Source organism: Prosthecobacter algae, from assembly GCF_039542385.1.
Taxonomy (GTDB): domain Bacteria; phylum Verrucomicrobiota; class Verrucomicrobiia; order Verrucomicrobiales; family Verrucomicrobiaceae; genus Prosthecobacter; species Prosthecobacter algae.
Genome location: NZ_BAABIA010000004.1, coordinates 115,344 through 173,014, shown reverse-complemented (window position 1 = coordinate 173,014; position 57,671 = coordinate 115,344). Strand labels below are relative to the sequence as shown.

At 58.2% G+C, this 57,671-nt stretch carries 50 protein-coding genes and 1 pseudogene (2 of these 51 cut by a window edge); 24 read left to right on the top strand and 27 right to left on the bottom strand.

Going from position 1 to position 57,671, the window contains the following annotated elements:
* From ABEB25_RS10690 to ABEB25_RS10675, 5 genes and pseudogenes are all read left to right on the top strand, one after another.
* A protein-coding gene (locus ABEB25_RS10690) for an ABC transporter ATP-binding protein (RefSeq protein WP_345736395.1) crosses the window boundary here: on the top strand, nt 1-57 show its 3' portion. 669 nt of this gene lie to the left of the window's left edge; the window shows 57 of its 726 coding nt (coding positions 670-726); its start codon lies off the left edge, out of view; its stop codon occupies nt 55-57.
* Nucleotides 47-1,210 (top strand): annotated as a pseudogene (locus tag ABEB25_RS24490) (ABC transporter permease); the annotation flags it as partial. The gene ABEB25_RS10690 and the pseudogene ABEB25_RS24490, both read left to right, overlap by 11 nt.
* Nucleotides 1,211-1,348: 138 nt before the next feature.
* The gene (locus ABEB25_RS24485; protein WP_425572041.1) at nt 1,349-2,593 is read left to right on the top strand and encodes an ABC transporter permease; all 1,245 of its coding nucleotides are present in this window, start codon (nt 1,349-1,351) and stop codon (nt 2,591-2,593) included.
* A 161-nt stretch (nt 2,594-2,754) separates the two neighbouring features.
* Nucleotides 2,755-3,969, top strand: a complete 1,215-nt coding sequence (locus ABEB25_RS10680) for a hypothetical protein (RefSeq protein ID WP_345736393.1) — start codon at nt 2,755-2,757, stop codon at nt 3,967-3,969.
* 951 nt (nt 3,970-4,920) lie between these two features.
* Nucleotides 4,921-5,268 carry a hypothetical protein gene (locus tag ABEB25_RS10675; protein ID WP_345736392.1) on the top strand — a complete coding sequence of 116 codons (348 nt, stop codon included), beginning with the start codon at nt 4,921-4,923 and terminating at the stop codon, nt 5,266-5,268.
* Nucleotides 5,269-5,375: 107 nt separating this feature from the next.
* On the opposite strand, the gene katG is transcribed toward ABEB25_RS10675, so the two are convergent.
* Nucleotides 5,376-7,670, bottom strand: coding sequence for a catalase/peroxidase HPI (gene katG, locus ABEB25_RS10670; RefSeq protein WP_345736391.1), 2,295 nt, complete (start codon nt 7,668-7,670; stop codon nt 5,376-5,378).
* A 251-nt stretch (nt 7,671-7,921) separates the two neighbouring features.
* On the opposite strand from katG, the gene bamJ reads away from it, so the two are divergent.
* The gene (gene bamJ / locus ABEB25_RS10665; RefSeq protein WP_345736390.1) at nt 7,922-8,419 is read left to right on the top strand and encodes a BamJ family beta-barrel-assembly machinery protein; all 498 of its coding nucleotides are present in this window, start codon (nt 7,922-7,924) and stop codon (nt 8,417-8,419) included.
* A gap of 74 nt (nt 8,420-8,493) precedes the next feature.
* Nucleotides 8,494-8,955, top strand: a complete 462-nt coding sequence (locus ABEB25_RS10660; protein WP_345736389.1) for a cupin domain-containing protein — start codon at nt 8,494-8,496, stop codon at nt 8,953-8,955.
* A gap of 30 nt (nt 8,956-8,985) precedes the next feature.
* Here ABEB25_RS10660 and ABEB25_RS10655 read toward each other — a convergent pair whose 3' ends face one another.
* A complete protein-coding gene (locus tag ABEB25_RS10655; protein WP_345736388.1) occupies nt 8,986-9,912 on the bottom strand; it encodes a LysR family transcriptional regulator in 927 nt (308 codons plus the stop codon).
* Between the two features lie 110 nt (nt 9,913-10,022).
* Here ABEB25_RS10655 and ABEB25_RS10650 point away from each other — a divergent pair, with 110 nt between their 5' ends.
* A complete protein-coding gene (locus tag ABEB25_RS10650) occupies nt 10,023-10,778 on the top strand; it encodes an SDR family oxidoreductase (RefSeq protein ID WP_345736716.1) in 756 nt (251 codons plus the stop codon).
* 43 nt (nt 10,779-10,821) lie between these two features.
* On the opposite strand, the gene ABEB25_RS10645 is transcribed toward ABEB25_RS10650, so the two are convergent.
* From ABEB25_RS10645 to yghX, 3 genes are all read right to left on the bottom strand, one after another.
* The gene (locus tag ABEB25_RS10645; RefSeq protein ID WP_345736387.1) at nt 10,822-11,655 is read right to left on the bottom strand and encodes a hypothetical protein; all 834 of its coding nucleotides are present in this window, start codon (nt 11,653-11,655) and stop codon (nt 10,822-10,824) included.
* A 96-nt stretch (nt 11,656-11,751) separates the two neighbouring features.
* Nucleotides 11,752-12,219, bottom strand: coding sequence for a DUF5069 domain-containing protein (locus ABEB25_RS10640; RefSeq protein WP_345736386.1), 468 nt, complete (start codon nt 12,217-12,219; stop codon nt 11,752-11,754).
* 123 nt (nt 12,220-12,342) lie between these two features.
* Entirely contained in the window at nt 12,343-13,239 is an 897-nt protein-coding gene (gene yghX / locus ABEB25_RS10635; protein WP_345736385.1) for a YghX family hydrolase, read from the bottom strand.
* A 163-nt stretch (nt 13,240-13,402) separates the two neighbouring features.
* Here yghX and ABEB25_RS10630 point away from each other — a divergent pair, with 163 nt between their 5' ends.
* The 3 genes from ABEB25_RS10630 to ABEB25_RS10620 all read left to right on the top strand — a co-directional run bounded on the left by ABEB25_RS10630 (nt 13,403) and on the right by ABEB25_RS10620 (nt 15,484).
* A complete protein-coding gene (locus ABEB25_RS10630; RefSeq protein WP_345736384.1) occupies nt 13,403-13,747 on the top strand; it encodes an ArsR/SmtB family transcription factor in 345 nt (114 codons plus the stop codon).
* The gene (locus ABEB25_RS10625) at nt 13,744-14,244 is read left to right on the top strand and encodes an SRPBCC family protein (RefSeq protein WP_345736383.1); all 501 of its coding nucleotides are present in this window, start codon (nt 13,744-13,746) and stop codon (nt 14,242-14,244) included. The genes ABEB25_RS10630 and ABEB25_RS10625 overlap by 4 nt, the downstream gene beginning before the upstream one ends.
* A gap of 118 nt (nt 14,245-14,362) precedes the next feature.
* Complete coding sequence (locus ABEB25_RS10620; protein WP_345736382.1) at nt 14,363-15,484, top strand: DEAD/DEAH box helicase; 1,122 nt, start codon at nt 14,363-14,365, stop codon at nt 15,482-15,484.
* Between the two features lie 31 nt (nt 15,485-15,515).
* Here the strand turns inward: ABEB25_RS10620 and ABEB25_RS10615 are convergent, their stop codons facing one another.
* The gene (locus tag ABEB25_RS10615) at nt 15,516-16,286 is read right to left on the bottom strand and encodes a hypothetical protein (protein ID WP_345736381.1); all 771 of its coding nucleotides are present in this window, start codon (nt 16,284-16,286) and stop codon (nt 15,516-15,518) included.
* 441 nt (nt 16,287-16,727) lie between these two features.
* On the opposite strand from ABEB25_RS10615, the gene ABEB25_RS10610 reads away from it, so the two are divergent.
* A complete protein-coding gene (locus ABEB25_RS10610) occupies nt 16,728-17,642 on the top strand; it encodes a class I SAM-dependent methyltransferase (protein ID WP_345736380.1) in 915 nt (304 codons plus the stop codon).
* Nucleotides 17,643-17,686: 44 nt separating this feature from the next.
* Nucleotides 17,687-18,766 (top strand): L,D-transpeptidase, encoded by a 1,080-nt coding sequence (locus ABEB25_RS10605; protein WP_345736379.1) that lies wholly within the window; start codon nt 17,687-17,689, stop codon nt 18,764-18,766.
* Here the strand turns inward: ABEB25_RS10605 and ABEB25_RS10600 are convergent, their stop codons facing one another.
* From ABEB25_RS10600 to ABEB25_RS10580, 5 genes are all read right to left on the bottom strand, one after another.
* Nucleotides 18,767-19,483: a hypothetical protein gene (locus ABEB25_RS10600; protein WP_345736378.1), complete on the bottom strand. Its 717-nt coding sequence runs from the start codon at nt 19,481-19,483 to the stop codon at nt 18,767-18,769.
* Nucleotides 19,484-19,783: 300 nt separating this feature from the next.
* On the bottom strand, nt 19,784-23,272 hold the full coding sequence (locus ABEB25_RS10595; protein WP_345736377.1) for a DUF4394 domain-containing protein: 3,489 nt from the start codon (nt 23,270-23,272) through the stop codon (nt 19,784-19,786).
* A gap of 193 nt (nt 23,273-23,465) precedes the next feature.
* Entirely contained in the window at nt 23,466-23,807 is a 342-nt protein-coding gene (locus ABEB25_RS10590) for a zinc ribbon domain-containing protein YjdM (RefSeq protein WP_345736715.1), read from the bottom strand.
* A gap of 122 nt (nt 23,808-23,929) precedes the next feature.
* Nucleotides 23,930-24,904: a Gfo/Idh/MocA family protein gene (locus ABEB25_RS10585; protein WP_345736376.1), complete on the bottom strand. Its 975-nt coding sequence runs from the start codon at nt 24,902-24,904 to the stop codon at nt 23,930-23,932.
* A gap of 283 nt (nt 24,905-25,187) precedes the next feature.
* Entirely contained in the window at nt 25,188-26,051 is an 864-nt protein-coding gene (locus ABEB25_RS10580; protein ID WP_345736375.1) for a sugar phosphate isomerase/epimerase family protein, read from the bottom strand.
* A 197-nt stretch (nt 26,052-26,248) separates the two neighbouring features.
* Between ABEB25_RS10580 and ABEB25_RS10575 the strand changes: the two genes are divergently transcribed.
* The 5 genes from ABEB25_RS10575 to ABEB25_RS10555 all read left to right on the top strand — a co-directional run bounded on the left by ABEB25_RS10575 (nt 26,249) and on the right by ABEB25_RS10555 (nt 31,390).
* Nucleotides 26,249-26,905 (top strand): HAD family hydrolase, encoded by a 657-nt coding sequence (locus tag ABEB25_RS10575; protein ID WP_345736374.1) that lies wholly within the window; start codon nt 26,249-26,251, stop codon nt 26,903-26,905.
* Entirely contained in the window at nt 26,902-27,264 is a 363-nt protein-coding gene (locus tag ABEB25_RS10570) for a dihydroneopterin aldolase (protein ID WP_345736373.1), read from the top strand. Before ABEB25_RS10575 ends, ABEB25_RS10570 begins: the two co-directional genes overlap by 4 nt.
* Before the next feature lie 24 nt (nt 27,265-27,288).
* On the top strand, nt 27,289-27,969 hold the full coding sequence (locus ABEB25_RS10565; RefSeq protein ID WP_345736372.1) for a sigma-70 family RNA polymerase sigma factor: 681 nt from the start codon (nt 27,289-27,291) through the stop codon (nt 27,967-27,969).
* Between the two features lie 49 nt (nt 27,970-28,018).
* Nucleotides 28,019-28,525: a hypothetical protein gene (locus tag ABEB25_RS10560; RefSeq protein ID WP_345736371.1), complete on the top strand. Its 507-nt coding sequence runs from the start codon at nt 28,019-28,021 to the stop codon at nt 28,523-28,525.
* 312 nt (nt 28,526-28,837) lie between these two features.
* On the top strand, nt 28,838-31,390 hold the full coding sequence (locus tag ABEB25_RS10555; RefSeq protein ID WP_345736370.1) for a peptidase MA family metallohydrolase: 2,553 nt from the start codon (nt 28,838-28,840) through the stop codon (nt 31,388-31,390).
* Between the two features lie 6 nt (nt 31,391-31,396).
* Here the strand turns inward: ABEB25_RS10555 and dhaL are convergent, their stop codons facing one another.
* A complete protein-coding gene (gene dhaL / locus ABEB25_RS10550; protein WP_345736369.1) occupies nt 31,397-32,032 on the bottom strand; it encodes a dihydroxyacetone kinase subunit DhaL in 636 nt (211 codons plus the stop codon).
* A 217-nt stretch (nt 32,033-32,249) separates the two neighbouring features.
* On the opposite strand from dhaL, the gene ABEB25_RS10545 reads away from it, so the two are divergent.
* From ABEB25_RS10545 to ABEB25_RS10530, 4 genes are all read left to right on the top strand, one after another.
* Nucleotides 32,250-32,654, top strand: a complete 405-nt coding sequence (locus ABEB25_RS10545; protein ID WP_345736368.1) for a GxxExxY protein — start codon at nt 32,250-32,252, stop codon at nt 32,652-32,654.
* Between the two features lie 527 nt (nt 32,655-33,181).
* Nucleotides 33,182-35,383: a PAS domain-containing sensor histidine kinase gene (locus ABEB25_RS10540; protein ID WP_345736367.1), complete on the top strand. Its 2,202-nt coding sequence runs from the start codon at nt 33,182-33,184 to the stop codon at nt 35,381-35,383.
* Entirely contained in the window at nt 35,380-36,018 is a 639-nt protein-coding gene (locus ABEB25_RS10535; RefSeq protein WP_345736366.1) for a response regulator transcription factor, read from the top strand. The genes ABEB25_RS10540 and ABEB25_RS10535 overlap by 4 nt, the downstream gene beginning before the upstream one ends.
* 158 nt (nt 36,019-36,176) lie before the next feature.
* On the top strand, nt 36,177-37,097 hold the full coding sequence (locus tag ABEB25_RS10530) for a ThuA domain-containing protein (protein WP_345736365.1): 921 nt from the start codon (nt 36,177-36,179) through the stop codon (nt 37,095-37,097).
* Nucleotides 37,098-37,505: 408 nt separating this feature from the next.
* Here ABEB25_RS10530 and atpC read toward each other — a convergent pair whose 3' ends face one another.
* From atpC to ABEB25_RS10465, 13 genes are all read right to left on the bottom strand, one after another.
* Nucleotides 37,506-37,922: an ATP synthase F1 subunit epsilon gene (atpC, locus tag ABEB25_RS10525; RefSeq protein ID WP_345736364.1), complete on the bottom strand. Its 417-nt coding sequence runs from the start codon at nt 37,920-37,922 to the stop codon at nt 37,506-37,508.
* Between the two features lie 95 nt (nt 37,923-38,017).
* Nucleotides 38,018-39,475 carry a F0F1 ATP synthase subunit beta gene (gene atpD / locus ABEB25_RS10520; protein ID WP_345736363.1) on the bottom strand — a complete coding sequence of 486 codons (1,458 nt, stop codon included), beginning with the start codon at nt 39,473-39,475 and terminating at the stop codon, nt 38,018-38,020.
* A 47-nt stretch (nt 39,476-39,522) separates the two neighbouring features.
* Nucleotides 39,523-40,404: an ATP synthase F1 subunit gamma gene (gene atpG, locus ABEB25_RS10515; protein ID WP_345736362.1), complete on the bottom strand. Its 882-nt coding sequence runs from the start codon at nt 40,402-40,404 to the stop codon at nt 39,523-39,525.
* A gap of 44 nt (nt 40,405-40,448) precedes the next feature.
* Nucleotides 40,449-41,978, bottom strand: a complete 1,530-nt coding sequence (gene atpA / locus ABEB25_RS10510) for a F0F1 ATP synthase subunit alpha (protein ID WP_345736361.1) — start codon at nt 41,976-41,978, stop codon at nt 40,449-40,451.
* Between the two features lie 53 nt (nt 41,979-42,031).
* Nucleotides 42,032-42,427, bottom strand: a complete 396-nt coding sequence (locus ABEB25_RS10505; protein WP_345736360.1) for a F0F1 ATP synthase subunit delta — start codon at nt 42,425-42,427, stop codon at nt 42,032-42,034.
* A gap of 24 nt (nt 42,428-42,451) precedes the next feature.
* Nucleotides 42,452-42,976: a F0F1 ATP synthase subunit B gene (locus tag ABEB25_RS10500; protein ID WP_345736359.1), complete on the bottom strand. Its 525-nt coding sequence runs from the start codon at nt 42,974-42,976 to the stop codon at nt 42,452-42,454.
* Nucleotides 42,977-43,043: 67 nt separating this feature from the next.
* Nucleotides 43,044-43,307 carry an ATP synthase F0 subunit C gene (gene atpE, locus ABEB25_RS10495; RefSeq protein WP_184211165.1) on the bottom strand — a complete coding sequence of 88 codons (264 nt, stop codon included), beginning with the start codon at nt 43,305-43,307 and terminating at the stop codon, nt 43,044-43,046.
* Nucleotides 43,308-43,384: 77 nt separating this feature from the next.
* Entirely contained in the window at nt 43,385-44,290 is a 906-nt protein-coding gene (gene atpB, locus ABEB25_RS10490; protein ID WP_345736358.1) for a F0F1 ATP synthase subunit A, read from the bottom strand.
* Nucleotides 44,291-44,445: 155 nt separating this feature from the next.
* Nucleotides 44,446-45,234, bottom strand: coding sequence for an SDR family oxidoreductase (locus ABEB25_RS10485; RefSeq protein WP_345736357.1), 789 nt, complete (start codon nt 45,232-45,234; stop codon nt 44,446-44,448).
* A gap of 323 nt (nt 45,235-45,557) precedes the next feature.
* Complete coding sequence (locus ABEB25_RS10480; protein WP_345736356.1) at nt 45,558-47,048, bottom strand: right-handed parallel beta-helix repeat-containing protein; 1,491 nt, start codon at nt 47,046-47,048, stop codon at nt 45,558-45,560.
* Between the two features lie 179 nt (nt 47,049-47,227).
* Nucleotides 47,228-48,946, bottom strand: coding sequence for an FAD-dependent oxidoreductase (locus ABEB25_RS10475; RefSeq protein ID WP_345736355.1), 1,719 nt, complete (start codon nt 48,944-48,946; stop codon nt 47,228-47,230).
* A 70-nt stretch (nt 48,947-49,016) separates the two neighbouring features.
* The gene (locus tag ABEB25_RS10470; protein WP_345736354.1) at nt 49,017-50,183 is read right to left on the bottom strand and encodes an outer membrane protein assembly factor BamB family protein; all 1,167 of its coding nucleotides are present in this window, start codon (nt 50,181-50,183) and stop codon (nt 49,017-49,019) included.
* Between the two features lie 312 nt (nt 50,184-50,495).
* Nucleotides 50,496-51,734, bottom strand: coding sequence for a nucleoside permease (locus ABEB25_RS10465; RefSeq protein ID WP_345736353.1), 1,239 nt, complete (start codon nt 51,732-51,734; stop codon nt 50,496-50,498).
* A gap of 182 nt (nt 51,735-51,916) precedes the next feature.
* On the opposite strand from ABEB25_RS10465, the gene ABEB25_RS10460 reads away from it, so the two are divergent.
* Nucleotides 51,917-53,068 (top strand): Lrp/AsnC family transcriptional regulator, encoded by a 1,152-nt coding sequence (locus ABEB25_RS10460; protein ID WP_345736352.1) that lies wholly within the window; start codon nt 51,917-51,919, stop codon nt 53,066-53,068.
* A gap of 5 nt (nt 53,069-53,073) precedes the next feature.
* Here ABEB25_RS10460 and ABEB25_RS10455 read toward each other — a convergent pair whose 3' ends face one another.
* The gene (locus ABEB25_RS10455; RefSeq protein ID WP_345736351.1) at nt 53,074-54,915 is read right to left on the bottom strand and encodes a BatA domain-containing protein; all 1,842 of its coding nucleotides are present in this window, start codon (nt 54,913-54,915) and stop codon (nt 53,074-53,076) included.
* Nucleotides 54,916-54,928: 13 nt separating this feature from the next.
* Entirely contained in the window at nt 54,929-55,843 is a 915-nt protein-coding gene (locus ABEB25_RS10450; RefSeq protein ID WP_345736350.1) for a DUF58 domain-containing protein, read from the bottom strand.
* 186 nt (nt 55,844-56,029) lie between these two features.
* On the opposite strand from ABEB25_RS10450, the gene ABEB25_RS10445 reads away from it, so the two are divergent.
* Nucleotides 56,030-57,671, top strand: partial view of an ATP-dependent helicase gene (locus tag ABEB25_RS10445; RefSeq protein ID WP_345736349.1) — the 5' portion only. The gene runs 365 nt beyond the window's last position; 1,642 of the gene's 2,007 nt are visible here — the first part of the coding sequence; it begins with the start codon at nt 56,030-56,032; its stop codon lies off the right edge, out of view.

Here is a 57,671-nt window from a genome sequence, read left to right as displayed (position 1 = left end):
CGCGTGGTGAAAATGGAGGGTGGGAAGATCATCGCGGAGGAAGAAAATGCCGTCTGATCCACGCCCGCTCCCGACCCACCTCATCCCTGCCCTGCTGCATCCCTGGACTTGGAAAATGGCGTGGCGGGACAGCCGCACACAGCGCCTGCGTTTGCTCATTTTCTCCCTCGCCATCGTTTCCGGCATTGCTGCACTGGTCGCCATTCATTCGCTGAAAGGCAGTGTCGAAACCGGCATCCAAACCCAGGCCAAGGAACTCCTCGGCTCGGATCTTCAGGTTTCTTCGTCGCAGCCGATCAAGGCGGAGGAGTTTGCCAAGCTGGCCAAGATGTCCTCCCGGACCACTCGCGAGGTGGCTTTCCCATCCATGATGACTTTCCCCAATGGCGGGGCCCGGCTGGTGAACGTGCGCGCCCTCGAAGGGGAGTATCCTTATTATGGGAAAATCGAAACCCTGCCAGCGGATGCCTGGGAGCGCCGCGCGGATGAACCCGGTGTGTTTTTAGAGGCCGCTCTTTTGGAGCAATTCCAGGTGAAGCCGGGTGACGAGATCGAGCTGGGGCGACTGCGTTTGAAGATTCTCGGCAGCATCCTCAACTCCCCGCCGCGCGCGAGCCGATTCAGTGGCATCGCTCCCGAGGCGTATGTTCACCTGTCCGATATCCAGCAGAGCGGCCTCATCGGCGCCAACAGCATGGTGACGCATCTGGTCCATCTACAGACCGCTCAAAAAACTCCCTCCGCCGAACTGAAGGAAAACCTGCGCCGCGAATTTCCGAGTGCATCCTGGCGACTGGAGACACCGGAGGACCGCCAGGAAACGCTGGGCGATGCCCTGGATCTGTTTCAACGGTACCTCGGCATCCTGGCGCTGGCGTCCCTGGCCCTTGGTGCGCTAGGGGTGGCGGGGGCGGTGCAGTCTCACATCAACCGCCGCGTGACGACGATTGCCATCCTCCGCTGTCTCGGCGCACCCCGCCAGCTCGCCGCAGCCGTTTACATCGCCCAGAGCGCCACGCTGGCCCTTCTGGGGGCCATCCTGGGCGCGGGCCTGGGGGTGCTTTTGCAAACTGGCCTGCTGGTGCTGTTTAAAGACAGTCTTCCAGTGGCGGTGGAGGCCACCCCCGAGTGGGCCATCGTCTTTCGCACCACCCTGGCGGGCCTGGGTGTGTGCTGTGGATTTGCGCTCATCCCCATCCTGAAAATTCATCGCATTTCACCCGCCGCCACGCTGCGCAGCGGCAGCTTTTTACCCGGCAGTCCCCTCCGCACCCTCCCTGTCTATTTGCTTCTCACCGCCCTGCTGCTTCTGCTAGCCCTAACCAATGATGCGGACTGGAAACGCGCCATGCTTTTGGTTGGCGGACTGGGCGCTGCCTTTGCCCTGGTCATTGGAGTGGCCCGGGCACTGATGGCCTTCACGCGCCGCATCGTCCGGCCAAGCTGGCCTTACCTCCTGCGGCAGGGCATTTCCAATCTTCATCGTCCGGGCAACCAAACTTTGCTGTTCCTGCTCTCGCTCGGGCTGGGCACCTTTCTCCTGCTCACCATCCTGCTTACTGGGGATCTTTTGCAGCAGCGTCTCCGCATCAGCGAGACCCAGGAAAACCCCAACCTGTACCTGATCGACGTCCAGCCGGATCAAGTCGAAGGCGTGACTTCGCTGGTGAAAAACCAGGGGCTGCCCGTTTTAGAAACCGCCCCCATGGTGACCATGCGGGTCCTGGCCCTCAAGGGGGTTCCGGTGACCCAGGCGGAAGGGGTGCCACGCTGGATTGCCAACCGCGAATTCCGGTCCACCCATCGAGCGAATCTGAACTCCAGCGAAACTCTGATTGCCGGAGAATGGCATGAGAGCCTGCCCAACCCAGAGGGCCCCATCCCGGTTTCGCTCGAAGAAAAAATCGCCGGGGACATGCGTCTTCAACTTGGCGACACGCTGACGCTGGATGTCCAGGGCATCACCCTGGAAGCCCGTGTGACCAGCATCCGAAAAGTGGATTGGAGCCGGTTTAACCTCAACTTTTTCATGGTTTTTCCACCTGGACCTCTAGACGGTGCACCGGGCTTTCATGTGGTGACCACCCGCACCCCGGATGCAGCCGCGGTGGGCCGTCTACAACAAGGCCTCATGCGAGAGTTTCCCAACGTCTCGTCGATTGACCTGTCCCAAATTTTAGAAACGGTTCGTTCGCTGTTCTCGAAGATCTCGTGGGTCATCACGATCATGGGTGGATTCACGCTGATCGCTGCGCTGCCTATTGTGGTGGGCACGCTGCTCAATGGCAGGGACGTACGCCTCCGCGAAAGTGTCTTGCTCCGAACGCTGGGCGCTTCGGCGCGGCAGGTTCGCACCATCCTCGTCATCGAGTACGCCACCCTGGGTTGCCTTTCCGCCCTCACCGGAACTCTTCTCGCCGTGGGAGCTACTTCTATCCTTGCCGTTTACGTTTTCAAAACTTCGCCGTCGCCGGATGTCGTGACACTGCTGGGTGCCTTTTTCACCACCACGGCTATCTCGGTTCTGGGAGGCCTCGCTCTCAGCCGTGGCGTTTCCAATCATCCACCGCTCGATATCCTGCGCCGGATCTGATTTTGAAAAGACGGGCCGTTGAGTGATTGCTCGTCGTGGCCCAGGAGATGGCGACTTTTACCCTGGTGATGCAGAGATTTTCATTGGCTCTGTAGGAGTGCCAAGGACTCTTGAATACATCGGCTCTTTGACATGCAGAAAAGGCTGCGACACATCCTCGAATGACCCAACATCTCCTCTGCCGCCTGCTCTTGCTGGTGTGGGTGTGCGTGCCTCATGTGGCCAAATTAAATGCCCAAACGCCAGGCGAAGCTCAATCGGTCGCAGACTCCTACAACTACCTTTTGGGGACGCAGGCCATCGGCGGTAAGTATCAGTTTACGGAGCAGGATCCGTTGGTCGAAGCCGCCAAGGAGATCCGAGCGATGGGTGCAACGACCATGAAATTTGATCTGCGGCCCAAACCGACACAGTATCCCCACATTCACTCCCTGGTGGAACTGGTGAGCCAAGAACCTGCCCACCGGGAGGTGCTGGACATGCCCTTTGCCTACTACCAGATGTGGGCTGAATCCTTTGCTGGAACTTCATGGAAGAAGGGCTTTTCCAACAAGGATGCGGAGGCGGAATATCGTGAGATTTATGATCAGACTGCCTACCTGCTGAAGACCTACACAGGCAGCGGCAAAACCTTTTATCTCGGCCATTGGGAGGGTGACAACCTTTTGCGCGGCGACATCAGCGAAAAAGCCGATGCGATGATGACCCCGGAAAAAGTTCAGGGAATGATCTCCTGGCTGAATACACGGCAACGCGCTGTGGATGATGCCAAACGCGAGACGAAGCATGAAAAGGTCCAGGTCTGGCATTACACGGAAATCAACCACCCGACTATCTCCCTGAAAAAAGACCGCCCGTCTCTGGTCAATCAGGTGCTGCCTTTTGTGCCCGTGGATTTTGTCTCTTACTCCGCCTACGACGTGACGAATGAACCCAAGGCGGAGAACATCAAGACCGTGCTGGATTACATCGAATCAAAGCTGACCCCGAAACCGGAGATCACGGGCAAACGCGTGTTTATCGGAGAGTATGGCTACACAGTCTCCCACAACGGCATGCCCCACCGAACGCCGCAAGAGCAGAATGACCTTTCACTCATCACGATTCAAGCGGCGGTGGAATGGGGCTGTCCGTTTATCCTCTATTGGGAGCTGTATAACAATGAAGTCGAGGCAGGGGGCCAGCATCGTGGCTACTGGATGATCGATGACAAGGGCGTGAAGCAACCCATCCATGAAACCCACCGACGCTACTATGCCTGGGCACGCGAGTTCGTCTCCGAAGCCTATAGACGCACGGGACAAGCACCCAGCGAGAAGGATTTCCGGCAAGCCGTGGCCGATTATTTTAAGGCTGCTGCCCCCAAGAAACCCTGAAGACGAATGGCCCTGAGAGGATGACAGTATTAACAAGAAGTGTGTCAATGGGGTGAACGAAGGTGGAGGAGCTTTCGGGTCAGCCTCCTGCTGACATGGGCAGCTACTTGCTGTGGCTGCGCTCGCGAGGGGGTAGGGATGAATTTTCAACCTCGGAAGATTCGGAAAACACGGAAGGTGTGGATGACGAAGAGAAGCCCAAGTCCCGTGGTTGGGGGCGGACGGGGGCGGGGATTTTTTAGACAGGATTACAGGATTAACAATAAGTGTTGCAAGGAGGCTGGTTTGTTGGGTTTGTGGGTGTTTAGCCTTTAGGCGATTCCATGACCTGCCGGACCTTCTCCAAGATCGCCTCAAGGCTAGACACCCGGAGAGCTGTCGGGAATGGAGTGAGGATGCGGTCTGGATGAATGGGCGCGCAAGGGCTCCATGGAACTGGATTTTTGCGGCTTGGGGTGAGCACTGGTGGCGATTGCCCTGGAAGAAGGGCTGCATTTTTGCCGACCTCTTTTTGCCATTCTCGGGGAATGAGGCATGAGATGGAGGGAGATTCAAAGGCCGGGACTTGGCAAGTCCCGCTCCTTGGGGTGCTGGGGAAGCTCGGAGATCTTGAGCCTGAACGGAGGGACATGAGGCACATTTGGGGGTGGTTGTAGGTTCGTCGAGGAGGTGAGTTGGGTTTAATAAACACTTGTGTGGGGCTAAAACCTTGCTCCTTAGGCATTTACGAACATGAGTGAGCGTGTGCCGCTACCCCCTACCGAGTACTTTTTCGAGCGAGCTCCCTGGAACAACCGGTGGGTGTTGTTTGGTATTGCGCTGGTGATGGCGTGTTTCGATTTCCTGTCGGGGCCGATCATTTTCTTTCCGGTTATGTTTGTGATTCCAGTGACGCTGATGTCGTGGAATTGCGGGCTGCGGACGGCCCTGGTCTTGGGGTCGATTTTGTGCGTGATCCGCTTTTGCATCCAGTATGCCTGGGGCATCCCCTACACGCTGCCGGAGGCCATCGTGAATGCGGTGCTGCGGCTGGGGGTGCTGCTTTTCATCACGTTTCTGGCGGGCAAGCTTTCGCAGCAGACGCAGGCGCTGCGGGCCCGGGTGCGGACGCTGGAGGGCATCCTGCCGACGTGCTCCTTTTGCAAAGACATCCGGGATGAGGCGGGGAACTGGCACGAGATCGAGGACTTTGTGACTTCGCGGACGGAGGCACGATTCAGCCACGGGGTGTGCCCGGAGTGCGCGGCGGAGCATTATGGGGACATTCTGGCCAAGGTGAGTGAGAGCACGCGGGCCTGAGAATACCCCGACGAATACGCTTATTGTTATACTTGGCGGCGGGTGCACAAAAAAGCCCCCGGACCTGAGGAGATCCGGAGGCGCGCCAGAAGGCCTAACGTGAAGTGTTATACTAGGTCGTAGCGGTCGAGGTTCATCACTTTGTTCCAGGCGGAAACGAAGTCGTGGATGAACTTGCTCTGGGCATCGGAGGTGGCGTAAACTTCGGCCAGGGCGCGGAGCTGGGAATTCGAGCCGAAGACGAGATCCACGCGGGTGGCGGTCCACTTGAGAGTGCCAGATTTGCGGTCGCGACCTTCAAAGGCATCGTCGTCCTTGGAGAGGGGTTTCCACTCCGTGGCCATGTCGAGCAGGTGAACGAAAAAATCGTTGGTAAGGGCTTCGGGCTGGTGGGTGAAGGCACCGGCCTGGGCTGAGCCGACGTTGGTTTTAAGGACGCGCATGCCGCCGATGAGGACGGTCATTTCCGGAGCGGTGAGGGTGAGAAGCTGGGCTTTGTCGATGAGGAGCTCCTCGGCAGAGACGCTGTATTTGGTGCGCTGGTAGTTGCGGAAGCCGTCAGCAAGGGGCTCGAGGAAACCGAAGGATTCGACATCCGTCTGCTCCTGCGAGGCATCCATGCGACCTGGCGTGAAGGGCACGGTGACTTCGTGGCCGGCATTTTTTGCGGCCTGTTCGACTGCAGCACAGCCGCCAAGGACGATGAGATCTGCCAGGGAGACTTTTTTGCCGCCGGATTGGGCGGTATTGAAGGCGGCCTGGATGCTGGTCAGTTTTTCGAGGACTTTGGCGAGCTGGGCAGGCTGATTGACCTCCCAATCTTTTTGCGGGGCGAGGCGGATGCGGGCTCCATTGGCACCGCCGCGTTTGTCACTGCCACGGAAGGTGGAGGCGGAGGCCCAGGCGGTAGAAACGAGCTCTGAGACGGTGAGGCCTGAAGCGAGGATCTGGCCCTTCAGGGTGGCGATGTCCTGAGCATTGACGAGGGGGTGATCGACGGCGGGGATTGGATCCTGCCAGAGGAGGATTTCCTCGGGGACTTCGGGGCCGAGGTAGCGGTCGCGCGGGCCCATGTCGCGGTGGGTGAGCTTGAACCAGGCGCGAGCGAAGGCATCGGCGAACTGATCTGGATTTTCCAAGAAGCGGCGGGAGATTTTTTCATACTCAGGATCCACGCGGAGGGCGATGTCGGTGGTGAGCATGTTGGGGGCGATGCGCTTGGAGACATCGTGGGCGTGAGGCACGGTGCCCTCCCCCGCCCCGTCTTTGGGCCGCCACTGGTGGGCACCGGCGGGGCTTTTGGTGAGTTCCCATTCGTAGCCGAAGAGGTTCTCGAAGTAGTTGTTGCTCCACTGAGTGGGGGTGGTGGTCCAGGTGACTTCGAGGCCGCTGGTGATGGTGTCGCCGCCTTTGCCAGTGCCGAAGCTGTTTTTCCAGCCAAAGCCCTGTTCGGCAAGGCCTGCGGCTTCGGGTTCAGCTCCGACATGGGAGGCGGGACCTGCGCCGTGGGTCTTGCCAAAAGTGTGACCACCGGCGATGAGGGCGACGGTTTCCTCGTCATTCATGGCCATGCGTGCGAAGGTGTCGCGGATGTCGTAGGCGGACTTGAGGGGATCTGGATTGCCATCGGGGCCTTCGGGGTTCACGTAGATGAGGCCCATCTGCACGGCGGCGAGGGGATTTTCCAAATTGCGGGTGTGGATATCGCCATCGGCTTTGTCATCGGACACGACCACGCCGCCGTCTTTGGCGACGCCTTCGGAGCCGTGGGCGTAGCGTTTGTCGCCGCCGAGCCAGGTGGTTTCGCGGCCCCAATAAACATCGTGATCCGGCTCCCAGGTGTCTTCACGGCCACCAGCGAAACCGAAGGTTTTGAAGCCCATGGTTTCCAACGCGACATTGCCGGTGAGGATCATCAAATCGGCCCAGGAAATCTTGCGACCGTACTTTTGCTTGATGGGCCAAAGGAGGCGACGGGCTTTATCGAGGCTGACGTTGTCCGGCCAGCTATTGAGGGGGGCAAAACGCTGCTGGCCCCGGCCGCCACCGCCACGGCCATCGCCTGTGCGGTAGGTGCCTGCGCTGTGCCAGGCCATGCGGATGAACAAGGGGCCGTAGTGGCCGAAGTCTGCGGGCCACCAGTCCTGTGAATCCGTCATGAGGGCAGCGAGGTCCTGCTTCACGGCGGCGAGGTCGAGGCTCTTGAATTCTTCGGCGTAATTGAAGTCTCCGCCCATGGGATCGGACTTGGAGGAATGCTGGTGCAGGAGGTCGATCTTCAGCAGTTTGGGCCACCAGTCGCGGTTGGTGGTGCCGGTGCTGGGGGCGTGGTGGAAGGGGCACTTTCCTTGGGGGGCGGCAGCGGTGTGGGCTACGGGGCAGGTTTGGGCTTCGTCTGACATAGGTTTACTCTTTTGATCAGTGGACAGAAGGCGATGAGCCGAGGCTTCACCGATACGCACCACGGCACGCATCAGGGACAATTAATACCTGGAAATTCATCGCTCGTCTATAGATGCATGCAGCTTGAAACAGGCCAGATGGAAAAGGAGGCTGGAGAAAGGATCCGCCCTTGCCGATGAAAAAGTGCTGGCTCTGGGCGGCCCTTTCTGAACATATTCCGGTGCAGTCTGCCATTCCCCCTTTTCATTCCATGAAGCTTTTCCCCTTTTTCTCTGCCGCCCTCCTGCTGTGCCTGACGGCTTGCCAAACGGAACCTGTGAAAAAGAAGAAGACGGTGAGGCAGCCGCCAGCGCCGGGTGTGGGGGGTGCGGCGGCGGTAACGCCCAGCGTCTCTCCTTCCGGTGTGGTGACGACCGCCAGCGGTCTGCAATATCGGGTGCTGGCCTCTGGGCCCACCTACGGCAGGTCCCCCTCCTACAGCGATTCCGTGTCGGTGCATTACCACGGCACGCTCGCTGATGGCACGGTCTTCGACAGCTCGATCGAGCGAGGCCAGCCTGCGACCTTTGGCGTGGGCCAGGTGATTCCCGGCTGGACGGAGGCGCTTCAGTTGATGAAACCGGGGGACAAGTGGCTGCTTCTGATCCCAGCCCGGCTGGCCTATGGCAACCGTGCCGTGGGCGGCAAAATTCCGCCGAACAGCGATCTGATCTTTCAGGTGGAGCTGCTGGAAGTGGTGGGAAGATAGGTGGCTGCGCCGCCACACATCGATCGCCTTTCGCAACTTCGTTTGAGTCGCGTTTTCCAACGCCGCTTTTTTGTATGAGCGCCATCCAAGGTTACCATCTCATTCGCCCAGAAGACCTTTCATGGCGGCTGTCGAATCTGATGAAGATCCCGAATGCGGACTATCTGGAGCGCACGGGCAGTGAGAATCTGGGCGCGCGACTGTGGCGAATGCCGCCCGGCAGTGCCAACACCCTGCACAAGCACGTGCGGGCGGAGGAATTTTACTTTGTGCTGGAAGGCACCGGCCGCCTGAGAGTGGGCGAGGAAAGTCTGACCCTCCCCCGATACGGCGGGGTTTTGGTGGGACCAGATCAGCTCCGTCAGGTGTTTAATGACACGGAGAGCGAAGTGCTTTGGCTTATTATCGGCGGTCCCGAGGAAACTGAATTCCTGCCAAGCGCGACCACGCCGCCCGACATGTCTTTGATCTACCCGGTGGACCCGACTCAATTGCCTCCCGAACTCGCGGGGACTCAATGGCCACCGAAAGCCTGAAGGAATGCACGAGTTGCTCAATCGCCATCGTCAGGGGTTGGGCGGTGTGTTGCCGAATGCCACCAGATATCGAACGGCAAAGTCAATGAAGGCACTGACGCGTGCCGGGAGCACCCGCTGGCCAGCATAGACCACGTGGATGGGTAGGTCCTTGGCTTTGAGCCGTGGCAGGACGCGTACGAGGGTGCCTGACTCGAGGTCTTTTTCGATCAGCCAATCTGGGAGCAGTGCAACGCCGAGCCCATCGCGCACGGCTTCGCGGATGCTGGTGACGCCTTCTGAGACAAGGACGGGCGTAGTCGGCAAGGTCTGAGCGGCATCGTTGGAATCGTAAAGGGTGACCTCCGTCGTGCCCCAGAAATGAGAGCCCGAAAGGGAGACCCAGGGCCAGGACTTGAGATCTGCCAGTGTCTTTGCCGGAGGCCGCCCCTGAACCAAGGCGGGTGAGGCCGCGAGGTGGAGCGGGATGACGCCTGCGGGCCGGGCGATGACGCTGTCATCAGTGATCCGGCCCGGCACGATCCCGACGTCGCAGCCCTCCTGGATCATGTGCAGAGGACGGTTGTTCAAGGCCAGGGTGGCGGTGACCTGAGGGTTTGCCTGCAAGAATTGGCTAACCAAAGGTGTGACCACCCACTGCCCCAGGTCCACGGTGGCAAAGAGATGCAACTGACCGCTCAAGGTCGTGTGGTCTGCATGCAGGCGGCGGGCCGCTTCCTCGGCATGGCCCAGCAGGGTCCGGGCATCGGCCAGGAAACGCTGCCCGGTCTCCGTTACGCTCATTTGGTGAGTGTCCCTGCGCAGAAGTGCGGTGCCGCACAGTTCCTCCAGAGACCGCAACTGGCGGCTGAGAGTGGGCTGAGACACCCGCACGCAACGTGCCGCAGCGGAGATGCTGCCGGATTCGACGATGCTAACGAAGGCGCGAAGCAGGGTCAGGTCTTCAAAGGCTCTCATGCAAATGTTGAATGACTGTTATGCGAAAGGGGTGGCTACACGGAAAGCGATGCTGATGCCATGCTGACCTCGCCATGAATAACCAAACATCCAGCGACAAAAACAAGAATATGAAAATCGTCATCATCGGTGGCACGGGCCTCATCGGGGGCAAGCTCACCCACAAGCTTCGCCAGCGGGGCCACGAGGTGGTGGCTGCCTCTCCGCGCACGGGTGTCAATACTCTGACGGGTGAAGGCTTGGCGGAGGCACTGGCAGGTGCGCAGGTGGTGGTGGATGTGGCGAATTCGCCCTCCTTTGAAGACGGGCCTGTGATGGAGTTCTTTGAGACCTCGGGCCGCAACCTGCTGGCGGCTGAAAAGGCCGCTGGAATGAAGCATCACATCGCGCTGTCGGTGGTAGGCACGGAGCGTCTGCTGGCCAGCGGTTACTTCCGTGCGAAGATGGCGCAGGAACAGCTCATCCAAGCATCCCCAATTCCTTACACCATCGTCCGCGCGACGCAGTTTTTTGAATTCGTCAGCAGCATTGCCCACGCCAGCACGGTGGGGAAGACGGTACGTTTGTCCTCGGTGCTCATGCAGCCGATTGCCGCGGAAGATGTGGCAACCGCTTTGGTGGAAATCGCCGTCGCTGCGCCCGCCCGAGGCATGGTGGAACTGGCCGGTCCCGAGCCGATCCGGCTGGATGAAATCGCCCGCCGCTACCTGAGTGCGACCCTGGATGACCGCAGGGTGGAGACAGACCGTGATGCCGGATACTTTGGCACCGAAGTCAATGACCAGAGCCTCACGCCCGGTGCGAATCCCCTGCTCGGCACAACGCGCTTTGATGCTTGGCTGGGCAGTTCAGTTGAGGTGCGCTAACCTAAATCTCAACGCTCGCGCCTTGCCTGACTTTCGGGGTGGGCTAAGGATAATAAGTGATCTTCCGTTTGTTGGTCACAGTTGGCAGTGAACGTTTTTCGCCGTTCTTTAGAATCAGAACTGATTTTTCAATCTGGGTTAGCCAATTCCCTGCCGAATCGATTTCAGGGTATTCATAAGTCATGACGAATTGATCCCCGTCCTTGTCGTGCATGATGATGGTGGAAGTACGCTCAAAACCTTCGGGCAGCCATTGGATGATAAATTCGGATGTCTTTTTTCCAATCGGCTCTTCAAAAAGAACATGTTCTTCTTTGTTGAGGGCATTCCGCTTGAATGTCGTCTTCTCCAAAGTCTTCCCTGCGATAGTTTGAGTAATACTTCCCAATTCAAAGCCTTGCTCGGAATAGCTGATGAACTCGGTGTTTTTTGATCGCTGGTCCACCTTGGCGATGCGTTTCGTTTTGAGATCCACAAAGATTTGATAGGTGGTTTGGGTGCCCTCGCTCAATTCAACAAGTGATACCCACGTGCCCCCCTCGTCGTAAGTGTATATCTCTGAGTCAGTCTTACGATTTGAAGAATCAAAGGTTTCCACCCGGATCGCGTTTCCATCTTTGTCATACTCAGAACGCTTGACGGATTCCAATTTGTCCTGATCCCCCTCGGAGGACTCGAAACTGCTTTCCGTCACCAAGTGTGGTTTACCATGAAAATCATGTTGCATACACAGAGGAGCCATCACTTCCAAATGTTTTCCACCCGCCTGAACCATTGCAGGCACAAGAATTAAAAGGCTGATGCCCAACCACATTTGATTCATTCGCAAGTTCCACATACAGTCGCTTGCTTTACCCCGCCAGAGCAGGCGTGTCACCAAAATTCCAGGACAGCGAAGCGGTCGCATACCAACATCAGTGTTAGGGGGAACATGGGAGAATGATTGCTAGCGATGACGCCTGACAACGATCGGCTAGATCTTCTCCCAGGAACGGTCGGCGACGGGGTCACGGCCTTCGTCGTACTCAATGTGGTCGATGAGGGTTTCGATGGTCTTTCCGGTTAGGCCGCTGTCGATGATGCGCTGGGGGAGGACGTGGCTGCGTTCATCGCGCCAGCCGAGTTTGGCAATGAAGCGGTTCCAGATGTGACACTCTTCATCCGAACGCAGAGCGCCGCGTGCCTGAGTCCAGGTGAGGATGTCTTCGTCACTCTCGGCGGGATGAAGAAGGACATGATGCCGGATGATCTCATAAGGCACGCCGAGGAAGCGGCAGAGGCGGCTGTCGAGCGTGTAAACCTGGCTATCGCCGACGAGGGGTACGTAGTCGGCAGGAAGCTTGCCCTGGGCATGGAGGCGAATCTTATCCAGCATGCGGCCAAAGTGGATGAGGCGGCCGACTTTGGCGTAGCAACTGCGGAGACCAGGGACGTGAGGCATGGTGAATGGGGGTGAAGATCAGCTACCCACAAGAACGGCGGAATTCAAGTTCACGGAGAAGCATGGCCGCGAACGGATTGTAATTCGCATCACGGTGCTCAGAGACCGCCAGAAAGAGAGAGTTCAGCCAGCCTTGAGGGTCTCGTTGAAGAAAGCAAGGGTCCTCTCCCAGGCCAGTTTGGCAGCGGCGGCATCGTAACGAGGCGTCGTGTCATTGTGGAAGCCGTGATTGGCACCCGGATACATGTGGGCGGTGTAGCGGACATTGGCCTTTTTCAGCTCGGCTTCGTAGGCTGGCCAGCCTTCGTTGACCTTCTGGTCCATCTCTGCGTTGTGGATCAGCAGGGCGGCTTTGATCTTGGGCACATCCTCGGCGGCGGGCTGGCGGCCGTAGAAAGGGACGGCAGCAAGAATGACGTCTGGCAACCTAACCGCAAGTGTGTTTGACATGCCACCTCCGTAGCAGAAGCCGACCACGCCCACCTTGCCATTGCAACCGTCATGTGCGGCCAGCCATTGGGCGGCGGCAATGAAGTCCTCGGTCATCTGCGCGGGGTCGCGTTTGGCCTGCATCTCACGCCCCTTATCATCACTGCCAGGATAACCGCCGAGAGGGAAAAGGGCATCGGGAGCAAAGGCCACATAGCCTGCCACGGCCACCCGGCGGGCCACGTCCTCGATGTAAGGATTGAGGCCCCGGTTTTCATGGATGACCAGGACGCCAGGAAGCTTGTCCTCCGCCTTGGCGGGCTTTACCAGCAGGCCGCGCATCTTGCCTGCCCCCTGGGGCGAATCATACTCCGCATAGGCAGCCTGGATGCGTGGATCGTCCTTTGCCACCTGCTCGGCCAGGGCATAATTGGGGCTGAGCATTTCCAGCAGAGCCGCCGCCGTAATGCCGCCTACGGCGAACCGGGAGGCGCGCTCCAAAAAGCCCCGCCGGTCCACGCGGCCATGGGCATAGTCGTCATACAGATTGAGGAGATCCTGATCAAAGTCGGCGGCAGTTTGGCGGTTCATGCGCGGCATGGTAAAGAACGGCGCGACGAATGGGAAGGCTGGAAGCGGGAAAATCCGGTGGTGGTCTCGTAACAAGCGCGGGCAGCCATTGTTCAGAAAAGAGCTCTTGCTCTTTTTGTTGAACGCAATATTTAACCACATGGTTAAATGTCAGGCCGGAATTTTGAATCTTACCTTTGCCGCCCTCGCGGATCCCACCCGTCGCAGCCTATTGGACCACCTTTCGCGGGGTGACTGCTGTGTGACGGATCTGGCCAAACCCCACGCCATGTCCCTGCCCGCCGTCTCCAAGCACCTGCGCGTGCTTGAAGAGGCGGGCCTCATCAGCCGCCGCCGCCTGGGCCGAGTCCACTCGCTGAGCCTGAATGCCGGCCCCATGCAGCAGGCCCAGGCGTGGATGGAAAGCTACCGCCGCCACTGGGAGGCCAGCTTTGACCGTCTGGACACTTACCTTGCCGAACTGCAAGCCCATCCCCCCCAAACTCCAACCGACCTCCCAACACTATGACAAGCCCCACTCCACCCTCTGCCGATGGCGAAGTCCTCATCACCCGCACCTTCCGCGCGCCGCGCCAGCTTGTGTGGCAGGCCTGGACAGATCGCGCCCACCTCACCCGCTGGCACGCGCCCCAGGGTTGTGACATCCATTTTGCCCGCTTTGACTTTCGCGTCGGTGGCAGCTTCCACTCGCGCATTAGCAACCCGAGCTTTGGTGACTGCTGGTGCCTGGGAACCTACCTGGAGATCGTGCCGCCTGAACGCCTCGTTTACACCATGGCCCTTGCGGATGCGGCAGGGCACCTGATTGCCGCCAAAGAAGCAGGCCATGATCCCGAGTGGCCTGCTGAAACCACCGTCACCCTTACTTTGACCGAGCAGGCCGATGGCAGCACCCTCCTGAAACTCCACCAGAACGTGAAGGAATCCATAGCCCGGCGCACGGGTGCCTACCCTAGCTGGCTGTCCATGTTCGACCGGCTGGCCGAAGACCTAGCCAACCTCTGAGAGGAGGCTACCGGAACAAACTTTTCTCCATTTTAAGCGGACTCCTAGTCTAGCAGATCCAAAGTGCTCACAGTTCATTCTGCTGGCATTCGTGCCCATCCTGAGAGATGGCAGGGGAATGTCGCAAAATTTTAGAGAGCTGGGTGTTCGTCATGACTTGATCCGTGGGCTGGAAGAGCTGGGGATTCTGATGCCGACGCAGGTACAGCAGCGGGTGATTCCGTTCTTACTGAAAGAGGGGGCGGATCTTGTCGCTCAGGCCCAGACGGGCACGGGCAAGACGGCGGCATTTGGCCTGCCGCTGCTGATGAAGATGAATGCGAAGCTGCCCGTGGTGCAGGGGCTAGTGATTGCGCCGACCCGTGAACTGGCGAAGCAGATCGGCAAACAACTCTTCAAGTTCACCAAGCAGGTCCAGGAAAAAATCTTTGTGGAGGTGATCACCGGGGGTGACAACATCGACCGGCAGGTGGAGGCGCTGAAACGGCCGACCTGCATCGTGGTGGGAACTCCAGGGCGAATCATGGACATGATCGAGCGGCGGGCCCTGTCTCTGGAAAACGTCAAGCACGTGGTGCTAGATGAGGCGGATGAGATGCTGAGCATGGGTTTCAAAAAGGAGCTTCAAGAGATCCTGAAACTGACGACGAAGAGGCAGAGCACTTGGCTGTTTTCGGCGACATTCCCAGAGGCGATTCACACGCTGATCAAAGGCTGCATGGCACCGAATCCACATACGATCCAGATTGACCAGGGGCACGTGGTGAACCCGGACATTGACCATCGGTTTGTGATCCTGAAGCCTGAGGAAAAGACGGAGTTCATCAGCGATTTCCTGAAACGCCAGCAGGAAGGGCGAGGCATCATCTTCTGCCGAACCAAGGCCGATGCCAACACCCTGTGCCGCGAGCTGGCGGCCCTGGGCCTGCCTGTCGATGTGCTGCAGGGGGACCTGATGCAGAAGGAGCGCGACAAAGTGATGCGGGCCTTTAAAAAGGAGCGCGTGCAGTTCGTCGTCGCCACCGATGTGGCCGCGCGCGGCATTGATGTGGCGGATCTGGCCTTTGTGATCCATCACCAGCTCCCGGATCAACTGGAATACTACACGCACCGCAGCGGCCGCACGGCTCGAGCTGGCAAAAAAGGAATGTCGCTCTGCCTCATCCACCCGAAGGAAAAATGGAAGCTGCCCCAGCTTGAAAAGGCGCTGCATGTGACCTTCCGCGAACTGAGGGTCTAACGCCAAGCATATCACATGGCGGGACTGCGGACTATTTTCCGCCGGTCCATTCCACGCTGAGGATCTGCTGGACCTTCATCTTGCCGCCGACTTCCGGGATGTCCTCCGTTGATTCCTTCCAGGTGACTTTGCATTTGCGACCTGCAAAGGCCTTTGGATTTTCGAGCACCTTTTCAACCGTGGCATCTGGGCGCAGGACGAACCATGAGAGTTCCTTCCCTGCCGCCGTTCGCATGTTCCAGTGAGCGTAGTCGCCCTCCTCAATGCCTGCAAAGACGCCTTCGGTAACCTGGGTTGGCGCGATGGCTTTCGCAGGCCCCTTTGACTTTAGGGCTGCCACGAAGGCAGCACAATTGGCGGTCAACCGCTCACCTTCAGCCGCGTAATCTTCGCCATGCAGGACACCGGCGTCCTTGTCATTGGTCAGCCATTTGAAGATCTCCCCCTCTTTGAAATACAGCCGGTTTTCAATGCGCAGCGGAGTGGCGCTGAGATGGTTCCTCGAGTAGGTGCTGTAAACAAACAGAGGCTTCTCGTTTTCCAGGTAGTATTCTTCCGTCCCTGCCCCGTCTTCATTGGACTTGGCGACGATCTTTCGCAGCACACCTTTTTCCATCCAGCCGGTCAGTTCAAAGACCAAAGGGTCGTCCCGGTGTGTGCCTGTGACGCGCTGGAGAGACTTTTCCTGCTGATTGATCTGACTGTAGATCGCACGATGGTGAGCGGTGTCGCTTTGAGCCTGGGCGAGATGGGGAGCCCCTATCCCGGCGGCAAGGGCGAGCAGGAAGTGAAGAGTTTTCATGCCCGGCAAAAGAGGCCTGAAAACCGTGAAAGGCAACCGCTTCCGAAAGGGGAAGCCGGGGCCTATTCCTGCGCGGGTGGCGAGGATTCCGGGGGCGGTGGGACCTGCTCCTCTACCATTTTTTTCTTCACTTTGACCGCCGGTTTCTGCCCGGGGATAAAACCGCCGTTGCTATTCCCGCCCCACCCGAAGTTTGAGTTGCCACTCTTGAAGGGCCGAGGTGGCTTATTGGTCTGTTTCTGGCTCCGCATGGTTCAGGGAAAGTCTTGAGTAAGGTTGCGAGTTTCCAGCCTCTGGGCTGGGCGACTCATGGTTGTGGCGAAGACTGAATTTGGCAAAGTGAAATCTTGCCTCTGGACTGTGTTTGCACGTGCAGTTTGCTCAGGGCCGGATTCTGCGGCAGGATGCGAGGTGCATCCCTCCCTTTCCCGACGTCCTGCCGTGCAACCCATCACCTGGATTGCGCCTGCCCAAAGAGCTCTTTTTGAAGCAGCCGGGACCACTGCCCACCGCATCGGTTCAGGTTCCGGGGGCTGGGTGGAGCGCCTGGGAGACGACGCCATGATCTCCCATAAAAACGATGCGGCCCTGGCGGAACTGAGCGCTGGGCTGGAAACCTGGAGCAGCCAGTCGGGCTGGGCACCGGTGCGTGTGTTCACCCGCTTTTTGCCATTGAAGAACGACGAGCGGATATCCCCCGTGCTAAAAAGCGGCGATGCCACGCTTCCCATGACCACCGTCGTAACGGAAGCCGGAGTGCGCTACGGCCTGGATTTTGCCGCAGGCTACAGCCACGGCCTGTTCCTGGATCAGCGTGCCAACCGGGCCCAGCTTCCCCTCTTCAAGCCGAAGCGGATGCTGAACACCTTTGCCTACACCTGCAGCTTCACCGTCGTCGCCGGGCTTGCAGGGGCTGAAACGGTGAGCGTGGACCTTTCCAAGAAGTCGCTGGATCGCGGCAAGCAAAACCTCGCGCTCAATGGCATTGCTGAAACAAAGCATCGTTTCATCGCCGACGATGCGCAGGAACTCATGCCCAGGCTGGAACGCAGGGGCGAACGCTTCGACGTCATCATCTTGGATCCGCCCACGTTCTCACGGAATGACAAGGGGCGTCTCTGGCAGGTGGAGCAGCATTTTGAAGACCTGGTGAATGCCGCCCTCGAGCTGGCCATGCCCAAGTGCGCCATCCTGCTTTCCACCAACTGCACGAAGCTGGATCCCGTCTCCCTGGAACGCCGCTCGCGACAGTGCGCTAAGATCAAGCGGCGGGCCGTGGACTATGTGAGGATCGCCTCGCAGACCGATTTCCCCGCAGGCCACGGAGCCAGCACGCTGTGGATGCTGGTGAGGTAACACAGATGCACAGCCAGTGAGGTGCACAGCCGCGAATGCTGTGCATGAATCCGTTTCCACGTTTCCTGCTTCTGGCTGCCTGCCTCTTCGGGCCGTTCACCTCTGCCTTCGCGGCGCAGACCGATCCGCCTGCTGCATCTTCGGATGTGGAGGCCGCAACCCTGCTCCAAGTCTTCCTGGACCGCGCAGGCTTTGGCCCAGGCAAGATCGATGGCCACTACGGGGGCTTTACAGAGAAGGCGTTCCACCTGTACCGCCAGGCACAGGGGAAAGAAGAGGCAACGGCAGCGGAGCCAGCCAAGGATGACAAGGCCAAGCGCCCTTTGCCTGATCTCAAGGACCTGGATCTGGCCAGCATCGGCCCGGCCTTCATCGAATACACGGTGACCGAAGCAGACCAGAAGACCGTGGGCGAATTGCCCAAAGAAGTGAAGGCCATGGCGAAGCTGAAGTGGCTGCCCTATGCCAGTCTCGCGGAAGCTCTGGCGGAGAAATTTCACTGCGATCTCGACTTCCTCAAGGAGCTGAATTCCGGCAAGCTGGAAAGCGTGAAGGCGGGTGACAAAATCAAGGTGCCAAACGTGGAGCCCTTTGATGTGGCAGCGGTCAAAGACCTGCCCCTTTTGGACCTGACTGACAGCGGTGAAGACGATGACAAACCCAAGGGCAAGAATGCAGACAAGACCTCCGACAAGGAAACTCCAGAGGGCACGGCTGCCAAGATCGAGGTGAAGGTGGATGCTGGCGACAACATGCTGCGGCTGTTTGAAGCTGGAAAGCTGACGGCCGCCTTCCCGGTCACCATCGGTTCACAGCAGACCCAGTCTCCTGAAGGCGACTGGAAGGTGCGCGGCATCGCCCGGCTGCCCGACTTCCGCTACGATGAATCCTTTCTGAAGACAGGCGAGCGGAGCGATGAAACCTACCTGCTGTCCCCAGGGCCTAACAATCCGGTGGGGGTGATCTGGATCGCCCTGAACAAGCGTGGCATCGGCCTGCATGGCACGGGTGATCCGGATGCCATCGGTCGCAGCGCCAGCCATGGCTGCGTGCGGCTGGCCAATTGGGACATCGTGCGGCTGGCCACCCGCCTGCGTGCAGGGGTGGCCGTCTCGATCCATTGATCAGGCTCCCTGTTTCTTTTTGACTGGCTTGCTTTGTTTAGGGGGCTTGGGAGTGCCCGCAGCCGAAGGGCGGTCGTTTTCTTTGATCTTGGCAAAGACCTTCTGAGCGTAGGCGGAGCTTTGCTCAGGGGTCATGTCCGGCTTCTTGTCGAGCTGGGACCTCACTAGGTCCTTGAACTTACCTCTGGCCTCGGGAGAGAGCGAGGCATAAAGCTCGCGCCCTTTATCGCCTAACAAAGAGGATGCTGCGGTTTTACCTGAGGCCTTTTTGCCTTCTCCCTTGCCGGCCAGGCGGCTTTTTGAGCGGTCCTTTGCATCTTCGCCAGGAGACATGGACTGGCCGTGATAATGCATGACCAGGGTCTCTGGTCCCACCTGCATTTCCACCTGGGAATTGCTGAGGTCCGTGCCAGCCATTGCGGCCGTGAGGTGCCAACCCATTTCGTTAGGCTGATCGGTGACGAGGTAGCTCTGATGGGTGGCTTTGTTTAAGACTGTGGCCACAGGATGCCCCGCCACATAGGCCATGCCAGTGAGCTGAAGCGACTCCTCCAGATTCACCGAGCGGGTGAAGGGTGACTCCGTCAGCAGAGCCTCGGCAAACGTCGTGTCAAGGGGCTGTGGCAGATCCGGGTCAGCCACAGGAGCGGCGACATCTGCGTGCAGGCAGGATGCAGCGAAAAGGGTGGCCAGGAGAGCAGGTGTGAAGATCTTCATCTGAAGGAAAGCTGGCGTCTTCAAACGAGGAGCCCCCTGAGGTCTTTCAGGGAACCGTGAGGCCCACTTTCCTGGCAGCGTCAGTTGTCGCCGGAAAAGCCAGTCTGGGACGAAGAGAGATTAAACAAGAGGGGCGTGGGATCCAAGATATCGGCCATGAATTATCATGTGCAAAATCATTCCTTTTCCTCTGACATCACCATTGTTTAAAACAATCAGCGCTTCCTCATCCCACGCGAAACAAGGTTTCGCGTGGGCAAAGAAGCGCTGAAAGGAGTCAGACTAATGTAAAGATCCCTGTTATGGCAGGAGATCAAACCGGCCAGAGAGGATCGGGGCTTTGGCGGCAGTCTGCCCAGCCGCAGGAATCTGCGGGAGCAGGAAGTAACCGCTGGCCAGGATGCTGCCCGTCTCGCCCCGGATGATCATGCCCTGGAAGGTCACTTTGCGCTGGAGGGTGCCATCCTTCAGAGTGAAGCTGCCCGTGAGGCTGCCATTGGCGGCTTTGAGCACCAGCGTGGTGCGTCCAAGATTATCCACGCCACCAGCCGTTGGGATCACCAGTTTCAGAGAAGGCCGAAGGAGGGTGATGCCATTGGTGATGTTAGGATTGATGGAGGCGGCGGAGATGCCGCCTTCAGCGAAGACCAAAGAGGCTGGATCGGCACTGGAGGGCAGGCCCAGGACAACACTACCAGCAGCGGCGCGGGCCAGGTACTTGCCATACACATCCAGGGTGAGGGGACCAAAGGCATCGACGTAAGTGCGACCTGTGGTGGCAGGCTTAATCCACGCCACAGTGCCTTCGAGATAGTTTTCAGCATAGTTACCGGAGGAGTCCACCGTGAGGCTGAGCTCGCCATGCACCGAACCAAGCTTGTTATAGAGCGGCTGATAGACAAGCACCTGACCTGCAGAGCCCACAAAGCCACTGGAAAGGATGGCGTTGCCATCGGCTGTGCGACCGTTGACCGTCGTGTTGCCATCCGGCGCGACATTGATGGCTGCATAGCCCGATCCCTGAGGGAGTGCTGCATTGCCGACATCTCCAGACTGTAAATCCAAAGCCACGGCGTAATAACCCATCTCATCTTGCGCAGGATTGAGGAGTTTGTCGAAGGTCTTGCGCCAGCCAGAGAATATCGCAGCGGCCACGCCGTCTGTGAGAGCCCCGGTGGCTGTGTTGTCAGCATTCAGCGTGAGGAGGATATCGGTGCCATCGGGTCCGTCCGCCATGAGTTCTGGCGCCGCTCCGGGGGTGGCAGAGAGATAGCCTTTCAGCATCACTGTCTTGCTACGCTGGGTCAGCTTCAGTGTGTAAGCACCAGTGGTGGTGGTGGTGAGATCGAAACGACCGCCCGCATTGCCATTCAGAGTTGCCTCGGCCTCAATGTGGCCGATGAAGGTCCCCACCGCCGTTTTTGGCAATGCCTGGATAACCAACGTTTCTTCAAAATTCTGCTCTATCCCTCCAGGCAGTTTGGCGGTGATGGAAACGACATAAACACCCGCCGTGGTAGCACGGCCTGTGATGGTGCCGGTAGCAGCATTAAACCGCAGCCCCTGTGGGAGTCCGCTCACCGTGAGGGTAGCCCCAGGGAATTTGCCAACATTAAGAGAGATCGAAGCACCGACACTGGCATCGTCAAATTCGGGAATTTCCACCAAGGTGGTGGTAAAGGTGGCCACGGGAGAATAGCTGGTCCCGGCTTCAGTGGTGGCATAGGCCCGGAAGCTGTAGCCTGAGTTTCCAATAAGGCCCGTCACGTCCGTGGAGAAAACGTTGGTGGCATTCATGCTCACCGCCTGCGTGACGCCTGTACCGCCGATCATGGGGTCCGCGTTGGCAGTGGTCAGAGAGAACACCACTCCGCGTTGCAAGATGGGGGCCCCGCCATGGTCGCTAAGGCTGCCGCCGAGAGTGGCGCTGAAAGCTTCGACATTCGCCGTCGTCGGGGAGACGACCACAGGTGCCACAGGGACAGACAGGATGGCCAGGGATGACAAGGCAGCCGACGGTGAACCCACAGAAGTGGCCACACCATCAGCAAGGCTGACACGGTAAAGAGAAGAAACAGAGGCCACATCGGTCACGAGCCAACCTTGGCCCACAGCCGGGGTATTGGAGGTGCTAACGGTGACAAAATTCGGGATGTCAAAACCGCCGACGCTGGAGATGTCCAAGGGTGTCCCATTAAGCGTGAGCGGGGTGCCGACGGTCAGAGTCCCGGCATTCGGCGGATTCTGAATGTAGAGAGAATCGCTGACATCATCCAGGCCATACTGGGTGGTGACGGTCGCACCGCCAAAACTGTTGGTGTAGGCGGTGTGAGAAACACCGGTGCCGCCGCCATTGATCATACCGTCAGGATTGGTCCCAGCATCCGTGACATTGCCATCCACAGCGGTGCCAGTCAGGGGATTGACGCGGAGATTGAGCCCCGTGCTGGTGACCACCCGCACACGGTCCACGGTGGGGTTAAAATCGAAACCGTAACCAGCGACCGAAGGAGAAGGAAGATCAATCGGGGTGGCTGTGGCGTCCTGATAGGCGATCTGCCCAGCAACAGCGCCGACCACGGTGGCCGCGCCTGTTTGCGGATCGATAAGATAGAGCGTTGCCGTGTTGGTATCGGCATTGACACCGAGGCCCATGAGCTGGCCTGTGGCCGGGCGCTGATCCATGCCGACCAGGATTTCACTGTTCTGGATGCCGGTAACTGCCACGGACGTGCTGGTGCCAGGCACAAAGGGGGAGAAACGGACGATGCTGGTGCCGCCCGTGCTGAGAGCGACGGCTGCGCCGAGGCGCGTGCGCAGGGCAAAGCTGCGCACGGTGGTGCCGCCCAAAAATGTGGCGCCCCCAGTGGTGAGATTGATCTCATAAAGACCTGATGGTCCCGATGTGCGAAGGATGGCATAGGCAATTCCAACGGCCGGGGCCACATTGTTGGCAGCCGCATTGATGCCAGGCTCGATGTCAAAACCATTGACCTCTGTGATGGCCAGAGGCATGCCAGCCACCGTCACGCTCAGGCCATTGGTCTGCGCACCATTGTTAGGTGGATTTTGAATGTAAATGGAATCTGTGACCGCATCAACGGTGTATTGAGTGGTGATGCCTCCGTTGTTAGGCTGGCTGTTGGTGTAGGCCGTTGCGGAGACGGAAGTGGTAGCCCCATTGATGTTGGAATCAATCTGATTGCCCACCACTCCCGCATTGGCATCCACCACGGTGCCGTTGTTTGGATTCATCCGGAAGTTCAGCCCAGCAGCGTTGATAACCCTCAGGCGATCCACAGAGGGATTGAAGTCAATGTCCCAGCCGGTAGCGGGCAAATCAAGCGTGACGCCTGCGCTATCTGCCAGAGTAGAAGCTGTGCCCAGCAGGACTGCCAGACCTGTGGCCGGGGAAAGATGATAGAGGCTCACCGTATCGGCCACGGCATTCACACCCAAGGCATACAGCGCCTGATTTTGCGGTCGCACGTCCAGGGTGACGAGAACATCCCCCATCTGAACGCCCGTGACCGAAATGGCCGCCCCCGGTGTGGAGATGGTGCCCAGGGTGGCAGTGGCCAGTGTGTTGTCCTCATTCAAAAGGTAAACTGGAGTGGTCGGGTCTGCCGCATGGGCCCAGGGGAGCGCCAGTGTACAGAGGAGGCCACAGAGCCAGGGTCTGAAGGTGGAGGCGGGGCGTGGGCTGGCGGCCCTGCATTGACCGGTTAGGGCCGTGGCAGAACGGGGCGGCACGGCAAGCGCACGGGAATGAGCAGTGGGTGTCTTCATGGTAAGCAGATGGAGGATAGCGATGGTCTGCCCGAGTCCGTGATTGAACCCGGCTTGACCATGCTTGGCGGGGTGATCCGACGGCGGCGTGCCTTTGGATTCAACTTCGCCAAAAAATCTTCTACCTGCCCTTTCGAAGGGTTAACTCCCGTCTCCGAGAGTCCTATTCCCTCCCCCCCCCATCTAGGCTCTGCTAAACAGTCACCTTTTTCACGAAACAGGCCTTTAGAGCAATGGCCAGTCCCTCCATCTTGCAGGAGATTTCATGGTCACCATCCACCAGGCGGATAGGCTTGGACTTGGTTCCCACCTTCAGCACCTGGGAGGTGCCGCCCAGCTTGAGATCCTTGATCATGGCCACAATGTCCCCATCGGCCAGCACATGGCCATAGGCATCCTTCACAACACGGGCCGCATCAGGCACCTCGGCCTCGGATTCATGGGGCCATTCATGACCACAGGTGGCGCATTCAAAACGATCGTTGTGATCCAGAATCTCATCCATTTCACACATCGGGCAGGTAGGCTTGTTCATGAAGGTAACAAGGAGACGTTCAGTCATGAAATACAAGGTCTGACTTGGCGATAAAAAAGAAAGGCCTGTCATCCGCAGAAGACAGGCCTAACAAGAAAGTAGAAACGAAATCGGGCTAAAGCTTATTTGCGAGCTTCAGCCTGGGCCTTATCCATGACCGACTTCAGGGTCACCTCGGCTCCGCCCTGGCGCTTGCTTTCATCGGCAGCTTCCATGAACGCGTAGATTTCCAGAGTTTCCTCAGGAGTCACTGGAGCTTGGCCAGTGCGGAAGAAATGCACGGCGGCAAACAGCAGCGGGTCATATCCATCGTAGGCACCCACGGGGGATTCGCCTTTGTCGCCGATGGCCTTGCCACCGTAGCCTTTGCCCTCGGTAAATGTGCCGGTGCGACCGCCCGCCCAGGTACCTGTGACCATGATTTTGCCATCGGCGGTGGTGCCGCGTTTCACGGAGAGGCAGCCTGTGCCCATCGTGGTGAAGAGGCTCTCCACCCCATGGATGCCATACCAGAAAAGATCTGGATGCGTGGCCTCCAGCGAGGCTGGGCTGAAGGTCTCTGCCTGCTTCACGGTGCCGATGCTGCCCGCGCGGACGGCCTGGGTGTTTTTGCCAAACCGAAGCGATGAAGAGGAAAAGACTGGAACACTGGCCTTCTTGGCCTCATCAAAAATCTTGATGGCATCCACGAGGGTGCCAGCGATGGGCTTGTCAATAAAGACAGGCTTGCCCGCCTTCAGGCAGGGAAGCAACTGCTCAAGGTGAGGGCGGCCATCATTGGTCTCCAGAAATACGACATCCACCTTATCCAGCAAGACATCAATACTGGGTACGATTTCGACGCCCAGGGCCTTCACTTTCTCGGTGTACTCTGGCACACGCTTGACGCTGCCTTCGATGTCCTTGGATCCCTGCGGATACGCGGCGACCATGCGCACTCCCATGACTTCCGGCTTCTGCGGGTCGGTATTCAGGGTCTTGGTAAAGGACAGCACGTGAGAAGTATCCAGGCCGATGATGCCGGCGCGGATATTTTGAGCCGAAGCGGCAGTGGTGGCCATTACGGCCACGGCGAGAGTGAGAAGGGTGCGAATCATGGAAGCCAATCATTACGCGGCCAGTAGGTTGGACTTTCCTCGATAAGACGATTCGTGACATCCGCACAGGGATGCGTCACAATCGGCGAGGTTGCGCCTACCTTTGAAAGCAGGCTGATTGAATGTATCTCTGTCTTGCACGACGTAAAAAATGCCTGCGGCAGAACACACCGCTTCAAATAAAAGCCCCGCAGAACCTGCGTGAGAATAACCTCAAACGCTGCTCATGCGGGGCAAAGGCCACGCCGCCCGAAAAGGCGGCATGGAATCAAAGTTGGTTAGATCAATCCACCAGCGGGTGAAGGTTTTCCTTGCACCACTGGCCGTTCTGCTTGGTCACACCATCGGGATCTTCGACGGCGATGTGGGCCTCATCTTCACAGATGATCCAGCCCTCGTATTTGCGGGCGACAAGCCACTCGGTGATCTTATGGAAGTCGAGCTTACCAGTGCCCATCTGTGCCCATGGCTCAGGACCATCGCCAGAGTAGTCCTTGTAATGGATGTGGTTCACCAGGTGCTGGAATTTGTTCAGCGTGGCGATGACATCCATGCCGCCACGGATGATGTGGCCGACATCAGGTGTCCAGCCAGTGACCTTGGGGTCGAGGCTGCTCAGGACCACGTCGTAGTCTTCCTGGGTGCGAACCAGGGAGGGCGGCGGGCTGTTTGGATGGTAGGAGGCTCTGATGCCCAGGTCGGCAGCGCGCTTGGAGACGTTGTTCACGTTGCGGGCCACATTCAGGCGGCGGCGCTGAAGGTCGTTTTTGCGGCCGCTTGGCAGAGTGACGGTGCCCAGCATGGAACCGGGGAAATGTTTGAGGAGGTCGAGGGTGAAATCCGCCGCAGCCTTTTCAGCCGGGGTTTCCTCTTCCGCATCCCAGGCGCAGACGAGAGCCAGACCGGCCAGCTTCATATTGTGGGCCTGGAGAGCGTCCTTGAGACGGATCGGATCGCAGAAATCACCCAGCCAGTATTTGCCACAGCCCAGAGCGCTTTCAGAGATTTCGAGCACCATCGGTTCGATGCCCGTGAAGCCTGCCTCGGAGGCCACCTTGATCATGTGGTCCAGTTTGTTGTCGTAGCCCTTGCCGGTGCCCTGCATGAACCAGGTGTAAACCTGGGAGCCAAATTCGATTTTTGCCATAAGGTAGGGGTTGCTGTCGGTTGTTGGTTTGAATCGCTAAAAGACGCGCCTATTTCCAGCGCGGCGGTATTGGAAACGACGCGCCAGAGGATGTCCAGCAGCGAATTTCATCCGATACCCAAGCCATGCAGAAATTGCCGTCATGGGACCAGAGATAAGGCGAGCCCTCTTGAGACTCGCTCAATCGTGACTTAAGCATGGGCTTTCCCGCCCGCATGATCCGCAATCTCATTCTCGACTGGTCCGGCACGCTGGCCGATGACCTCGGTGCCGTCATCACCGCCACCAACCGTGTCATGACCCACTACGCGAAACCGACCCTGAGCCGGGAGGCGTTCCGGGAAATCTTTCGGCTGCCTTACACAGAGTTTTACCGCGACATCCTGCCGGATGTCCCCCTGGCAGACCTTCAGGCGCTGTACCTGAAACATTTTCCTGAAGACGACAGCCATGCGGTGCCGATGATCGAGCACGCGCCGGAGTTCCTACAATTTGCGGCGGATACCGGGCGGCGCATGTTTGTGTGCAGCAGCGCACCTCTGGAACATGTGCTGGCGCAGGCCCGGGTGAACGGGGTGGACCATTTCTTTGAGCACATGCACTGCGGAGTCATCGACAAGTGCGCACATGTCCATGATCTACTGGCGAAACATGGACTGGCACCTGAAGAAACAGCCTTCGTGGGGGACATGCGGCATGACATCCATGCCGGTAAAGCAGGCGGCCTGACCACCATCGCCACCGCCACAGGTTATGAATCGGTGCCCACGCTCATGCAGGCCGAGCCAGATATTTTGGTCAGGAACCTGTCGGCTTTGACACATCTGATGCGCTCGCTGACAGTGGGTGCATGAGTTCCCCTGCCCCCGCTGATGAAATCCTGATCCACGGGCTGGATCTGCCTGTGCAAATCGGTGTTCCAGAGGAAGAGCGTGCCGCCTGGCAGACCCTGCAGGCCGATATCACGCTGCGGGTAGCGACAAAGTTCGAGGACATGGGGGACAATCTGGAGCTGACCACGGACTACTCTGCCGTGGCTACCCGACTGCGTGCGCTGGCTGCGGCCCGGCCCCGGCAGCTCATTGAAACCCTGGCCGCCGAAATCGCAGCCTGTGCATTGAGCGAGTTTGGCGCAAAGTCTGTCACAGTGCAGCTTCGCAAACGTATCTTGCCTGGATGCGACCACGTCGCCGTCCGCCTGACCCGCCCCTGATTCACCCCCAACCAGAAGAAAAGCTTGTCTGAATCCCCGATGGATGGTTTGCTCAAGGAATCGCGCGACACGGATCGCACGGTCAGCGGAAACATGGAGACCTCGACGGATCAGACCCCAGCCAGCAGCAGCGCAGCCGAAGATCGGGCGCTGGTGGAACGCGCCCAGGCCGGGGACACCCGTGCCTTTGACGAACTTGTCCGCAAATACACTCCAAAGCTTTACGGCCTAGTGTACAACATGACCTCCAACCGGGAGGACACCGCCGACCTCTTGCAGGAGATCTTTGCCAAGGCCTACCGCTCACTGAAGCGGTTCATGGGCAAATCCTCCTTTTACACCTGGATCTATTCGATCTCGGTGAACATGACCCTCAATTTCCTGAAGAAACGGGGGCGGCATGCCAAAATCAGCCTGGATGACGTGGACAACGGCATCCAAAACGACCCCGAATTCATTAAAATTACCACCGCGAACCGGGACACCGTGCGGGAGGTAAACATTCATGAGCTTCAAAAAAGATTGAACACCGCCATGATGAAGCTGTCTGAAGACCACCGAACCGTAGTGACTCTCTACGATGTCCAGGGCCTCCAGCACAACGAGATCAGCAAGATTCTCGGAGTGTCAGAAGGCACTGTGAGATCCAGGCTTTTCTACGCTCATCGGCTTCTCCAGACATATCTCGAAGATTTTGTAAGGTGACACAGTTCCTGCTAACAATACGCTCCTGATACAACTCCGACGCAATACCATGAACGAATTCGAAAACATCCAAAGGCTGCTTCGTCTGAAACAGTATGAGACTCCTGGTGATGATTTTGTGGAAGACTTTGTGACCCAGTTCCGCGAACGGCAGCGTTCGGAACTGCTGCGCCAGTCTGCCCGGGGTCTTCTCTGGGAGCGCGTGAACACCTTTTTTAGCGACGTCATCTCGCCAAAATGGGCCACCGCCACGGCAACGGCCGCCTTTGCCATCGTGGCAGCCTGGGGTACCCTAGGTGTCATCGGTTCCACCTCCCAACAAGGGGCTCAATTCGCCCTCGCTGCGGAAGGTTCCATGCCTGTGGTGCTACAAAATAAGCCCTCCTTTGCAGTGGACAGCGAGCTGATTAAAGAGGCCCTTCCGCAGGATCAAACCTTGGAGATCGAAGGCATCCTGCTGAGCCGCCACTTTGAAGGCGAGGAACTCGCGGCCTCCTCTGGAAATCTGTCTCCGATTTCCACTGAGTTGCTGCCCATTAGCGACTTCGGCCGCTGATACGAAAATTGTCCGATTCAGGACTCTCACTCACTGATGGGGAATGCGTATGAAATGCATTCCCCATTTTTGTGTTTACCCTTTCCCTGGGAAAGCCAATGGGTAATTCCGAGACGCAGCTCATTATGTTAGGCGTGGTCACACCACATGCATCCAGCTTTCACCGGCGCAGCATTTTCAAATCCGATGAGCGAGACAAACGTCCCCTATCCTGAAGCAGGGCAGGATAAAACAGACCAAGAAGCCTGAGCTCGGCGGAGGATTCCCGCAGGAATGCGCCGGCTGCGCACGTTCTGTGCTGTGCCTACTGCCATGCGCTGCCGAACTCTCCTTCTGATCGCCGCCGGTTGCTCGCTGTTGCTTCCCTCAAGGGCGCAGGAGCTGGATATCGACCGGCTGTTTGAGGATCGCAATCTGGCACCCGTGGCACAGATGCTGGCCAAAGGGGAATACGAGCTCTGCGGGCGCATCTGCGAGGCGGCCATCCAGCGCGGTATGAAGGCCACGGAGTGGCGGCTGATACGCGTGCAGGCGCTGATGCATCAGGGCCAGGAGGAAACCGCCCGAGATGAGGTGCAACTGGCCATCAAGACCTTCCCTGAGAACCTGGAGCTGCTGATGCTGCAGCATGAAAACGCCCAGCGGCTGGGCAGGCAGGACATCGCCGACCAAGCGCTGGCCGCCGTGAATGCCGCCGCCAAGGCCAGGCAGCCCAAGGACCGAAGTGCACAAGATTGGGTGTCGCTAGGACAGGCAGCCTTGGCGCTCGGAGCCGATGCCCAAAAGGTGATCGAGCAATATTTTAAGGTAGCACAGAAGAAAGATCCCAAGCTGGAAAACGCCTACTTGGCAGAGGGCCATCTGGCCCTGACCAAGGAGGATGATGCGCGCGCCGCCGATGTCTTTCGTGCCGGGCTGAAGGCTCATGGGGAGACGGCCCGGCTGCGTGCCGGGCTGGCGCAGGCCTTTGCCAGCAGCGACCGGGAAAAACAGATGGAAAATATCACCCGCGCACTGGAGCTGAATCCGGTGCTGGCTGAGCCGCACCTCATGCAGGCGGAGATGCTGATTGGTGCCGAGAAATTCATGGAGGCCGAGGCAGCGATCCAGAAAGTCCTGGATGTGCAGGAAAACTGCCCCGAAGCCTGGGCCCTGCGGGCTACAGTGGCACACCTCAGTGCAGCGGGCGAGGCCAAGGTCAAGGCAGCGCGTGAGCAGGGGCTGGAACGCTGGGCGCGAAATCCGCAGGTGGATCACATTCTGGGCCGGGTGATTTCACGGGCTTACCGCTTTGCCGAAGGGCAGGCACACCAGCGCCAGGCCCTGGCGTTTGAGCCTGGCTTTTTGCCCGCAAAGGTGCAGCTCTGTCATGACCTGCTGCGCCTGGGAGAGGAAGAAGAGGCGTGGAAACTGGCTGCCGAGATCCGCGAACAGGACGGCTACAACATCCAGGCCCACAACATTGGCCTCCTTGAAAAGGAGATGAACGGCTACGTGACGAAGAGCTATGATGACTTCATTTTGAAGATGCCCAAGCGCGACTGGCCCATCTATGGTGAGCGCGCGCTGGCCTTGCTGCGGGAGGCCAAGTCCGTGCTCTGCCCCAAGTATGGACTGGAATTGAAGCGACCGGTGATGGTGGAGTTTTTTGGTGCCCAGCAGGACTTTGCCATCCGCACCTTTGGCAGCCTGGGCGGACAGGGCCTGCTGGGCGTGTGCTTTGGCACCGTCATCACCATGAACAGCCCTGGAAGCCTGGCCCATGGGCGGAACAACTGGGAATCCACTCTCTGGCATGAGTTCTGCCACGTCGTCACGCTCACCCTGACGCGGAACAAAATGCCCCGCTGGCTGAGCGAAGGCATCAGCGTGCATGAGGAGAGCCTGCAAAACCCGGCCTGGGGCATGAAGATGAATGCGCAGTTTCGCCAGATGATCCTGGAAGACGAGGCCATCACCCCGGTGGGGCAGCTCACCAGCGCGTTCCTGAACGCCAAGGATGAGGACCACCTGATGTTTGCCTACTTCCAATCCAGCCAGGTGGTGGCCTGGCTGCTGGAACGTTTTGGCCCAGAATCGCTTCAGCGCATTCTCAGTGATCTGGCTACCGGCAAGCGAATCAATGAGGCCCTCGCCGCCCATACGGCAGACATCGGGAAACTGGAAAAGGAGTTTGAAGCCCACCTGAAAGAGCAGGCCCTGAAGCAGTTTGGAGCCCTGGCCGATTGGGAGAAACCCGGTCCCGAAGAACTCAATCCGCTGGACCGCGACTCCCTGGCGACCTACCGGGCCAAACATCCCTCCAACTTGCCAGCCACACGCCAGTATGCCGAGCTGATGATGCAGGAGGAAAAGTGGGAGGAGGCCCTCAAAACGGCCGAACAGCTCATTCTCCTGGTGCCAGAAGACACGGGCTCTGAAAGTGGCTACCAGATCAAGGCCACAGCCCTGCGGAAGCTGGAACGAAAAGAAGAGGAACTGCAGGTGCTGCGCCACATCGCCACCCATGAGAGTAGCGCCCTGCCTGTGTTCCTGCGTTTGATTGAGGAGGATCGCAACCGCAAGGACTGGGCCTCCCTGCAAACACTGGCGCGACAGGCCCTAGCGCTCAATCCATTCCTCCGCACACCGCAGCAAGCCCTTGCTGAAGCAGCCGAAGCCCAGGGGCAGACGGAAGAAGCCATGGCAGCCTACCGCCGCGTGCTGCTGCTAGATCCGGCAGGTGCCGCACAGACGCATTACCGTCTGGCCAAACTGCTGATCACTCAAGACAGGGCACTTGCCAAAAAACATCTTTTGGACGCCCTGCTGCTGGCCCCCCGCTTCCGCGAAGGGCATGAGATGCTGCGCAACTGGACGCCGTAACAAAGCCTACCCATTCACATAGTCCTTCATCGCCCCAAGGATGACGGTGACAGAAAGGGCCCCAGCATCAGGGAAACCCAGGCAGCCTTCGCCGAGGGTTTTGGCGCGGCCAAATTTGGCGATCATGCTTTTGCTGGCTTCCAGACCTGCCAGGGAGGCGTCATGGACCGCGCTCAAGGCTTCGGCCAAGGGTTGATCTGTCACCTGTGCTGCTTTTTCAGCGGCTGGCTGCATGGCATCCACTACGGTCTTGTCACCCACCGCAGCACCACCGCGCTGTTTCACTCCCTCCACACCTGCCTGTAAAAAGGCGGCGAGGGCGGCTGCATCGAAAGTTTCGAGACCATTGAGAGCCTTTCCACCATTGCGGAAAAATGTCCCAAAAATCGCACCAGAGGCACCGCCCATGCTGCTCATCATGGCCATGCCAACGGAGGAAAATGCTTTTTCGACGGACTCCACCTCACCGGACTGAAGCTTCTCGGTAGCGGCTTTCATGCCACGCTCCATGCCCAGCCCATGGTCCCCATCGCCCAGGTTTCGATCCGCTTCTGAAAGTTCTGGCTCAGCCGCGATGATGCGCTCGCAGGCAAGCAGGAGCATGGATTTGACTTCTTCTTTGGAAAGGCTGTTTTTTGGCATGACAGAGCAGTTTTAGAGATCCTTCGGCAAAGTTCAAAGCTCAAAGTGAGGCCGATGATGAGCTGACATAGGTTGAAACCGGAATATGCGAAAATAAAGGGGGCGAAACTTTGACAGGCGAGAGTTGGCTCCATAGCTTTGGGCGATGTTAGGAAGGTCTCCACCGTGGCAGCAGCCAAGATGAAAGAGACCTGCCCTTAACCAAGGCCCCTGACCTATGACTGCGATCCTGGATGCTCAAGACCTGCCCCACATCGTCATCCGCGCCTGCATGCAGGTGCATGCGACGCTGGGGACTGGACTGACGAGGGATGCTTATGAAGAGTGCCTCGCCGTAGAACTGAGGAGTCTTGAGCTCCCGTTTGAACGGCGTAAGCCCCTGAACTTTGTGTATCGCGGGCAGCAGATCCTGGCGGCCACATGCCTGGATTTTGTGATCGACCAGAGCCTGCTGGTACGGGTGCTGGCCAGTGATGAGATGACCGACATGGATCGTCGTAGCATGGAAACATGGCTTAAACTCAGCGGCTTAAAGACAGGACTGATCGTGAATTTTCAAGTGCCTGTTCTAAGGAAAGGGATTCAGCGCATTGCCCTGAAAAGACGAGAAAAAGACGACTGAGTGGTTCTCAAAATTGATTCCGATCAGAACCCCGATTATGCCCCATGGCCAGGGAGCCAAGGTTAAAACCACCGATCCCCCCTGGAAATCAACGTACTGGGGCAGAGCAATCGGACGATTGCACCGCACCCATGCCAAAGAAGGAAAAAGGCAGCGACAGGGCCAATGGAAACGTATCTGTATTCCAACCACCTGAGTATTTCCCAGGGAGGTTTTGAATAAGAAAGCTGACTGTCAAGACGACGGCCTAGGAAATGCTTTTCGCAGGGACTTCGTGCGCATTTAGAAAAAAGAATTGCACCTAGCCCAATATCAGCTTTCCTAAGGGTGCTAATTGAAATTTAAAAACGCAGATATTTCTTACTGAAAAAGTGAGCATCAACCCCCAGCAAAACTATATTCTTCGAGATCCTCAGGATCGGTCGGAGAGTGTATCTTCGGCGGGAAAAGCAGTCTCAGTCGAAGCGGAAGAGCTGGAGCTTCTAAAGAGGATCGAACGCCGCCAGGGGCGGGGAACCCGATCCCCTTTGCAGGATGAGCCAAATGTTGAACCGCTGTTTAACGCGTGGATCGATGGCATCGAAGAACGTGTGGCCTACATCTATGACTTCGACAGTCAGAAACTGATCGAGAATGGAGACAGGCTGGCGGGCATTTATGGATATGCCCCTGAAGAAATCCAGGCTTTGCCGGAGGGGTGGGATTCACTGGTCCATCCCGATGATCTGGATAGGGTGCGCATAGGCCGGGAATCCCTGGCGAGTGGTCAGACAGAGACTGTCACTGTGCAAATGCGGGTGGCCTGCAAGGATGGACGCTGGGAGTGGATCCAGCATGACTGGCGGGCCTTGCGAAGAAATCCCCAGGGTACGATGACGAGGGCGATCGGGCTGGTGCAGGTAATCACCCCCCTGGCCCTCTCTACCCAGGCACTGAGAAATGAAGCCTCCCTCAATGCCTTATGTCGCACGCTGGTGGAGGAGTGGGTGGACGGAATCTTTCTGGTGGATGAGAAGTGGCGCATCCTCTTCGCCAACCAGGGAGCGCTGGACACCCTGGGCTACACGCAGGCTGAGCTGCATGGGCGACCCATCAAGCACGTGGTGCAAATGGATCTAGGGAAAAAGACGGAGCCCACCCTTCCCAAGACCTGTCAGAAAGTCACCATCCGAGGTTCCCACCTGCAAAAGGACGGTGGCAAACACAAGGTGGAAGTGGTCTTGCGCCGACTACCAGGAGAAAGGGTGCTAGTCACCACGCGCGACATTCGCGAACAACTGGCCGCCGAAGAATTTACCCGCAGGCAGGCGGCCTATTATCGGGGCCTCTTTGAAAACAACCCCTCAGGCGTGGCCGTTTTTGACACAACGCTCCAGATCACCAAGGTCAACTCCGCCCTCCGTCACATGCTGGGGTACACGGACAAGCAACTCACCCAGATGCGTATTCCGGACCTGCTGGACGGACAGAATCGGCCGGAAGAGGACTTTTGGAAGCAGGTGGTGGAAGCGAATGTAAAACCACGAAGGGAAATCGAGATCACCCTGAAGCGCCGTGAAGGCAAATACCTGTATGCGCATGCGGCCGTGACCTTCCTGCCAGACACGGCCCATGAAAGCGGCCAGGGAATCATCATTTTCACCGACATCAGCGCACGCCGCCAAGCCGAGCAGGAACTGAAACGGCAGTCGCAGCTCAATGACACGCTGGTGCGGGAATCGGCGGCAATGATCGGGCTGGTGGATCTGGAAGGCCGGATCCTCAAAGTGAATCCGGCCGTGGAAAAAATATCCGGCTATTCTGCCAAGGAACTGGCGGGCAAGACCATCTGGGAAAGTGGGCTGGTGGATGCCGAAGAGATGCCCAGGGCGAAAGAGCGCCTGAAAAAACTCATTGAAGGTGCGCCGCGTGTCACCGCGATCTCTAGGGCACGGACGAAGGCGGGAGATCTGCGGATCATCCAGGTGCACAACACGGCCACGCGCAATGCGGACCAGCAAATCGAAGGATTCATCATCACCGCGATCGACATCACGGAGCAGCAGCGCCTGCAGCATCATTTGATGGAGGCCATTGAGCAGGAGCAGGCCCGTATCGGCCATGATCTTCATGACGGGGTGGGGCAGTTACTGACGGGCATCGGGGCACTGGTCGAAATGTTGCAGTTGCGACTGGAAGGCAGCGAAGAATCTGAGGCGGCACGCATCCGTGAACTGGTGCGCCAGGCCATCCAGCAAGTGCGGCAGCTTTCCCGCAATATGTCCCCCACAGCGATTCAGCACCGGGATCTGGCCGCTTCCCTCGAACTGCTGGCAGACACGGTGCGGACCAGCTTCCGCCGTGAATGCACCTTTACGGCGGATCTGGAGATGAAGGTCACAGACTCCGCCCTCAGCAGCCACCTCTTCCGCATTGCCCAGGAATCCATCAACAACGCCATCCGGCATGGCAACCCCACGCACATCGCCATCAGCCTGCGCCAAGCTGACGCTGGCCATGCCGAGATGGAGATCTTCAACGATGGCCGCTCCTTTGACTGCCGACCTGGCTTTGAAGGGATCGGGCTGCGAGTGATGCACTACCGCGCCACGCTGATCCATGCCGACTTTTCCGTGAACTGCCCGCCCGAAGGGGGCGTCAGAATCACCTGCAAATTTCCCCTGCCACCCGGTGAGGGACCACCCCAAGCGACGACAAAACCAAACCACAAGCCAAAATACAAACCGTGAAATATAAAATCTACATCCTCGATGATCATCCGATCGTGATCGAAGGTCTGAAGAAAATCCTGGAGAACCAGGAAGATCTTCAGATTGTTGGCAGTTCCGAAGACGCCAATACCGCCCTCCTGCAGATCCCTAAACTCAAGCCTGATGTGATCATTCTGGACATCACGCTGAAGGACCGCAGCGGTGTGGATCTGGTGAAAAAGCTCAAGCAGAGCCACCCAGAAATTCATGTCCTGGTGTACTCCATGCATGACGAAAACGTGTATGCCGAACGCTGCCTCCGTGCCGGCGCGATGGGCTACATCATGAAGGGTGAAAGCGCTGTCCGTGTGCTCCAGGCCGTGCGCCAGGTGCTCGGTGGTGGCTTCTTCTTCAGTGCCAACCTTTTGGGCAGCATCGTCTCCGGTGGCGGTCCTCGCTCAGGCTCCCGCGGCGAACCAGGACGCATGCTCAGCGACCGTCAGCTCGAAGTCTTCGAGATGGTCGGCCGTGGTTTCGACTCCCACGAAATCGCCGAAAAACTGCAGCTCAGCGCCAAGACGGTGGACGCCCACAAGGCCAACATCCGCCAGAAGCTGGGTCTTGCCTCAGCCCGCGAACTGCTCATGGAAGCTGTCCGCTGGGTGGAGAAATAGGATCTCAACCTCACATCCCCTCATCAACCGCCTGGAGTCTTGGGGTGCTCCTGGCGGTTTTTTGTTGTCTAGAATGAGGCTTGGTCGGCCTTTAATCTTCTTGAGGCTCAACATGGTTTTTTCTTGCCGTAAAGCCCTGCCGCTGGCTTAAAGCAGGCATGAAATCCCTGTTCCCGACTTTGCTGGTGTTAAGCCTCGCCCTTTGGACCGCTTTTGGAGCTTCTGGCGCGAAGCTAAAAATCCTCATCGTGGACGGGCAGAATAACCACAAGTGGGACATCACCACCCCCGTACTGAAGGATGCCCTGGAAAGCAGCGGTGCCTTCGAAGTGACCGTCTCCACCACCCCGCCCAAAGGTGCTACCCCGGAAGCATGGGCTGGCTGGAAACCTGATTTTGCGGGTTACTCAGCCGTGGTTAGCAACTACAACGGCGAGCCCTGGCCGGAGGCGGTGCGGACTGCCTTTGATACCTATGTCAAAGGCGGCGGTGGCTTTGTCTCCGTGCACGCGGCCAACAATTCGTTCCCCGAATGGAAAGAGTATAACCAAATGATTGGAGTCGGTGGCTGGGGTGGCCGTGATGAAATTTCAGGACCCTGGATCTACGTCAAAAACGGCAAGCTGTTTCGCGACACCAGCGTCGGCAAAGGCGGTGCCCATGGCCCGCAGCATGAATTCATCGTCGAGGTGCAAAATGCGGAGCACCCTATCACACGGGGTCTGCCCAAACGCTGGCTGCACGCCCAAGACGAACTTTACAGTCGCCTGCGCGGCCCCGCAGAAAACATCCAGATCCTGGCCAGCGCCAAGTCTGACCTCACAGCCGAACAGGAGCCCAACCTCATGGTGCTCAGCTATGGCCAGGGCCGCGTGTTTCATACCACGCTGGGCCATGCAGACTACTCCATGCTGTGCCGTGGATTTTACGAAACCTTCCAACGAGGCACCGAATGGGTGGCTACAGGAGACGTAAAGGCCACCGCCGATGTGCCTGCAGATTTTCCGACCGAGAGCCAATTGAGCCTGGTCAAACTGGAAGGTTATCCCAAACAGCCGCGCCCAGCGCCGAAGAAGTAAGCCGGACGTCTCAATTGAGCTGACTCTCCCCTGCCCTTTTGTGTGGCCGCTTACGGCAAGCCAAAGCGTCAAGCTCACAGGAGTCATACGATTTAGCGTGATGGATGGGTGAAATCGCAGCCGTTCGGGCGTCGCGCTGCGACGCGATGAGTGAAGGCGGTACGCGGGCCAAAACCGCGCCTTGAAAGGCGCGGCTCAGATACGGACGCCGCTCGGCATATTGGGATGCGTCTCAGGCCGAGGAGTCCTGAAGCTTGGTTCAGCCAATCCGTGTGGCTAAATCGTGTCAGTGCAAGCAACCCCCTTCACACTCGCAAAAAAGCCGGGGTGCCCCGCACGGTGTCCCTGAGTGCCCAATAAAAAACCCTTGGATACCAAAGGCATCCAAGGGTTTTAAAAGAATCGAACTTAGAGGGTCTTGCGCTTGCGTTTGAGCTGAAGCTGGGCGGCGCTGCGCTGGATCATGGCCATGACGGCGGCCACTTCTTCCTGCTGTTCGCCATGCTTCAGGCTTTCCAAGGAGTGCTTGGCGCGCTCCATGGCTTCTTCGACGGCCTTTTCATCAATCTCATCGCTGCTGAGGGCCATGTCCGTCAGCACGCGGGTGGTGGAGCCAGTCACTTCGACCAGACCTTCGCCCACTGCGAGTTCCGTGGTTTTGCCACCCTTCGTATAACGAAGTTCACCCACTTGAAGGGTCGTCACCAAAGGGGCGTGAGCAGGGAGGACGCCCATTTCACCTTCAAAGCCCGGGAGCACAACAGTGTCCACTTCATCCGAGAAGATGCGGGCTTCGGGGGTAACGATTTCGAGTTTGAGAGGCATGAGAGGGATCTGAAAGTCAAAGAATCAAACGGTCAAACCAGTCAAGATGGTATCAGTCGCAACTGTTGACCATCTCGACCCTTGACCATGCGGGCTTACGCCTTCGGCACGGTGTCGATGCCACCCTTCATATAGAAGTTGGCTTCTGGCACATCGTCGTGCTTGCCATCAAGGATTTCAGCGAAACCGCGGACGGTGTCCTTAACGGAAACGTATTCTCCCTTGGTGCCAGTGAAGATTTCGGCCACGTGGAAAGGCTGGCTGAGGAAGCGCTGAAGCTTACGGGCGCGGAACACGATCAGCTTGTCTTCATCGGACAGTTCGTCCATGCCGAGAATGGCGATGATGTCCTGAAGGTCTTTGTAGCGCTGAAGCACACGCTGGACGCCACGGGCAACACGGTAGTGTTCTTCACCGACGATGTCCGGAGCCAGGGCCTTGGACACAGAGGAAAGAGGATCCACAGCCGGGTAGATGCCGAGTTCAGCCAGGGAGCGCTCAAGCACCACGGTGGAGTCAAGGTGGGCGAAAGTGTTGGCAGGAGCCGGGTCAGTCAAGTCATCCGCAGGAACGTAAACGGCCTGGAAGGAGGTGATGGAACCGCTCTTGGTGGAGGTGATTCGCTCCTGCATGGCGCCCATTTCGGCGGCCAGCGTTGGCTGGTAACCCACAGCGGAAGGAGTACGACCCAGAAGGGCGGACACTTCGGAACCAGCCTGGGAGAAACGGAAAACGTTGTCCACGAAGAGAAGCACGTCCTGGTTCTTCTCGTCACGGAAGTATTCGGCCATGGAGAGGGCGGAAAGAGCAACGCGGAGACGAGCGCCTGGAGGCTCATTCATCTGGCCGTAAACGAGGGCCACTTTGGAGCCTGGCTCGCTGATGTAACCGCCCTGGGAGTTGCGAACGATGTCGTGACCGTTCTTCTTAACCTTGATAACGTCGGACTCGATCATTTCATGGTAAAGGTCGTTACCTTCACGTGTACGCTCACCCACACCAGCGAACACGGAATAACCACCGTGGCCTTTGGCGATGTTGTTGATGAGCTCCATGATCACCACGGTCTTACCCACACCAGCACCACCGAAGGCACCGACTTTACCACCCTTGGTGAAAGGGCAAATCAGGTCGATCACCTTGATACCAGTCTCAAGGATCTGAGCCGATGGGTTCTGGTCCACCAGGGCAGGAGCCGGGCGGTGAATCGGGTAACGCTTGGCGGTGACAGGGGCTGCCTGGTCATCAATGGCGTCTCCAGTAACGTTGAAGATACGGCCCAGAACTTCTTCACCGACAGGGACAGTGATAGGGGTGCCAACGTCGAGCGCATCAAGACCGCGCTTCAGGCCTTCCGTGGAAGACATGGCCACGGAACGGACCCAGCCATCGCCAAGGTGGCTCTGCACTTCGCAGACCAGACGGGAGGTTTTGCCGCCGAGATCGAATTTGATCTCCAAGGCGTTGTAGATCTCAGGCAGCTTTCCTGTGGCGGAGAAATCCACGTCCACCACGGGACCGATGACTTGAACGATTTTGCCGATGTTGCTCATATTGGAAGGGGTCAGAAAGAATCAGAGGGTCGAGAATGCAAAAGAGGCTATTCAAGAGCCATTTTGGCGGTGGTGATTTCGAGGAGTTCGTTGGTGATCGCGGCCTGGCGCAGCTTGTTGTATTCGAGGCTGAGATCTTTGAGCATCTGCTTGGCGTTGTCGGTGGCGTTTTTCATAGCCACCATTCGGCTGCTGTGCTCAGAAGCGCGGGCTTCGAGGACCATCTGGAAGATAGTGCCATTGACATACTGGGGCAGGACCATTTGGAAAACGGTGGCCGCATCGGGCTCAAAGGTGTAATCCGGGATGTCCGTAGGATTCGCTTCCTTGGAGGTTTCATCAAAGTTACGCTTACCGCCCAGCGTCACAGGATTGACCGGGAGAACTTGCTCAATCGAAGGCACCTGAGTGACGACGTTGATGAAGTTGTTGAAAGCGACGAGCACACGTTTGTATTCGCCAGATAGGAACTTGTCCTGGATGAATTTGGAAACGGTGCGGGCTTCGACAAACTTCGCCGGGTCTTTGATGGGGAAGTCGGCGATCAAGGTCTTGCGGAGACGGCCAAGACCCTGGGAGGCTTTACGACCGATGGTAACGTATTCCACTTCACCTTCGATCGGGGTGTTGATTAGCTTCTTGAGCAAGTTAGTGTTCAAGGCACCGCAAAGTCCCTTATCGGTCGCAATGACCAGAACCAAAGTCTTGTTCCCGGCCCCTTCACTGAAGAATGGATGCACACCTTCGGCGGCACTTTCCTTCAGACTGACGAGGATTTTGTTCATCAGCTCCGCGTAGGGACGACCATTAGCGGCCTGATCCTGCGCTTTTTTCATCTTCGCAGCCGCGACGAGCTGCATGGCCTTGGTGATCTGGGCCGTGTTTTTGACCGATTTAATTCGGCGGCGAATGTCGCGGGTGGAGGGCATGGGAGCGGAGAGCTAGAAAAACGTAGGGCAGCGAACCAGGAGAATTACTTCCAGGCAGTCTTGAAGTCTTCGAGGGCGGTCTTGATGTCGGCTTCGACATTGTCGAGGGCCTTTTCATTGGCGAGCTTTTCAACCAGCTCAGACTTGCGCTCGGTGAGATAGGTTTCCAGTTTGGCCTGGAATTCCTTGACGCGATCCACAGGCACACTGTCGAAGTAGCCTTTCTGCATGGCGTAAAGGCTGATGACCATGATCGGCAGGCTCTTCGGCTGATACTGCTGCTGCTTGAAGAGCTCCACGATGCGGGCACCGCGATCGAGCTTGGCCTTGGTGGCGGCGTCGAGATCGGAACCGAACTGGGCGAAAGCAGCCAGTTCGCGGAACTGGGCGAGATCGAGCTTTGTCGTACCGGAAACCTTCTTGATGGCCTTCGTCTGGGCTGCGGAACCCACACGGGACACGGAGAGACCCACCGAGATGGCTGGGCGGATGCCCTGATAGAAGAGATCGGTTTCGAGGAAGATCTGACCGTCCGTGATGGAGATCACGTTGGTCGGGATGTAGGCAGACACGTCACCAGCCTGCGTCTCAATGATCGGAAGAGCGGTAAGGGAACCACCACCGTAGTTTTCATTCACGCGAGCGGAACGCTCAAGCAACCGCGAATGGAGATAGAACACGTCACCCGGATAGGCTTCACGGCCGGAAGGACGCTTCAGCACGAGGGAAACCTGACGATAAGCCACAGCTTGCTTGGAAAGGTCATCAAAGACGATGAGGGCATCCTGGCCCTGGTCCATGAACCACTCACCGATGGAGCAGCCTGTGTATGGGGCGAGATACTGGTTAACAGCGCTGTCAGAAGCCGAAGCATTGACGATGACGGTGTATTCCATGGCACCGGCGTCTTCCAGAGTCTTGACGACGCGAGCGACGTTGGACTGCTTCTGGCCGATGGCGACATAGATGCAATAAAGAGGCTTGTGACCAGCCAGCTTGCCCTGCTCGGCAGCTTTGTTCTGCTGGGCCTGGGAAATGATGGTGTCCACCGCGATGGTGGTTTTGCCGGTGGAGCGGTCACCGATGATCAGCTCACGCTGGCCACGGCCGATTGGGATCATGGCGTCGATGGACATGATGCCGGTCTGCACAGGAACGGACACGGACTTACGCGTAATGATGCCAGGAGCCAGTTTTTCGACAGGATACTGAGCGTCAGCCTTGATCGGGCCTTTGCCGTCGAGAGGCTCACCGAGGGTGCTGACCACACGACCGAGAAGCGCACGGCCGACAGGAACGGAAAGGAGGCGGCCCGTGGTGCGGACTTCGTCGCCTGCTTTGATGCCTTCGGAAGAACCGAGAAGCACGCAACCGACTTCAGTTTCTTCAAGGTTAAGAGCCAAGCCGAACTGACCGCCTGGGAACTCGATCATTTCATTGAGCATGACATCGCTCAAACCTTCGATCTTGGCTGCGCCGTCACCGATCTCGCGGACCACGCCGACATTGGATTTGGTGACCGCCGTCTTAAGTCCGGCGATTTGGGATTCGATCTCCTGGAGGATGTTGCTCATGATAACTGCTGGTTTTGAAAGGGAAAATGAAGGCTGCTGCCGAACGGTAACGATTATGAAAGAGAGGCTTTAAGGGCTTCGAGACGGGCTTTGACGGAACCGTCCCAGACATCGCTGCCAACCTTGACACGGACACCGCCAAGAAGCTCGGGCTTGATGTGAAACTCCAGAGCCAGTTCACGACCGTACTTCTGGGTGAGGCTGGCTTTCAAACCAGCCTGGATGTCATTTGTCAGGAAAGTAGCGCTCTCGACAACGGCGCGCTGGCTTTCGACTTCATTGCGCACCAGGGCAGCAAAGGAATCGAGCATGCCGTGATAACCACGGGGCTTACTGGTGATGATCTTGTTCACCACGAGACGAACGCGGGATTCATCCAGCTTGCCATTCACCAGGCAGACGCGGAAGAGCTGGCGAGAGGTGCGGCGGACTTCCTTGCTGATTTTCATAGTCGTGGTGGCGAGGAAAAGGGATTACAGGCTGACCTGGGCGGAGGTTTCCTGATTGATGCGGGCCTGATCGTCGGTGTTGAGGACCTTGCCAGTCACGCGGGAAGTAGCGTCAGAAACCATGCGGCCGAATTCGCTTTTAAGCTGGGCCATGAGCTGTTCGTGCTCAAGCTTGGCGGCTTCGCGGGCCTTGGCCAGGATCTGGCCAGCTTCCTGAATGGCTTCCTGCTGACGCTTCTCTGCGAGGGATTTGGCACTGTCACCAGCTTCCTTCACGAGGCGGTTGGCGTCATCATTGGCCTTATCAACAATGGCCTGGGCATTCTTTTCAGCCTCTGCGAGGTCACGGGCAATTTTATCCAGTTTGGATTCGCCATCGGCAATGCGCTGGCGGCGCTGCTCAAGCATGGCCAGGATGGGGCCAAAAGCCTTGGTCTTCAGCACATAAAACACGACAAGGAAAATCAGGACCTGCGCGATCAACTTTGGCAATTCAAGGCCAAATTGATCAGCGATGTCGGAGGCAGCAGCAAGGAGGGTCGTGGTCATGACAAGATCAAGTAAGTGAGCGGGGAGAAAGCGGTGGTCGACTGGCGACCACCGCCTTCTGGGAGGATTAACGGCCCTGGAACGCGATGATCAGAGCGTAAATGGCGACGGCTTCTGCCAGCGCCATGCCGATGATTGCCAGAGTCTGGATGCTGCCAGCAGCACCTGGGTTGCGGCCGACAGCTTCCACTGCCTTGCCACCGATCAGACCGATGCCGATAGCGGCACCAGCACCAGCGAGACCCAGGGTAAGGGAACCGGAGATACCAGCGGCGGCTGCAGGAGCAGCGGCGGCGGCTTCAGCCGCGAGGGTCATAACTTCCATCATCATAGTGTATTAGTCTTTCTGTATTTGGTTGTTCTGGCCACCGCCCACGCTCAGAGGCATGGTCCCGGAGGTCAAAGGCTTCAATGGTGATCGTGCCCGTGCTCTTCATCATGATGCTCGTCATGAGTGGTGGAGAGCTGGATGTAAACGGCGCAAAGGAGAGTGAAAACGCTGGCCTGCAGAAGACCCACCAGCAGCTCCATGAAGTAAAAAGGAATCGGAGCGATGGTCGCGACAATGAACTTACCGATGCTGCCAAGGCCGAACATGTCACCCAGAGTCATCATCGTGTGAAGAAGAGTTTCACCTGCGTAAATGTTCCCGAAGAGACGCAGGGAAAGCGAACCCGGGCGGAACATGATGGAGACGATTTCGATTGCTCCCACCAGAAGGAACACCAACGCAATGAAAACGCCCATCAAGCCTTTGGCACCACCTTTAGGACCGAAGGTATGTTTGATGAAGCCCCAAACACCTAGCTCGCGGATCGTCAGGTAAAACCAAATCAACATGAAGCAAAGAGCCATGCCCAAGGTCATGTTAAGGTCTGCCGTTGCCGGGCGGAGAAGCGGAGCACTGACGTGGTCAAGGCTAAGCATCCCGTGCCCATGCCCCCAACCAATGGTGCCAACACCTGGAAGCAGACCAAAGTAGTTGGCCACCAGGATGAAGATAAAAAGAGTCGCCAGAAGAGGGAAAGCGCGAGGTGCCTGCTTGGGCCCCACAATAGCCTCCACCTGATTGTAAACAGCCTCGATGATGGACTCAAAAAAGTTCTGCCACGGATGCGGGATGAGCGTCATCTTGGAGGTCGCTTTGTTGGATACCCAGATGATGATTCCAGTGACAAGAGCCGCCACGAAGCAAGAGTTGGTGACAAAGGCCCAGAAACTCTCCTTGCCGTCCCCACCAAGCAAAGACACGGCCTTGCGGCTCACTTCAGCGAGCACGATGGCGGATGAGGGAAAGGTAAAACTTACGTCCATAGCAAATAGCGGGCCGAGTCGGCAGAGTGTGTTTTAGCAGTGGGGAGAAGAGAGGCAAGACTTATTTGTGAAAAATTTCACAAAGTCGTCCGTGCCCTTATTTTACAGGTGTCCGACGACTTTTCGGCTTTCCGAATTAAATCAGAAAAAAGGCCTCACCAAGCCGTCCAGCCGCCATCCACAGGCAGATCAATTCCCGTGATAAAGCTGGCCGCATCACTGAGCAAAAAGCTTACTGCCCCTGCGATCTCCACGGGCGCTCCCACCCTGCCTAAAGGCACTTTTTGCGACAGCCTCTCGATAAAATCAGGCTGCGAAGCCTGAATACTGGGGTTTGGGAAAGGTCCGGGTGAGATCGTGTTACAGCGGACTCCCCGGCTGCCGTAGTGCACGGCCATGTAGCGGGCCATCTGGCGCATGCCGGCCTTGTTCACTCCATACTCAATGGGGTTGGTATTCATGGGGGCCTCGTAGATTCGGGGATCGGGTGCCACACCACCATACATGCTGGAAAACAGGACCACACTCCCCTGCCCGGCTGCGGCCATGAGATCTGCCACAGCCCGTGTGAGGACAAAAGTGCTGGTGAGATTGCCGTGGTTCACTTCATCGAAGTCTGCGGCCGTGAGCTCCGCCATCCGCTTGGGAGTGGAAGCATAGGTCAGATTGACCAATCCATGCGGCACGCCATGGCTGCGCTGATGGTTTTGCACGAAGGGCAACAGAGCATCGGTATCGTGGGCATCCAGATCCACCGGGGTGATGTCTCCGGCAAAGCTGGCTTTTTCGAGAAAGGCCGCGCTGCGCCCCGGCAGGTCTGCACATAAAACACTGGCCCCCATTTCAGCCAGGGTGAGCACCGTGGACTGGCCTAACCATCCCGCCCCGCCAATGACCCAGATGCGCTGGCCTGTGAGATCAAAGGGTGAAGGGAGGCGGTTCATAGCGGAAATAACGTGTGGGCTGAGACAACTTTGCGAACGGAAGCAGGATTTGGCCCTCATCCTGGGTCGGCCCGCCTCATGAGACCAGAAAGATGCCCTGAAGACATATTGAGACCCGCCGGCCAGGGCTAAGCTGACAAACAACCCCTTTGTCTGGCCCTTTATTCGATGAATTCCCACAGCACCACCAGGGCCTGCCCAAGGGTCACCGTTCCCTCGCTCAGGCTCTTCCCAGCCTTGTGGCCTGCCGCAGTCAAAAGAGCCTGCCAACGATGCACCGAAAGAACCTCAGTATCGCCAGGCTCGGCCTGGGGCGGGGTGTTTCATTTGGATGCCTTCATCACGATGTTTTCGGCCAACACGTTTTCGGCACCACCGCCCAGGATCGGACTGGCCGTGACGTTGTCGCGGATCATGTTAGACTTGGCGCCCTCGGCAACCTCAAGCGTGCCATTGACATGGGTGTTGCCGGACCAGATCCACTGGTTTGCATTCAGGATGACGGTACCGGTCTGGCGCAGGAGATTGCCACGCACCATGACATGGCTGGAAACCATCGTGCTGTTTGGCTCGGTGAGCACCGTCCCTTCGCACACATTGTCAGCAAACAGGATGTCCCGGATCGTTGTCTGACTCGGGTTGCGTAAATCGTAAAATTGCACATCCCCATCGAAGACATTGCCCGAAAGCGTAATGCCTTCATAGGTGCAGGAGAGCGCTTCGGGGCGAGTCACAAAACGCATGGCGCATTTGGCCTTGGTATGCTGGTTGCGGAAGATGTTCCCCGTCACAACCACATCGCTGATTTTTGAGTGCAGCGGCAGTGGCTCCGTGCGAAAAATCAGACACGGCAGCGCTTCGGTTTTGGACGCATTCAGCATCGGCTCCACATGATTGCCGGTGACCCGAATGTGATGCGAGCCTTCCGTGATGTTGATGCCGGTCTTGGTAAAATAGACGATGTTGTCGCGAATCTGCACATTGCGGCTGCCAAAGATCACTTGGGGTCCATCCACCACATTGACAATGTGGTTGTCCGCAATGAGGCCGCCATTGCATTCAGCGAGTTCGATCGCCTTGTTTCCGCAGGTCTCGATGTAGTTGTTATAAACCTGCCAGTTTTTGAACTGGGTGGCCATTCTATCCGCATCGAAATAGCCAGTGCGCGTCTTTTCAATTTCGCCAGCCGCAGCTTTCGCTTCCTCTGCGCTTATGACATGCTTGGCCAGGTACATCGCCGTGGCCGGTTTCGTGCAGCCCACCGCCTGTTTGGCATCATAGATCCAGCAATGGCGAACGGTGATGTTGTCACATGACAGCAAGAGTGATTCCTTTTCGTCCAGCCTGGCATTGAAGCCCATCACGGAACCACCGCCAATGGCCTTGTCATTGCCGGTGTACCGCAAGTGCTCGATCACCACATTGTGCGCTGGAACCGTAGCCGTGCCGATGCGCATCGGAAAGTAACGCAGATCATTCGGCGGAGTCTTGGGGTCCAGATAGATGTGTGTGGCATAACCTTGACCTCGCAGTGTCACCCCACTTTTGATCACCACGGTTTCGTCATCTGCATGACGCGTCAGTTTAAAGTCCCCTGCCCCGAGCAAGACCACCCCGCCACCTGTCGCGGAGACCTTGTCAATGGCCTGTTGGAGGACATCATCGGCTATGACATCCGGGCCTGGCGCAGGGATCCGCACCTCAAATCCGCTCGTCGCTTCTCCCTGGGTTTTACCAGCTTCCACAGGTCCGACCGCCCAGAGAGAGCCGCCGACCAATGCGAAGATCGACGATAGAAGGATGGTTCGTTTCATAAGGTCACTTCGAGTGCAATACATTCCACATCGCCAGTAGTGCTTCGCCGCGGGATGATTTCGTCTGTGGTAGCGGGTTCGTTCCGACCGTGGCTGGTGTAAACATTGGGGAAACTTTGGAAAGAGCTTCGAATCAGGCATCTCCCCGATCTCTGGAAGCATGCCTCGATTTGAGGTTATCAATGACCTCCGCTGTCCTTGAACTTGCAGGTCAAAACCTGCCCGTCCTTCTCCAGCCGGGTCCGCAGTTTCTCATAGTCCACTTTTTGGACGGACACACCGTCCTCAATGGCGATGACGGCGGCTGTCGCGGCACTCTGGCTGGTGACCATGAAGACAGGCTCCATACGCAGGCTGCTGAAGGCGGTGTGGCTGCAACTGAGGGCAAAGGTGACGAACAAGTTTTCACACTCCGACGGCTTGGGCACGATGCAGTCATAGCCGATCTGGTAAGGGCCGAAGCCCCCCCGGCCACCTGCGGTCTTGCCTTCGCGGATGACGATGCCATCCTTCACGATGCGGCGGATTTCATGGGTGTCCGTGCCGTAGCTGCCGAGGCTCACCGGTTTGGGGGCGATCTCACGGCCAAAGGTGTGGTGCTCGGTCAGCACCAGATCGCTGATCATGCGGCGGGCCTCGCGAACGTAGATCTGGTGTGGCCAGCCGCCATTGTCGGTGAACTCATCCTTTGGTAGGCCAAAGCGCGCCATGTCCTTGCGGACTTTCGCCGGCACTCGGGGATCGGTTGCCAAAAAGTGGAGCAGCCCCCGATGGTAGTTCTCATGCTCTTTGGCGATCTCCTGTCGACGAGCATAGCTGGCCTCCGGCCATTCATGGCTGGCTCCTGGCAGATTCCCCCCAAAGGTGGCGGTATTAAAATCCCACTTTTGGTTAGGCAGAGCATCATGCTTGGAAAACCAACGCAGGTCCATGTCATCCCCGTTGGCAAGGCAGGCCTCGATGAAGCGTGCGACGATCTCATACCGCTTCGGGTCATAGCCGCGAGGTGGCGCTATGGGGGTGCTATTAGCAGGGTCCACGCTCAGGCAGAGGCGGAAACAGTAGGCCTGAACCCCCGGTGCAGGCTCGCCAGGGCGGCCGGGATCACCTTCCTGAATCAGGGGTAAGAGGCCGCTTTTGGGATCGCCTTTCACCACAAAAGGGTCCAGCGGAAAATCCCGATCCCACACGCCCTGCCCGCCTTTGACACGCCCTGTCGTCCCCGGCTGTAGGTGGCCTGTGCGGGGCACGTATTTTTCATCGTAATAGATGCCATTGTAGGTCTCCCCATACTTCGCATTGCCCTCACGCAGCAGCGTGTAGCTGACACCGGCTTTCGCCATCAGGTCGCCTTCATAAGTGGTGTCCACATACATCTTCGCGCGGAAGATCGTGCCGTCCTCCGTGACAAATTCAGTGATGCTCGCCCCCTCTTTGAGCACCCTGGCCAGCCTCGCTCCGAAGTGAACCTGGACGCCCGCCTCACGCGCCATTTTTGCATAGACCTCTTCAGCCTTGTGGGGCTCGATGGCATAAGCCCCGCCGGTGGCCGGGCCGCCGCCTTTGGCAACAAACGGTTTGTCCCAGGCGAGGACTGTTCCCACGGTGGCCGCCAGCTTGGTAAAGTATTCGCGCGAGATCCCTCCCACACTGCGAGGATCCCCGATATCCACAGCACTGAGGCCCCCGGAGGTCATGCCACCCAGATGGCGACCGGGTTCCGCAATGACCACACGTTTCCCCATGCGGGCCGCCTGCACCGCCGCCGCCACACCACCGCTGGTGCCGCCATAGATGCAGACATCCGCCTCGATGACGTCAGCGGCAAGGAGTGAAGGGCTGCAAGTCGCCAGCACCAAAAAGGCGGCAGTCCGGGAGCAAAAGGAAGAGCGGGTCATGGTCAGGATTGAGGAAACGCAACCCACCGCTCGCCCTTACTGGTCAGATTTCCCTACCAGCGGCCCCGCCTCATTTGGCAGCAGCGTTTTTAAAGCAGTACATCACCCCGTCATCCGCCCCAAAAAGCACGTAGTCACCCGCCACAGCAGGCGAGGTCTTCACTGGCGCGCCGATCTCGTACTGCCACAGCTCTTTGCCATCCTTCAGGTCCAGGGCATAGACATAACCGTCATCGCTGCCAAAGAGGGCGGCCTTGCCCGCACAGATCACGGCGCTGCTGTCGATCCGGTCGCGGCTGCGATACTCCCACAGCTTGGTGCCTTTCACGCGATCAATCGCATGAAAACGTTTGTCGCGGCCTCCCACAAAAACCGCTTTTTCCCAGATGGCCGGGGCTGCGTAATACTCAAATTCGCGCTCCCCATACTCCCACACCATGGCACCATCAGCCAGATTGTAAGCCCCCACCCGGTTGCCATAATGGGAGACATACACCACCCCATCGGCAATGGCCACGTTGTTGCCAATGTAGGAACCGACCTCGATCTGCCGCTTCTCCACGCCCGTGGCCACATCGTGCACGTGCAGCACGCTGTCGCAGCCACCAAAGACCACCACGCCCTCTCCCACCGCGGATCCACCATTGATGTAGTAGCCTGTCTCCGCTGCCCAGTCCTTCTTCCCGGTCTTCGCATCCAGGCAATAGACGTTGTAGTCATAGCTGCCGATGAGGATCTTCTGCACGCCCGTTTTGGGGTCGGTCCAGGTATTGGAGGCGGCATGGATTTCGGCCTCCGTTTCGAACTTCCAAACCTCGGCACCCGTCTCCGCATTCCAGGCATAAACAAAGCCGTCCTGACAACCTGCGACCACCAGCTCTCCGGCAAAGGAGGCAGCACCATCAAAGGCCCCCTTGGCCGTCACCTCCCATTTTTTGGTGCCTGTGGCCAGATCCAGCGCATAAAATTTGCCGTCTTTGCAGCCGGCATAGACCTTGCCCGCACGCACCACGGCACTGCTGACGAGCATTTCCCCCTGCCCTTTCGGTTTGTCCTGCATTTTAAATTCCCAGGCCAGTTCCAGAGGAAAGCGTAGCTCTGAAGCCGAAACTCCCGTCATCGCCTCATTGCCACGGGAGTGGACCCATTCCCCGGCTGTCTGGGCCTGGGTGAAGGCGGCAGGGCAAAGCGCCAGCACGATGAGAGAACGGATCAACTGAGAGAATGCAGGCTTCATGGACAGTAATGGGAACACGCAGGTAACTACGAACAAACGCCTCCAGGTGGCCGGATGTTCCAGGGCTGATGCAGAGATTCATCCGCCTGCGGGCAAGAGACAAGCCTGTCTTTTGCCGCCATTGACTCCCACCTGAACGGGAACGTGAGGACACCGTCAATGCCTCGCTCCTCGCTGCGCCGCCAAGACCTACCAGCCGTCTGGAAACGAATGGGTGACCGTTAAAGAGTCGATCAACAAGCTTCGTCTGCACAAAAAAGTCCGGTGAAGCAGGCTCCACCGGACTTTTGGATCAATGTTTCAATCTAGGTCTCAGTGCGACACTTCAGCAGGCGCATCCAGTTCCTTCGGTGGCCAGAAGGCGAACAGTAGCAGCAGCGCCGCCGCGAGGGACATGCCGGTAGGCCAGAGGAAAAGCTCGCGGTAATTGACCACCCCATCGACCGTCAGTTTACCCTGCAAGGGAATGAAGATCAGCTTGGCGGCGAAATCTCCCAATCCCAGCACCAGGAGATTGAAGAGTCCCTGGGCGCTGGAGCGCACGTCTTTTGGGAAAGCCGCATCAATGAAAATGTAGAGGGTGGCGAAGAAGAAGGCGTAGCACACGCCATGCAGCACCTGGACCAGGATGATCATCGTCTGGTTTTGTGGCATGAAGGCAAACACGGCAAAGCGTGCCGCGTGCCCCAGCACACCCAGGATCATGGTCGTTTTCCAGCCCATGCGGGAGAGGAACCAGCCGAGCACCGCCATTGTTAAAATTTCGGCGATCTGGCCAATGCTCATCACCGGCATGATCCACTGCGCCTTGATGCCAACGGTTTCGCTGCCCAAGAAGCTGCCTGCCATGAGGAAGTAACCATTGTGAATGGTGGCATCAATGAAGGTGACGATGAAAAGAACCAACAGGAAGGGCTTCTTCAGGAACTTCGCTGCATGCAGCCAGGCGAAACCGCTCTCACCAGCCTTCGCAGGCTTCGGTGGCGTGTGAGGCAGGCTGAGACTGAAAACCGCTAACACCAAGGAGGAGATGCCCGAGACAAGGAAGATGTTCCGGCTCGCCGCCACAGCTTCAGCTCCGGCCTTGCCTTCCAACACGAAGTAAAGCGGCCAGGCTGCGAGCATCCAACCGATGGTGCCGCCCATACGAACAAGGCCGAATTCTTTTTTGGCATCTTTCAGGTGCGCAAAGGCAATGGAATTGGAGACGGAAATGGTAGGCACATACAGGAGGGAATGCAGCAGCATCAGTCCAAAAAAGGTCGGAAAATCCTTCACCCAATACATGCCAAGGATGGCCAATCCCCCGACGAGGTGGCTGAACGCCATGAACTTTTCAGCGGCAAAGTTACGGTCAGCGAACTGGTTGCTGAAAAAGATGCCCAAAATGGAAGCGATGACAAAGGCCGTCCCGACCAAGGTGATCTGAGTTTCTGTGAAATTCAGCCCATCCTTGCCCATGTACCCCCAGATCAGCGGCAGCCAAGCCCCCCAGATGAAGAACTCCAGGACCATCATGACAAACAGCTTCTTAGCAGCGGGTGATTTCATATCGGGAGAGAAAGCGCGAGAATAGGGAGCGGAACAAACGCTGGCAAGGCGGGATTCCTGGCAAAGCACTTTGGTTTTCATTCCTGGCATCTTTGAACCACCTTGTCCAAGAGCACGCCGTCCTTGTCATTCCTGGCGAGCGCGCTAAGAATCGCTCCCCGCGTGGCGTGTTTACATCTGCCATGCTTTCCGCCCCCTTTCTCAACATGACCGCCGACACCCTCCCTATCGAACACACGGAAGAAACCAACGCCCGCATCCTGGCGGTGAGTGAAGACCGTGTGAAGGGCTTTCACCAGCACCCCTTCCAGTTCATCGCCGAAGAGAGCGGCCTGCCTTTTGAAACGGTGGTGGAGCGCATCCGCGCCATGGTCGCTGGGGGCGTGATCCGCCGGGTGCGCCAGACCCTGCTGGCCAACAAGCTGGCCGAAGGTGCCCTGGTGGCCTGGAAAGTGCCGAATGAGAAACTGGACGCCGCCTTTGAATTCATGTTCAAGGAGGATCCCTTCAGCGGCCACGTCGTCCTTCGTTCCACAGACCGCGAGGTCAGCGGCAGCGACTACAGGCTGTGGACCACCCTGAAAGTGCCCCAGGGCACCGACATGACGGAGCACGCCGACGTGCTGAAGCGCCTGACCGGGGCCGAAGAATACCTCCTCATGCCTGCCCACGGCATCTTTGCCCTGGGCGTGGGCCACGTCCGCCGCAAGACCATGGAGCCAGGCGAGAAGGCCGATGAACCGGCCAAGATGATGACCACCAACATCGCTGACCTGGATGAGGAAGAGTGGAATGTCCTGCTGCACCTGAAGGGTGAGCTTTCTCTGGAAGAAATCGGTCCGGAGCCCTGGGCTGGCCGCGCCGCCGCTGCCGGCACCACGCTGGAGCGTTTCTGCGAGGTGGCCAAAAACCTCGATAGAAAAGGCGTCATCGGCCGCTTCTCCACCTTCCTTGAGCATGTGAAACCCAGCCAAACCGGCGTGCGGGTGACCCGCTTCAACGGCCTCTTCCATTGGAAAGTGCCTGTGGGCATGCAGGAGCGTGGCGGTGCCGAAGTCGGTCGTCATACCATCATGACCCACTGTTACTGGCGCGAAGGCGGCCCCCGCTTTGGCAATGTGAACATCATGGGCGTGGTGCATGGCACTGACAAAGACCTCATCATGAAACACAAGGCGGCTATTGATGACCACCTCGCCTCCATCGGCATTCCGGTGGAATACACCAATGTGTTCTGGGGTGGCCGCAGTGAGATCAAGCCCAGCGAGATCAGCCCCATCGTTTACCGCGAATGGCACCAAAAATGGGATGCCGTGGAAGGTCCCGTGATCTGATTTGGCTAAAACACCGCTTTGCGGTGGAAGAGGAAACTCTCCAGCAGCAGCACACCTAGAAGGCTCCAGATCAACAGTTGAGGCCAGTCGCTAAAACGGCTGGCCCCTGCAAGCTTGGGCAAGGTGGCTGAGGGCGGAACTTCGCCCTTGGCAGGCACATTCGTTTCCTGGATAGAGGCGAGGACGCTGGCACCCGACCGCCCGTCTACCGTCTGCCAAGCCCCCAGACGCCGGATGGAAAGAAGACCTGAAGAGGAGGAATCCGTAGCTTCCTGAAACTGCGTCCCATCCCACTCCATCCACTGGATGAGGCCTGTCTCTTCCAGCAGATCTCCGGGGCGCTGCACCTTCAGGCCAGAGGCCGCCTCATCCCCTTCCGCACACCAGTAGAGGGCATTGCCCAGCATCAGAGGGAAGGCGGGCAGGAGGGCCAGTTGTTCCGATTTAGCAGGAGAAAAGGCCGTCACCACCACCCGCTGACCATGGGCCTCACCCGCAGCCAGCACCGGCTCGGTGCCAGCCATCCACAGCGGCTCAAACGAGCTACCCAGATCTAAAACACCTGTCTGGGTGATGGCCAGCCGCGTGGGCGAAACCCGGAACAGCACGGGATGATCCGGTGCCACACTGCGCACGCTGTCATGCGGCAGTCCCGCCCCTGGCAAAGGCTTCACCTGCACCGGTCCTGCAGACTTGGCTGGATTCAGCACAATCACGGGGCGGTCCGTCGGCCATTCAGGCGGCAGCCATTGCTCAAAGACATACACGTCCGGCTTGTCCTTCATGGGCCAAGCCGCTGGACTGCCCTTCAGCATCTCGATGCGTCCCGCCTCAATCATGGAGGTCATCGCCAGCTCCGTAAACGGGTCCGCCTTGTCCGCCACCCAGGCCACCACCAGGGGCCGCGCATTCGGCAGCGGTGCCGCCACCGCATCATCCCAGGCGAGGCAATCGCCTGCCGTCTTCAGCCGCATTTCCACCCGCTGGCCGCGCACGCCTTCCAGAGGCAGAATGAGCGAACTGGACTTACCTGGCTCCAGCTCCAGTTCACGCAGTTGAGCCAGTCTTCCCGCCAGCATGATTTCCAGCGTGGCCGTCACCTTGCCAGCGTTCGCGCTTGAAGCGGAGACTTTGACAAACCCTTCGTAACGGTCCCTGGCCAGCGGTGCCTGACGGATCTGAAAACCCGTGATGCCCACATTGGTCAGGCTGGGCAAAGCAACGTTGGTAAACTCATAGGCTAGGCCCTCCGTATCCACCCAGGCCGCATCCCCCGCATGCCAGACCTGCGATCCCTTTTCCAGTTCGGCCAGCCGCCGCGCCACGGTCACTGCCGCATCTGGACGGCCTTCCATCGGCAGCGGGCGGATCTCATCCAGCAACCGCAGGCACTCACGGCGGTTGCGGTTTCGTGACAGCAGCACTTGCGCCTTGGCATCGTAGGCGACCAGAGAGATCACCACCTGGTCTGGCAGGCGGTTGAGGCGATCCCGCAAAAGCCGCCGCGCCTCCTCCACGCGGGTTTTGCCCGCTGCATCGGTGGCGGCCATCGAGGCGGAACGATCCACCACCACGATCACCGCACCCGTGGATTCTTTTCCCGCATCCCCTACAGGCCTGCCCAGAGCGAGAACAGCGAACCAGATCACCAGCAAGGTGAGCAGCAGTGAGAGCCATTTTTTCAACCGGCGCAGCCAGGCAGATTCCTGGTGCTCGCGCGACAACGATCGAAAAAACAGCAGTGTGGAAACCGGCACCCGGCGCGCCTTTTTCCGAAACAGGTACAGCGCCAGCGGAATGAGTGCCAACCAGGCCAGATGCAGAAGCTGGGGATTCAGGAATTGCATGCAGTCGCTCCTACTAGACGCCGCCGGCCAGCGCGCTCCCACGGTTCAGAAGATCCAGGAAGCGGTCCTCAAAGGGTTCCTCCGCCCCGCACTGCATGAAGTCAATGCGGTGGGCCGCGCACTCGCGGGCCAGGTTTTCACAAAAGGCGTCAAAGCTGTCCACATAGCGCTGCATGTCCCGTCGTGTCAGCCAAAAGCGTCGCTTCTCCCCCGTCTCCACTTCCGTCAGCTCCACCTCACCTTCCAGGGAAGGCTGCCTCTCTTCAGGATGCAAAATCTGCACAAAATGGCACTCCCCAGGCCAGGCCGCGGCACGTTTCACCGCCTCCGCCGCCGTATTCACATCCCGGCCAAAAAAGTCCGAGATCACAAAGATCACCCCATAACGCTGCCGGGTGGGGCGGAACTCCGTGAACCCCCGCTCCAGATCCGTAAAGCCGCCATACTTCAGACGTGTGGCCGCCTGAATGATCTTTTCGATGTTCCCCTGCCCTCTCAGCGGTGGCAGTTCCTGGCGCACCGTGTCATTGAGCGAATGCAGACTTACCCGCTGCTGCCCGGCCAGCCCGAGATAGGCCAGCGCCACGGCGAACCGCAGGGCCTGACGACGCTTTTCGCCAAACGGCTCCGCCATGGAGCCGCTGGTATCCACCAGGATGTGCAGGTTCAGCTCCTGGGTCTCCTCATAAAGCCTAACAAAAAGCTTGTCTAGACGCGCATACAGCCGCCAGTCAATCGCCCGATAGTCCTCGCGGGGCGTGTAATGGCGGTAGTCCTTGAATTCCCGTGTAAAACCCGTGGCCGGAGTGGACTGCGCCCCGCGCCGCATCAGCGACCGCCGCTTCCGCAGGCGCACAGCCAGGGAACGCAGCCGGTCCAGAAAGGCCGCATCGAAGAGGTCATCGCGGGCGAGAGTTTCGGATGGCATGGGGAGGCGGAGTTAACGTCCAAAAACAGATCTTTTATCCATGTAGACACCTGCAAGCACAAGCATTTACGTCGCCAGAATGACCCACAACCAAGGATTGCTCTCAAGCAGGCCCGTTGTTGGGAGCAAACTTCCCTATTGACTCCCGGCAACCGCCTGAGCACTGAGCACGTTCCATCCTTCCCCATGTCCCGCAACTACACCCTGCACACCGCGCCCCACGCTGCGCCCCGCATTGACTACAAAGCGGAGCTCAATGAGCAGCAGTATGCCGCCGTGACCACCCCGCCGGGGCAGACCCTGGTGATTGCAGGCGCAGGCTCGGGCAAAACCCGCACGCTGACCTACCGCGTGGCCTGGCTGCTGGACAATGGGGTGCTGCCGGAGCAGATCCTCCTCCTCACCTTCACCAACAAAGCCGCACGGGAGATGCTGGAGCGCGTCACCGCCCTGGTCCCCGTGGACACGCAGCGACTCTGGGGCGGCACCTTCCACAGCATTGGCAACAAGCTCCTGCGCTGGAATGCGGAACGCCTGGGCTATCGCAAAGGCTTTTCCATCATGGATCGCGAGGACCAGAAGGATCTCATGGAGACCGTGGTGAGCAGCAGTGGCATTGACACCGCCGGCTTCCGCTTCCCCAAGGCCGAAGTGCTGGGTGACATCTACTCCATGGCGGACAACACCTGCACGCCGCTGAAGGAGATCCTGCTCACGAGATACCCTTACTTCGAAAAGATCACCGATCAGATCATCCACATCCGCAAGCTCTACCAGGACAAGAAGGTGGAGACCAACTGCATGGACTTCGATGACCTGCTGACCCAATCCGTCCGCCTGCTGAAGGAAAATGAGGACCTGCTGGAGCGCTACCGCAGCCAGTTTGAATTCGTGCTGGTGGATGAGTATCAGGACACCAACGGCCTGCAGTCGCAGTTTGTCGAAATGCTGACCGGCGAGGATGGCAATCTCATGGTGGTGGGGGACGATGCCCAGTCCATCTACTCCTGGCGCGGGGCGGATGTGACCAACGTGCTGAACTTTCACGAGCACTGGCCCCGCGCCCGGGTCCACAAGATCGAAGTCAACTATCGCAGCGTGCCCGAAGTGTTGGAACTGGCCAATGTCTCCATCGGCAATAACAAGGCGCAGATCCGCAAGAACCTGCAGCCTTCCCGTGAGCCGAAGGGCCAGCTCCCTGCCCTGGTGCCGCTGGACAATGGCAGCGCCCAGGCCTCCTTCATCGCGCAGCGCATTCTGGAGCTTCAGGATGAAGGTGTGGAACTGAACGAAATCGCCGTCCTCTACCGCGCTCATTTCCACAGCATGGAAATCCAGATGGAGATGACCAGCCGAGGCATCCCCTTCCAGATCACCAGCGGTCTGCGGTTCTTTGAGCAGGCCCATGTCAAGGACGTCGCCGCCTTCATGAAATTTGCCGTGAACCGTCGCGATGAAATTAGCTTCATGCGCATGGTGAAACTCATCCCCGGCATCGGCGGAGCCAGCGCCACCAAGGTCTGGAATGACTGGCTGAAAACCGAAGCTTCTCAGGCCGAAGTGATGACCGGCAAGTTCTCGGATCTGCTCATCCCCATGAGCGTGCCCAAGAAAGCCCGCGAGACCTGGGACCAATTCGCCTACACCCTGGATGAACTCATCGTGGACGGCAAGACTGCCACCCCGCCCGAGATGATCCGCAGCATCTACGATGGTGTTTATGAAGAGTACATGAAGTCCAAATTTAAGAATGCCGAGCAGCGCCAGCAAGACCTGGAACAGCTCAGCAACTACAGCGTGCGCTTCACCGATCCGCTCGAGTTTCTCA

What these genes read in the sequence shown, in the direction of transcription:
- ABEB25_RS10575 (WP_345736374.1), top strand. Translation starts at nt 26,249, where the DNA reads ATGGGCTTTCCCGCCCGCATGATCCGCAATCTCATTCTCGACTGGTCC.
- ABEB25_RS10480 (WP_345736356.1), bottom strand. Translation starts at nt 47,048, where the DNA reads ATGAAACGAACCATCCTTCTATCGTCGATCTTCGCATTGGTCGGCGGC.
- ABEB25_RS10560 (WP_345736371.1), top strand. Translation starts at nt 28,019, where the DNA reads ATGAACGAATTCGAAAACATCCAAAGGCTGCTTCGTCTGAAACAGTAT.
- ABEB25_RS10555 (WP_345736370.1), top strand. Translation starts at nt 28,838, where the DNA reads ATGCGCTGCCGAACTCTCCTTCTGATCGCCGCCGGTTGCTCGCTGTTG.
- atpC (WP_345736364.1), bottom strand. Translation starts at nt 37,922, where the DNA reads ATGCCTCTCAAACTCGAAATCGTTACCCCCGAAGCCCGCATCTTCTCG.
- ABEB25_RS10455 (WP_345736351.1), bottom strand. Translation starts at nt 54,915, where the DNA reads ATGCAATTCCTGAATCCCCAGCTTCTGCATCTGGCCTGGTTGGCACTC.
- ABEB25_RS10475 (WP_345736355.1), bottom strand. Translation starts at nt 48,946, where the DNA reads ATGACCCGCTCTTCCTTTTGCTCCCGGACTGCCGCCTTTTTGGTGCTG.
- ABEB25_RS10615 (WP_345736381.1), bottom strand. Translation starts at nt 16,286, where the DNA reads ATGAAAACTCTTCACTTCCTGCTCGCCCTTGCCGCCGGGATAGGGGCT.
- ABEB25_RS10470 (WP_345736354.1), bottom strand. Translation starts at nt 50,183, where the DNA reads ATGAAGCCTGCATTCTCTCAGTTGATCCGTTCTCTCATCGTGCTGGCG.
- atpE (WP_184211165.1), bottom strand. Translation starts at nt 43,307, where the DNA reads ATGATGATGGAAGTTATGACCCTCGCGGCTGAAGCCGCCGCCGCTGCT.
- ABEB25_RS10450 (WP_345736350.1), bottom strand. Translation starts at nt 55,843, where the DNA reads ATGCCATCCGAAACTCTCGCCCGCGATGACCTCTTCGATGCGGCCTTT.
- ABEB25_RS10625 (WP_345736383.1), top strand. Translation starts at nt 13,744, where the DNA reads ATGACAAGCCCCACTCCACCCTCTGCCGATGGCGAAGTCCTCATCACC.
- ABEB25_RS10465 (WP_345736353.1), bottom strand. Translation starts at nt 51,734, where the DNA reads ATGAAATCACCCGCTGCTAAGAAGCTGTTTGTCATGATGGTCCTGGAG.
- ABEB25_RS10640 (WP_345736386.1), bottom strand. Translation starts at nt 12,219, where the DNA reads ATGCCTCACGTCCCTGGTCTCCGCAGTTGCTACGCCAAAGTCGGCCGC.
- yghX (WP_345736385.1), bottom strand. Translation starts at nt 13,239, where the DNA reads ATGAACCGCCAAACTGCCGCCGACTTTGATCAGGATCTCCTCAATCTG.
- ABEB25_RS10595 (WP_345736377.1), bottom strand. Translation starts at nt 23,272, where the DNA reads ATGAAGACACCCACTGCTCATTCCCGTGCGCTTGCCGTGCCGCCCCGT.
- ABEB25_RS10655 (WP_345736388.1), bottom strand. Translation starts at nt 9,912, where the DNA reads ATGAGAGCCTTTGAAGACCTGACCCTGCTTCGCGCCTTCGTTAGCATC.
- ABEB25_RS10500 (WP_345736359.1), bottom strand. Translation starts at nt 42,976, where the DNA reads ATGACCACGACCCTCCTTGCTGCTGCCTCCGACATCGCTGATCAATTT.
- atpG (WP_345736362.1), bottom strand. Translation starts at nt 40,404, where the DNA reads ATGCCCTCCACCCGCGACATTCGCCGCCGAATTAAATCGGTCAAAAAC.
- atpB (WP_345736358.1), bottom strand. Translation starts at nt 44,290, where the DNA reads ATGGACGTAAGTTTTACCTTTCCCTCATCCGCCATCGTGCTCGCTGAA.
- ABEB25_RS10600 (WP_345736378.1), bottom strand. Translation starts at nt 19,483, where the DNA reads ATGAAGATCTTCACACCTGCTCTCCTGGCCACCCTTTTCGCTGCATCC.
- ABEB25_RS24485 (WP_425572041.1), top strand. Translation starts at nt 1,349, where the DNA reads ATGCTTTTGGTTGGCGGACTGGGCGCTGCCTTTGCCCTGGTCATTGGA.
- ABEB25_RS10585 (WP_345736376.1), bottom strand. Translation starts at nt 24,904, where the DNA reads ATGATTCGCACCCTTCTCACTCTCGCCGTGGCCGTAATGGCCACCACT.
- katG (WP_345736391.1), bottom strand. Translation starts at nt 7,670, where the DNA reads ATGTCAGACGAAGCCCAAACCTGCCCCGTAGCCCACACCGCTGCCGCC.
- ABEB25_RS10485 (WP_345736357.1), bottom strand. Translation starts at nt 45,234, where the DNA reads ATGAACCGCCTCCCTTCACCCTTTGATCTCACAGGCCAGCGCATCTGG.
- ABEB25_RS10580 (WP_345736375.1), bottom strand. Translation starts at nt 26,051, where the DNA reads ATGGCAAAAATCGAATTTGGCTCCCAGGTTTACACCTGGTTCATGCAG.
- dhaL (WP_345736369.1), bottom strand. Translation starts at nt 32,032, where the DNA reads ATGCCAAAAAACAGCCTTTCCAAAGAAGAAGTCAAATCCATGCTCCTG.
- bamJ (WP_345736390.1), top strand. Translation starts at nt 7,922, where the DNA reads ATGAAGCTTTTCCCCTTTTTCTCTGCCGCCCTCCTGCTGTGCCTGACG.
- ABEB25_RS10620 (WP_345736382.1), top strand. Translation starts at nt 14,363, where the DNA reads ATGTCGCAAAATTTTAGAGAGCTGGGTGTTCGTCATGACTTGATCCGT.
- ABEB25_RS10590 (WP_345736715.1), bottom strand. Translation starts at nt 23,807, where the DNA reads ATGAACAAGCCTACCTGCCCGATGTGTGAAATGGATGAGATTCTGGAT.
- ABEB25_RS10680 (WP_345736393.1), top strand. Translation starts at nt 2,755, where the DNA reads ATGACCCAACATCTCCTCTGCCGCCTGCTCTTGCTGGTGTGGGTGTGC.
- ABEB25_RS10545 (WP_345736368.1), top strand. Translation starts at nt 32,250, where the DNA reads ATGACTGCGATCCTGGATGCTCAAGACCTGCCCCACATCGTCATCCGC.
- atpA (WP_345736361.1), bottom strand. Translation starts at nt 41,978, where the DNA reads ATGAGCAACATCCTCCAGGAGATCGAATCCCAAATCGCCGGACTTAAG.
- ABEB25_RS10650 (WP_345736716.1), top strand. Translation starts at nt 10,023, where the DNA reads ATGAAAATCGTCATCATCGGTGGCACGGGCCTCATCGGGGGCAAGCTC.
- ABEB25_RS10505 (WP_345736360.1), bottom strand. Translation starts at nt 42,427, where the DNA reads ATGAAAATCAGCAAGGAAGTCCGCCGCACCTCTCGCCAGCTCTTCCGC.
- atpD (WP_345736363.1), bottom strand. Translation starts at nt 39,475, where the DNA reads ATGAGCAACATCGGCAAAATCGTTCAAGTCATCGGTCCCGTGGTGGAC.
- ABEB25_RS10570 (WP_345736373.1), top strand. Translation starts at nt 26,902, where the DNA reads ATGAGTTCCCCTGCCCCCGCTGATGAAATCCTGATCCACGGGCTGGAT.
- ABEB25_RS10605 (WP_345736379.1), top strand. Translation starts at nt 17,687, where the DNA reads ATGAATCCGTTTCCACGTTTCCTGCTTCTGGCTGCCTGCCTCTTCGGG.
- ABEB25_RS10530 (WP_345736365.1), top strand. Translation starts at nt 36,177, where the DNA reads ATGAAATCCCTGTTCCCGACTTTGCTGGTGTTAAGCCTCGCCCTTTGG.
- ABEB25_RS10660 (WP_345736389.1), top strand. Translation starts at nt 8,494, where the DNA reads ATGAGCGCCATCCAAGGTTACCATCTCATTCGCCCAGAAGACCTTTCA.
- ABEB25_RS10460 (WP_345736352.1), top strand. Translation starts at nt 51,917, where the DNA reads ATGCTTTCCGCCCCCTTTCTCAACATGACCGCCGACACCCTCCCTATC.